This window comes from Rhizobium sp. EC-SD404 (genome assembly GCF_902498825.1).
GTDB lineage: Bacteria > Pseudomonadota > Alphaproteobacteria > Rhizobiales > Rhizobiaceae > Georhizobium.
Window position 1 is genome coordinate 1 of sequence record NZ_LR701459.1, and the last position, 57,671, is coordinate 57,671.

The 57,671-nt window shown below is 61.1% G+C and carries 48 protein-coding genes, 1 tRNA gene and 2 pseudogenes (1 of these 51 running past the window's edge); 34 read left to right on the forward strand and 17 right to left on the reverse strand.

The features are described from left to right. The 5 genes from GC125_RS01110 to GC125_RS01130 all read left to right on the forward strand — a co-directional run. On the forward strand, positions 1 to 2,336 hold a 2,336-nt coding region (locus GC125_RS01110; protein ID WP_151983359.1), incomplete at its 5' end, for an ATP-binding protein. A 542-nt stretch (positions 2,337 to 2,878) separates the two neighbouring features. Next, positions 2,879 to 3,283 carry a GIY-YIG nuclease family protein gene (locus tag GC125_RS01115; RefSeq protein WP_151983360.1) on the forward strand — a complete coding sequence of 135 codons (405 nt, stop codon included), beginning with the start codon at positions 2,879 to 2,881 and terminating at the stop codon, positions 3,281 to 3,283. A gap of 1 nt (position 3,284) precedes the next feature. After that, positions 3,285 to 3,968 (forward strand): DUF2971 domain-containing protein, encoded by a 684-nt coding sequence (locus GC125_RS01120; RefSeq protein ID WP_151983361.1) that lies wholly within the window; start codon positions 3,285 to 3,287, stop codon positions 3,966 to 3,968. Positions 3,969 to 4,004: 36 nt separating this feature from the next. Beyond that, positions 4,005 to 6,962, forward strand: coding sequence for a TrlF family AAA-like ATPase (locus GC125_RS01125; protein ID WP_151983362.1), 2,958 nt, complete (start codon positions 4,005 to 4,007; stop codon positions 6,960 to 6,962). Positions 6,963 to 7,029: 67 nt separating this feature from the next. Further along, on the forward strand, positions 7,030 to 8,583 hold the full coding sequence (locus GC125_RS01130; RefSeq protein ID WP_151983363.1) for a hypothetical protein: 1,554 nt from the start codon (positions 7,030 to 7,032) through the stop codon (positions 8,581 to 8,583). Between the two features lie 311 nt (positions 8,584 to 8,894). Here GC125_RS01130 and GC125_RS01135 read toward each other — a convergent pair whose 3' ends face one another. The 4 genes from GC125_RS01135 to GC125_RS01150 form a co-directional block, all read right to left on the reverse strand. Then, a complete protein-coding gene (locus tag GC125_RS01135; RefSeq protein ID WP_151983364.1) occupies positions 8,895 to 9,527 on the reverse strand; it encodes a tyrosine-type recombinase/integrase in 633 nt (210 codons plus the stop codon). A gap of 567 nt (positions 9,528 to 10,094) precedes the next feature. Beyond that, positions 10,095 to 11,366 (reverse strand): molybdopterin molybdotransferase MoeA, encoded by a 1,272-nt coding sequence (locus tag GC125_RS01140; RefSeq protein ID WP_151983365.1) that lies wholly within the window; start codon positions 11,364 to 11,366, stop codon positions 10,095 to 10,097. Between the two features lie 65 nt (positions 11,367 to 11,431). Further along, on the reverse strand, positions 11,432 to 14,002 hold the full coding sequence (locus GC125_RS01145; protein ID WP_151983366.1) for an arsenate reductase (azurin) large subunit: 2,571 nt from the start codon (positions 14,000 to 14,002) through the stop codon (positions 11,432 to 11,434). Positions 14,003 to 14,014: 12 nt separating this feature from the next. Then, a complete protein-coding gene (locus tag GC125_RS01150) occupies positions 14,015 to 14,539 on the reverse strand; it encodes an arsenate reductase (azurin) small subunit (protein WP_199864399.1) in 525 nt (174 codons plus the stop codon). A 316-nt stretch (positions 14,540 to 14,855) separates the two neighbouring features. Here GC125_RS01150 and GC125_RS01155 point away from each other — a divergent pair, with 316 nt between their 5' ends. From GC125_RS01155 to GC125_RS01165, 3 genes are read left to right on the forward strand one after another with little or no spacing between them, the layout of a single operon-like run. Beyond that, on the forward strand, positions 14,856 to 15,677 hold the full coding sequence (locus GC125_RS01155; protein ID WP_151983367.1) for a substrate-binding domain-containing protein: 822 nt from the start codon (positions 14,856 to 14,858) through the stop codon (positions 15,675 to 15,677). Beyond that, entirely contained in the window at positions 15,674 to 17,137 is a 1,464-nt protein-coding gene (locus tag GC125_RS01160; protein ID WP_151983368.1) for a sensor histidine kinase, read from the forward strand. Before GC125_RS01155 ends, GC125_RS01160 begins: the two co-directional genes overlap by 4 nt. Further along, positions 17,115 to 18,470, forward strand: coding sequence for a sigma-54-dependent transcriptional regulator (locus GC125_RS01165; RefSeq protein WP_151983369.1), 1,356 nt, complete (start codon positions 17,115 to 17,117; stop codon positions 18,468 to 18,470). The genes GC125_RS01160 and GC125_RS01165 overlap by 23 nt, the downstream gene beginning before the upstream one ends. A 470-nt stretch (positions 18,471 to 18,940) precedes the next feature. Here the strand turns inward: GC125_RS01165 and GC125_RS01170 are convergent, their stop codons facing one another. The 4 genes and pseudogenes from GC125_RS01170 to GC125_RS01185 all read right to left on the reverse strand — a co-directional run bounded on the left by GC125_RS01170 (position 18,941) and on the right by GC125_RS01185 (position 23,467). Continuing rightward, positions 18,941 to 19,465, reverse strand: coding sequence for a fasciclin domain-containing protein (locus tag GC125_RS01170; protein WP_502706079.1), 525 nt, complete (start codon positions 19,463 to 19,465; stop codon positions 18,941 to 18,943). Positions 19,466 to 20,081: 616 nt separating this feature from the next. Further along, positions 20,082 to 20,465: pseudogene (locus GC125_RS01175) on the reverse strand (IS3 family transposase); the annotation flags it as partial. Positions 20,466 to 21,090: 625 nt separating this feature from the next. Continuing rightward, positions 21,091 to 21,561 carry a hypothetical protein gene (locus tag GC125_RS01180; RefSeq protein WP_151983370.1) on the reverse strand — a complete coding sequence of 157 codons (471 nt, stop codon included), beginning with the start codon at positions 21,559 to 21,561 and terminating at the stop codon, positions 21,091 to 21,093. Positions 21,562 to 21,709: 148 nt separating this feature from the next. Continuing rightward, complete coding sequence (locus tag GC125_RS01185) at positions 21,710 to 23,467, reverse strand: recombinase family protein (RefSeq protein ID WP_151983371.1); 1,758 nt, start codon at positions 23,465 to 23,467, stop codon at positions 21,710 to 21,712. Between the two features lie 45 nt (positions 23,468 to 23,512). Between GC125_RS01185 and GC125_RS01190 the strand changes: the two are divergent. Together GC125_RS01190 and GC125_RS01195 are read left to right on the forward strand one after the other, a co-directional pair. Next, positions 23,513 to 24,415: pseudogene (locus GC125_RS01190) on the forward strand (YifB family Mg chelatase-like AAA ATPase); the annotation flags it as partial. Positions 24,416 to 24,603: 188 nt separating this feature from the next. After that, positions 24,604 to 25,539: a 5'-methylthioadenosine/S-adenosylhomocysteine nucleosidase gene (locus GC125_RS01195; RefSeq protein ID WP_286165316.1), complete on the forward strand. Its 936-nt coding sequence runs from the start codon at positions 24,604 to 24,606 to the stop codon at positions 25,537 to 25,539. A 78-nt stretch (positions 25,540 to 25,617) separates the two neighbouring features. Here GC125_RS01195 and GC125_RS01200 read toward each other — a convergent pair whose 3' ends face one another. Together GC125_RS01200 and GC125_RS01205 are read right to left on the reverse strand one after the other, a co-directional pair. Next, positions 25,618 to 26,625, reverse strand: a complete 1,008-nt coding sequence (locus GC125_RS01200) for a cytochrome d ubiquinol oxidase subunit II (protein WP_151983373.1) — start codon at positions 26,623 to 26,625, stop codon at positions 25,618 to 25,620. An 11-nt stretch (positions 26,626 to 26,636) separates the two neighbouring features. Then, positions 26,637 to 28,031 carry a cytochrome ubiquinol oxidase subunit I gene (locus tag GC125_RS01205; protein ID WP_151983374.1) on the reverse strand — a complete coding sequence of 465 codons (1,395 nt, stop codon included), beginning with the start codon at positions 28,029 to 28,031 and terminating at the stop codon, positions 26,637 to 26,639. 206 nt (positions 28,032 to 28,237) lie between these two features. Here GC125_RS01205 and GC125_RS01210 point away from each other — a divergent pair, with 206 nt between their 5' ends. Together GC125_RS01210 and GC125_RS01215 are read left to right on the forward strand one after the other, a co-directional pair. Next, the gene (locus GC125_RS01210; protein WP_151983375.1) at positions 28,238 to 28,507 is read left to right on the forward strand and encodes a hypothetical protein; all 270 of its coding nucleotides are present in this window, start codon (positions 28,238 to 28,240) and stop codon (positions 28,505 to 28,507) included. 139 nt (positions 28,508 to 28,646) lie between these two features. Continuing rightward, positions 28,647 to 29,888 (forward strand): DUF2254 domain-containing protein, encoded by a 1,242-nt coding sequence (locus GC125_RS01215; RefSeq protein WP_151983376.1) that lies wholly within the window; start codon positions 28,647 to 28,649, stop codon positions 29,886 to 29,888. An 18-nt stretch (positions 29,889 to 29,906) separates the two neighbouring features. On the opposite strand, the gene GC125_RS01220 is transcribed toward GC125_RS01215, so the two are convergent. From GC125_RS01220 to GC125_RS01230, 3 genes are all read right to left on the reverse strand, one after another. Then, positions 29,907 to 30,110 carry a hypothetical protein gene (locus GC125_RS01220; protein ID WP_151983377.1) on the reverse strand — a complete coding sequence of 68 codons (204 nt, stop codon included), beginning with the start codon at positions 30,108 to 30,110 and terminating at the stop codon, positions 29,907 to 29,909. A gap of 238 nt (positions 30,111 to 30,348) precedes the next feature. Continuing rightward, complete coding sequence (locus tag GC125_RS01225) at positions 30,349 to 30,960, reverse strand: transglutaminase-like cysteine peptidase (protein WP_502706080.1); 612 nt, start codon at positions 30,958 to 30,960, stop codon at positions 30,349 to 30,351. Between the two features lie 194 nt (positions 30,961 to 31,154). Then, the gene (locus GC125_RS01230) at positions 31,155 to 31,958 is read right to left on the reverse strand and encodes an alpha/beta hydrolase (RefSeq protein WP_151983378.1); all 804 of its coding nucleotides are present in this window, start codon (positions 31,956 to 31,958) and stop codon (positions 31,155 to 31,157) included. 185 nt (positions 31,959 to 32,143) lie between these two features. Here GC125_RS01230 and infC point away from each other — a divergent pair, with 185 nt between their 5' ends. Then, positions 32,144 to 32,680: a translation initiation factor IF-3 gene (infC, locus tag GC125_RS01235; protein ID WP_199864662.1), complete on the forward strand. Its 537-nt coding sequence runs from the start codon at positions 32,144 to 32,146 to the stop codon at positions 32,678 to 32,680. A 111-nt stretch (positions 32,681 to 32,791) separates the two neighbouring features. Next, positions 32,792 to 33,418: a methyltransferase family protein gene (locus GC125_RS01240; RefSeq protein WP_151983380.1), complete on the forward strand. Its 627-nt coding sequence runs from the start codon at positions 32,792 to 32,794 to the stop codon at positions 33,416 to 33,418. Positions 33,419 to 33,487: 69 nt separating this feature from the next. Here the strand turns inward: GC125_RS01240 and GC125_RS01245 are convergent, their stop codons facing one another. Continuing rightward, positions 33,488 to 34,579: an alkene reductase gene (locus tag GC125_RS01245; protein ID WP_151983381.1), complete on the reverse strand. Its 1,092-nt coding sequence runs from the start codon at positions 34,577 to 34,579 to the stop codon at positions 33,488 to 33,490. Between the two features lie 488 nt (positions 34,580 to 35,067). On the opposite strand from GC125_RS01245, the gene rpmI reads away from it, so the two are divergent. The 9 genes from rpmI to GC125_RS01290 all read left to right on the forward strand — a co-directional run bounded on the left by rpmI (position 35,068) and on the right by GC125_RS01290 (position 43,088). Continuing rightward, positions 35,068 to 35,268, forward strand: a complete 201-nt coding sequence (gene rpmI / locus GC125_RS01250) for a 50S ribosomal protein L35 (protein ID WP_126007107.1) — start codon at positions 35,068 to 35,070, stop codon at positions 35,266 to 35,268. Between the two features lie 37 nt (positions 35,269 to 35,305). Continuing rightward, complete coding sequence (gene rplT, locus GC125_RS01255; RefSeq protein ID WP_126007109.1) at positions 35,306 to 35,707, forward strand: 50S ribosomal protein L20; 402 nt, start codon at positions 35,306 to 35,308, stop codon at positions 35,705 to 35,707. A 275-nt stretch (positions 35,708 to 35,982) separates the two neighbouring features. Continuing rightward, positions 35,983 to 36,711 (forward strand): BUD32 family EKC/KEOPS complex subunit, encoded by a 729-nt coding sequence (locus GC125_RS01260; protein WP_151983382.1) that lies wholly within the window; start codon positions 35,983 to 35,985, stop codon positions 36,709 to 36,711. Beyond that, complete coding sequence (pheS, locus tag GC125_RS01265) at positions 36,695 to 37,777, forward strand: phenylalanine--tRNA ligase subunit alpha (RefSeq protein ID WP_151983384.1); 1,083 nt, start codon at positions 36,695 to 36,697, stop codon at positions 37,775 to 37,777. The genes GC125_RS01260 and pheS overlap by 17 nt, the downstream gene beginning before the upstream one ends. Positions 37,778 to 37,783: 6 nt before the next feature. After that, positions 37,784 to 38,017, forward strand: a complete 234-nt coding sequence (locus GC125_RS01270) for a DUF4160 domain-containing protein (RefSeq protein WP_151983386.1) — start codon at positions 37,784 to 37,786, stop codon at positions 38,015 to 38,017. Next, entirely contained in the window at positions 38,001 to 38,279 is a 279-nt protein-coding gene (locus GC125_RS01275; RefSeq protein ID WP_151983388.1) for a DUF2442 domain-containing protein, read from the forward strand. The genes GC125_RS01270 and GC125_RS01275 overlap by 17 nt, the downstream gene beginning before the upstream one ends. A gap of 3 nt (positions 38,280 to 38,282) precedes the next feature. After that, entirely contained in the window at positions 38,283 to 38,678 is a 396-nt protein-coding gene (locus GC125_RS01280; protein ID WP_151983390.1) for a GFA family protein, read from the forward strand. Positions 38,679 to 38,703: 25 nt separating this feature from the next. Then, a complete protein-coding gene (gene pheT / locus GC125_RS01285) occupies positions 38,704 to 41,109 on the forward strand; it encodes a phenylalanine--tRNA ligase subunit beta (RefSeq protein WP_151983392.1) in 2,406 nt (801 codons plus the stop codon). Positions 41,110 to 41,318: 209 nt separating this feature from the next. Beyond that, positions 41,319 to 43,088, forward strand: a complete 1,770-nt coding sequence (locus GC125_RS01290; protein ID WP_151983393.1) for a methyl-accepting chemotaxis protein — start codon at positions 41,319 to 41,321, stop codon at positions 43,086 to 43,088. A gap of 111 nt (positions 43,089 to 43,199) precedes the next feature. Here GC125_RS01290 and GC125_RS01295 read toward each other — a convergent pair whose 3' ends face one another. The 3 genes from GC125_RS01295 to GC125_RS01305 form a co-directional block, all read right to left on the reverse strand. Continuing rightward, on the reverse strand, positions 43,200 to 44,198 hold the full coding sequence (locus GC125_RS01295) for a BMP family lipoprotein (RefSeq protein WP_151983395.1): 999 nt from the start codon (positions 44,196 to 44,198) through the stop codon (positions 43,200 to 43,202). Between the two features lie 288 nt (positions 44,199 to 44,486). Further along, the gene (gene msrA / locus GC125_RS01300; protein ID WP_151983397.1) at positions 44,487 to 45,137 is read right to left on the reverse strand and encodes a peptide-methionine (S)-S-oxide reductase MsrA; all 651 of its coding nucleotides are present in this window, start codon (positions 45,135 to 45,137) and stop codon (positions 44,487 to 44,489) included. Positions 45,138 to 45,198: 61 nt separating this feature from the next. Next, positions 45,199 to 45,513 (reverse strand): hypothetical protein, encoded by a 315-nt coding sequence (locus GC125_RS01305; RefSeq protein ID WP_151983399.1) that lies wholly within the window; start codon positions 45,511 to 45,513, stop codon positions 45,199 to 45,201. A gap of 372 nt (positions 45,514 to 45,885) precedes the next feature. Here GC125_RS01305 and GC125_RS01310 point away from each other — a divergent pair. From GC125_RS01310 to GC125_RS01360, 11 genes are all read left to right on the forward strand, one after another. Continuing rightward, positions 45,886 to 45,975 (forward strand) — tRNA-Ser (locus tag GC125_RS01310). A gap of 179 nt (positions 45,976 to 46,154) precedes the next feature. After that, entirely contained in the window at positions 46,155 to 46,781 is a 627-nt protein-coding gene (locus GC125_RS01315) for a LysE family translocator (RefSeq protein WP_151983401.1), read from the forward strand. A gap of 670 nt (positions 46,782 to 47,451) precedes the next feature. Next, positions 47,452 to 49,059 (forward strand): catalase, encoded by a 1,608-nt coding sequence (locus GC125_RS01320; protein WP_286165318.1) that lies wholly within the window; start codon positions 47,452 to 47,454, stop codon positions 49,057 to 49,059. Positions 49,060 to 49,377: 318 nt separating this feature from the next. Further along, positions 49,378 to 50,082, forward strand: a complete 705-nt coding sequence (locus GC125_RS01325; protein ID WP_151987412.1) for a FadR/GntR family transcriptional regulator — start codon at positions 49,378 to 49,380, stop codon at positions 50,080 to 50,082. Continuing rightward, entirely contained in the window at positions 50,072 to 51,100 is a 1,029-nt protein-coding gene (locus tag GC125_RS01330) for an ABC transporter ATP-binding protein (protein WP_151983403.1), read from the forward strand. Before GC125_RS01325 ends, GC125_RS01330 begins: the two co-directional genes overlap by 11 nt. Beyond that, positions 51,097 to 52,188, forward strand: coding sequence for an ABC transporter ATP-binding protein (locus GC125_RS01335; protein WP_151983405.1), 1,092 nt, complete (start codon positions 51,097 to 51,099; stop codon positions 52,186 to 52,188). Before GC125_RS01330 ends, GC125_RS01335 begins: the two co-directional genes overlap by 4 nt. A gap of 41 nt (positions 52,189 to 52,229) precedes the next feature. Then, positions 52,230 to 53,738, forward strand: coding sequence for an ABC transporter substrate-binding protein (locus GC125_RS01340; protein WP_151983407.1), 1,509 nt, complete (start codon positions 52,230 to 52,232; stop codon positions 53,736 to 53,738). A gap of 57 nt (positions 53,739 to 53,795) precedes the next feature. Beyond that, positions 53,796 to 54,743 carry an ABC transporter permease gene (locus GC125_RS01345; protein WP_151983409.1) on the forward strand — a complete coding sequence of 316 codons (948 nt, stop codon included), beginning with the start codon at positions 53,796 to 53,798 and terminating at the stop codon, positions 54,741 to 54,743. Further along, positions 54,740 to 55,606: an ABC transporter permease gene (locus GC125_RS01350; RefSeq protein WP_151983411.1), complete on the forward strand. Its 867-nt coding sequence runs from the start codon at positions 54,740 to 54,742 to the stop codon at positions 55,604 to 55,606. Before GC125_RS01345 ends, GC125_RS01350 begins: the two co-directional genes overlap by 4 nt. Before the next feature lie 20 nt (positions 55,607 to 55,626). Then, positions 55,627 to 57,414 carry a gamma-glutamyltransferase family protein gene (locus GC125_RS01355; protein WP_151983413.1) on the forward strand — a complete coding sequence of 596 codons (1,788 nt, stop codon included), beginning with the start codon at positions 55,627 to 55,629 and terminating at the stop codon, positions 57,412 to 57,414. A gap of 3 nt (positions 57,415 to 57,417) precedes the next feature. Next, a protein-coding gene (locus GC125_RS01360) for a DUF1028 domain-containing protein (protein ID WP_151983415.1) crosses the window boundary here: on the forward strand, positions 57,418 to 57,671 show its beginning. Its footprint extends 496 nt past the window's final position; only the first 254 of its 750 coding nucleotides appear in the window; it begins with the start codon at positions 57,418 to 57,420; its stop codon lies off the right edge, out of view.

Genomic DNA, 57,671 nt, shown 5'->3' on the forward strand with positions numbered 1-57,671 from the left:
AAGCAGGCGTTGGCAAATCCCGACTGGTGCACGAATTCGTCGGCTCGCTTGGCTTCAAGGCCGTCACGATCATCGAAGCGGGCGCCGAGGAAATCAACGAGACTGTCAGCCACGAGCTCGTTAGGCGTCTCTTCCTGTCCCTTTTCGGCCTGTCCGGTGACGAAGATGCGGCAACGACTATGCGCGCGATCGATCGAAGCGTGAGCGCTTTCAAGCTCGACGAGCGACATCGAACCGCCTTTCTCTACGCTCTCGGCCAGGCGATCGACAACCCCTCATGGGCGCAAATGCAGGGGGCCGAGCGTGCCTTGCAGGTGCGCGAGGCCTGTCTTGCGGCGGTCCGCGGCGCCGCTGCGAAAAAGCCGCTTCTGATCCTGCTGGAAGACATGCATTGGGCGGATGCCTTGAGCCTTTCGGCCGTGCGCCAACTCATCGCCGGCATTGCGGGCCACCGGATCCTGTTGCTGTTGACATCGCGGCCGGGGCTCGACGCCGCGTGGGATAAGACGGGAAATGCCGCGGTCAGCGTCACGACGATGCGCCTCGCTCCGCTTTCCGAGGAACAGGGCCGCCGACTGGCGACATCCCTTATTGGCGACGATCCCAGCCTGCGCGATGTTCTTCAGCTAATATCCGAGCGCGCGGCCGGCATCCCACTCTTCATCGAGGAGATTGTCGGCCAGTTGCTTCAGCTGGAATCGCTCGTGGGCGCGCCTGGCGAGAGGCGTCTGATGAACGCCTCTCGGGATATTTCTCTGCCCGCCACCATCCAGTCCCTCGTGGCCGCCCGCATAGAGGGCATCGATCCGACCGCTCGTCTCCTGCTGCAGGCGGCGTCGGTCATCGGCGCGGTTGCTCCACGCGCCTTGCTGAAGCAGGTGTCTGGAACCGCTGAGGCCTTCGAAACGGCTCTGATGCAGTTGCGCCGGGCTGAACTGTTGTTCTTCGAGCGTGACGACGTCGAGGAACGCTACGTCTTCAAGCATGCGCTTATGCGCGAAGCGACCTACGCGTCGCTCGCCGCCGCTGATCGCAAGGCATTGCATGCCCGGACCCTGGCCGCCCTGTGCGAAACGGGTAACCCGAACCGTGTCGACAACCCCGAGGTCCTTGCGTACCACGCAGTGCGGGCCGAAGACTGGGAAAGCAGCACGACCTATCTGGTGGCCGCAGCCGACCGCGCCATCGAGCACTCGGGCTATGCGACCGCGGCGGAGTTCCTCGAGCAGGCCGTAGACACGGTAGCGCGGCTTCCTCATTCGCTGGACAACATCGCCACTGCAATCGACATTCGGACGCGCATGCGCGTGGCCTACATGGTCACCGGCCAGTTCGACAAGGCGATCCGGCGCCTGTCGGAAGCGCAAGCACTGGCCCGCGACAGCGGCGACACGGTGCGGCTCGCAGCCACGTTGCTGCACACAAGTTATGTCTTTTCGACCTACGGTCGCACCACGGAAGCGCTCGCGGCCGCAGCCGAAGCCCGCCATGTCGCCCTGATCAGCCTGGTTGACCGATACGTCGCCGAAGCCGATCTCGCCGCGGCACAGGCCCATATGATAATCGGCGCAGCGCGGCCCGCGCTGGAACTTCTGCTTCCGCATCGCGATGCCTTCACCCAACGTTGGGCCGACAGTCATCTTGGCTTTCTGATCACGCGATCCGTCTGGTATCGCGGCTCGCTCGCTTCGACCTTCGGTCTGCTCGGCAGAACTGCGGAGGCCGAAAGCGAGATTATCCAGTCGATCGGCCTTGCCGAGTCGACCGGACGGCCGATCGACCGCTACGCGGCTGGTTATTTCGAGAGTCTCGTGCGCATCGTATCGGGCTGTGATGAGCGATATCTGGAGAGGCTTGAGGGGCTGGCGAAGGAGAGCAGCGAGCGGGCGCCTTTTCCGTTTCATCCATGGCTCACTGCAACCCTCGGACACGCGCAGATCGCCAATGGAAACTTGGATGAGGCCCGTGTGACCCTGGAAGCTGCGCTTGAACTCGCTGAACACGCGAACATGCCGCACTTCATGGTCTACGCATCCGCGATGCTCGCCATTGCCAATGCCCGGCCGGGTGATGGAGCGAGCGTCGACGATCTACACGACGCCCTAGATGCTGCCCGTGTTACCGCAGACATGTGGATCGAGCACGAAGTTTTGATGGCGCTGGCGTCGATTTGTGAGGAACAGAATGCTTCCAACTGCGTCCGGCAGGCAGTCAAAGTAGCAGACTGCGCGGGATACGCGATCTTCGCCGCCCGCGCTTCTGCCAAGCTAGCGGCTGCCATGCTAACGGCAAAGGATCGCCAGACCGTCGAGCGCGACCGAGCGAGACGCTTGTGAGCCTCAACTAATCTCGAGACGGGGCACTCTGCATTCGAAATCTACGCAGTTTGTTCGCAAGATCAATAGCACCTTTCACTGCGTAGCAGTCCCCAAAGCCTGCCTTTCCGTTTCCGAACCCGGCTCGGTCGTTGGCGTCCGGTCCAGCAATCGTCCTTGGGAAATGTTTTCCCAGAACCGCTTTGGGGCCGCATCCTGACGGTCCGCTTTTGGGAAGCGCTTGGCAGTTAGCTGCCGTTTCGGGTCCGCCTTGTCAGGCGAAGTTTGCCTGGTCAGCACACGACCCCTTGTCTGCCATTCGCTGTTGACACTGGAAATCCCGAAAGCTGTCAATCGCACGATGAACAAGCCACTCCGCGGCGGCGATTTCGGGGGATGCGTCCAAAATGAGACGCTGACATTTGAAGCGCTATATGGCACCCAAGTAAGTATAATTACATACACCCGAAGAAAACTCAGGATCGACAGAGGGGCGATCGATGCACCCACGGTTTCTAGAGAAAATTGAGGGCCTTCACGCGTCGTACGAGAAGCTAGTGGCGATGACGCCGCACACTGGTACACCGCCACCAACAAAGATTCCCGTTAGCGGCGTCTACCTGTTTAGCGAAGGTGACGAGCCTCTGTACGTAGGGCGTTCAAATCGTCTGCGTGAGCGCTACTTCCTCCACACCCGAAAAGGGTCGCGCCACAACCAGGCAAGTTTCGCCTTCCGGATTGCAGCCCAACTGCTGGAACTTCCCGCCGCTCGCTATACGAGGGAGGGTGGTCGCAAGGAAATCGCCCTCACGGAAGATTTCATCCGGGAGTTTGCTACAGCCAAGATGCGTATCCGCAACATGAACTACCGCTATGTTGAGGAAACGGACCAGACGCGGCAGGCGCTGCTTGAAATCTACGTCGCAACCGTTCTGAACACCCCGTACAACGATTTTCGGGCCCACTGACATGCGGCGGCTCTACCACTTCCTAAAGGGCCCGTATGCGGTCGCCGCCATCGAGAAGCGGCGCTTACGCATCTCTCGCATCGAAGACCTCAATGACGCCTTTGAATTCATAGGTATCGCGCTCGACGAGAAGCGCGACCGGATCCACCTGTCCTCGTATCGCCGCCGGCTAGACATGGAGCAGGGCATTATCTGTATGAGCGAAACGTGGTCGAAGCCGCAAATGTGGGGACACTACGGCGACAGCTTTCGCGGAATGGCGCTGGGGTTTGATGTTTCGGAAGAGGACTTTATCAAAGTGCGGTACCGCAAAACCAAGCCGCGGTTGGCCGACCTCGGCCTTACTTCTTATGCCCAAATCGGGCCCGAACACTTAACGAAGTTGATGCGGATAAAGTCTGACGGTTGGGCATACGAAGAAGAGTGGCGCTGGCAACTACCGCTAGCGAATCCTCAAATTATCCACGGTCAAACTCATTACTTTCAGCCGTTCGGCCCCAACCTGCGGTTGAGGGAAGTCGTCGCCGGTCCGAAATTCCGCGAGCGTTCATACGAGCAGATGCAGGAGATGGTAAAGGGAATGGGCGTCGAGGTGCTGTTGGCACGCGGCGACTTCGCCAAATTCGAGATCACCCGTCAACGCCAACTCAGTTTGTGGCCGCCTGTCGGTCAGCAGACTTCATAACGGCGAACTGCTAGCTTTGGGCGTTTGGGGAGACATATGGGGAATTCGGGATCACGCTGGCTACGTTGGGAGCCGCATATTCATGCGCCGGGCACAGTTCTCAATGATCAGTTCAAGAGTACTGATACCAGGGCGGAGTATCTCGCCCGAATCGAGGCAGCCACGCCCCAAATACGCGCGCTTGGCGTCACCGACTACTACTTGCTCGACACCTATGAGGAAATTCGGGCCGCCAAATATCGCGACAATCGTCTGCCCCGCGTCGATCTGATTTTTCCAAATGTCGAGCTGCGCCTCGCCTTCGGAACGGTCAAGGGCAATTGGGTCAATTGTCATCTCCTTGTCAATCCTGAGGCGGCCGATCACGTCCAAGCGACGCAGCGCTTCCTCGCCCAGCTGACCTTTGATGCTTTCGGCGATCGTTTCACCTGTACACCCGAGGATCTGACCCGTCTGGGCGAAAAGGTCGATGCGAGTCTGTCCGGCCGGGCGGCGCTCGCCCGGGGCGCCACACAATTCAAGGTGAGCTTCGAACAGCTCGTCGAAGTCTATCGTGCAGTCGGCTGGGCGCACCAGAATATCCTCATCGCCGTGGCTGGAAGCGAGCATGACGGCACCTCCGGCATGCGGGGCGAGGCGGAAGGGGCACAACGCCAAGAGGTCGAGAAATTCGCGCATGTCATCTTCTCGAGCAGCCCCAGTCAGCGAGACTACTGGCTTGGTCGAAAGACCACTGAAGACGATATCCGAACCCGCTATGGCGGGTTGAAACCCTGCCTACATGGCAGCGACGCGCACGAGCCGGCCAAGATCGGCGTGCCGGACGGCGACCGCTTCTCCTGGGTCAAGGGTGGCGCTCATTTCGACAGTCTGAAACAGGCTGTCATTGATCCCTCCGGACGCGCCTATGTCGGTACGGCGCCGCCGACACGCGCGACGCCTTCGCAGGTCATTGCCCGCGTTACACTCAACGATGCGGACTGGGCATGCACTCCTCGGCTCGATCTCAATCCCGGCCTGGTGGCCATCATCGGCGCCCGCGGCTCTGGCAAGACCGCCCTGGCCGATGCCATCGCCGCCGGGTGCGATGCCGCCTCTGGTCAGCTGAGCGCGGCCTCGTTCCTGGTCCGAGCCGGCGATCTTCTGTCGGACGTGAGCGTGCGGCTCGATTGGGGCAGCGGCGATCCGTCTGAGCGCGCCCTTCTCGACTACGAATATGATCCGGAGCTCGACGGCCGCTTTGCCCGCGCGCTCTACCTGTCACAGAAGTTCGTGGAGGAGCTTTGTTCGGCCGACGGCATGACGGATGCGCTGCTCGCCGAAATCGAACGCGTCATCTTCGAGGCCCATCCCGAAAAGGACGGCACGTTCCGCTTCGATCAGCTCCTCGAGCTTCGCGCAAACCGTCATCGCCTCGCGCGTGAGCGGGAGGAAGAGGCCATCACATCGCTGTCCGATCAGATAGGCCTTGAGCGCGAAAAGCGGCGGCGGATCGCAGGGCTCAAGCAGCAACTGTCCCAGAAGGAGCAGACGGTAAAGGGGCTAGAGGCGGATCGGGACAAGCTCATCGTCAAGGGCAGCGAAGCGCGGGCGGCAAGCCTCACACTCATCGCCAACGCCGCTGAAAAGGTCCGATCCTATGTGCGGTACTACGTCAACCAGGAGAGCGCGTTGCTGTCCCTGCATGACGAGGTCACGGCGTTCCGACAGAACAAGGCGCCCGAGGCCCTGCGCGTCACCAAGGCCAGTTTCGTCGCAACGCGCCTCGAGGACAGCGACTGGGCCGCTTTCCTTCTCGAATACCATGGTGACGTCGACGCTGCGCTGAAGGCAAAACTGGACGCCGCGCAACGCAATGCCGCCAACTGGCGAGGCACAAAGCCGACTCCGACGAGCGACGTGAACCAGTCCTATCTGGCCGAGGGCGTTGACCCGATGAAGTTGCCACTTGCCGTCCTTGAGGCCGAAGCTGGCCGATTGCAGGCCCTCATCAACGTCGATACCGAGACGGCCGCCAAGTTTGCCGGCCTGATCAGACGGATCGCGGAGGAAAACACCCAGATCGACGAACTGCGAACCACCATTGCCGATTGCGAGGGCGCCGCCGAGCGAATGCGGGTGCTCAGTCAGCAACGTCAGGCCACCTACCTGCGCGTCTTCGCGTCGATCATCGCGGAGGAACATGTCCTTCGCGATCTCTATAAGCCTCTGGTCGACCGGCTACAGGCGGCCGAGGGCACCCTGCAGAAGCTGTCCTTCTCTGCCGCCCGCAAGGCGGACGTCAAACAGTGGGCCGCGCTTGGAGAAAAGCTGTTCGACCTGCGACGTGCCGGTGACTTCAAGGGCAAGGGCTCGATCGAGCAGTGGGCGAATGCACACATTCGCAATGCCTGGGAGGCAGGCGATGTGGCTGCCATCGACGAGGCGCTGCGGCACTTCACCGACGAATGGCAGGACGAACTGATGGCGGTTGCCAACGTGTCCGCCGATGATGCCGCCGGCCATCGGGCCTGGCTCATGCGCTTTGCCAAATGGCTGTTCAGCAGCGACCACATCCAGATCGAATACGGGATCGACTACGAAGGCACCGACATCACTAAGCTGTCTCCGGGCACCCGCGGCATCGTCCTTCTGCTGCTCTATCTTGCGCTGGATGAGGCAGATCACCGGCCTCTGATCATCGACCAGCCGGAGGAAAACCTCGATCCTAAGTCGATCTTCGACGAGCTGGTCACCCTGTTTGTTGCCGCCAAGGCCAAGCGGCAGGTCATCATGGTCACTCACAATGCGAACCTCGTCATCAACACCGACGCCGACCAGATCATCGTTGCGATCGCCGGATCGCATAGTCCTGGTGAGCTACCGCCGATCACCTACCTGTCAGGCGGACTGGAGGACGCTGACATGCGAAAGCACGTCTGCGATATTCTGGAAGGCGGCGAAGCGGCGTTCAAGGAGCGCGCGCGCCGCCTGCGCGTCCGGCTGGACCGCTAGTCCGCTCGTGGCCCATTAGGATTTCACCGCCACGGGCGCGGCGCGGCGCACAACTGAAAGCAGCGTCATGAAGCCGGAATCAGGAACGAGAGGTCAGAACGAATTTTCCGGCTGGTGCGAGCCGGAGCAATTCCATGTCCAGCGATCCGACCCGGACCGTCTCGGCTGGGACTTTATGCTCGAAGCCGATCCTGATCGATCAACTGATGTTCCTCTTGACCAGCAGAACGAGCTTCCGAAATTTCTCGTGCAGGTCAAAGCGACCGAACATGCGTCGACAATCCCGCGCATCAAACTCTCGGCGCTGAAACACCTTGTCGACGCTGACTTGCCCGCAGCGATCGCGATCCTCTTCTATTCAAAGGGTGGACGACGTTCGGTACGCCGTCTAATCGTTCCCGTCGATGAAGCAGTGATTGAGGACACCTTGCGCCGGGTGCGCGAGCAGGAGGCGCAGGGCAACCGCGCCATTCATACCATAAAGGTGCCGATCCCTACCGAACGCGCCCTAGAGATTGGTTGGGACGGGGAGGGGCTGTCGGCCGCCTTGCATGCCATGCTGGAAGGCCCCTTCGGCGACTACGTCGCGAGGAAGAGTCATTTCCGAAAGACCTGCGGTTTCGATGATGAACCAACGGTTGGCCGCTTCTTCATTCCCGGCCTTGATGGCCAGCATAAGCTGGGCGAGCTCTTCCTCGGCGGCCGACGGGAGCTTGAGGTAAATCACCTGACGATTGAGCGGCGGCGGTTCGGCATCGCTCTCGGCAACGACCTGCTCTATTTCCGCGATGCAATCCTCGAAATGAATGCGCCGCCGCTCCTTTACGCTTCGATTGAGCTCGAGTCGGACGCCGGTGAATGGATCGCCCTGCCTGTCGACGTTTTTGTGGTTCCGCCCTTCGTGGATGACCGCGAACACTCGCCGATCCGGCTGGCGAACAAATTCTTCGACGTCGCCCTAGACTTTGAAAAGGAATGGGCCGCGATCACCTTCAACTATGCCGGCGATCGCGAGGTCGACCTGGAAGAGGCGGTATCGATCGTGCAGGTTGGCGCCATCCTGGCTCGACCGAAAAAAACGCTAACGATTCATTTCAAAGATGCGCACATCGTGCTTCCCGCGACGGACGAGCAGGGCCCGTTCAGTCACTGGATACCAGTGGCGCCAACGCTGCGCCGAATCTGCTCGGCAATCAGTCGATCGGCGCGCCGGCCGCAAAGTCCGCTTCGGCTGGCGACGTTTTATGACTGGGTGGAGGAACATCAAGAAATCCTGGCGCTGGGTTCGACGCCGGGGGTCAACCTATTCTTCCCACGCTGGTCCGAGGACGGCATGGTCGATGAGCAGGACATTATCCTCACTCCGATGTCGGTTGAGCTGGCGGGCCTACAATACACTGCCCTCGTCGAGATCCCCATCATCGCGGCGAGCCGCGACGATACGGAAATCAAGATTGTTGGCGGTCAACCGCATGTGGTCGACGACGTCATCCGCGCTCCGGGCGCCGATACCTCGGATTTCCTCGACCTTGCCGTCGAGTCCTCCAAACGCCGCCGCAATATCAACGGGCCTGCTCTCGTCGCGGGCGGCATCGAGCCGGCAAAGCCCGTACAGCGGTAGCGTTGGGTCTGTTCAGGTGGTGCAAGTATAATCGCGGTTTGCAGGCCCTGTGGGCGACATGGAGTCCTACGGGCCTCAGCCAAATTTGGCGTTCGTGTCTCTGCTTCTCGCTGCAGAATGGCAGCTATCTGTACAGTTGGTGTCAAAATCTTACGGTCCGCTTTTACGACGCCCGATCCGGCAATCGAAGGACGGCCACTTTTTCAATTCTCAACCTAGAAGCTGCCCGACCGGAAACCACCCCGAAGTGGCCTATCATAACGCAAGCCGTGAGCGGCCATCCGCGCTCGGGTCCGGATGGCCGCTCTACGTCAGATCTCGGTTCTCTCGGCCAAGAGGAGCGCGTCCTCCACGTCGACGCCAAGGTAGCGGACCGTGTTCTCGATCTTGGAGTGACCAAGCAAGATCTGGATGGCGCGTATGTTCCCTGTCGCCCGATAGATCATCGAGGCCTTCGTGCGCCGAAGCGAGTGCGTGCCGTACTCCTCCGAACGCAGACCAATCGCGGTCACCCATTCGTCGACCAGCCGCGCGTACTGCCTGGTGCTCATGTGGCGGGAGTGGTCGACCCGGCTCGGGAATGCAAAGTCCTCGATCGAGCCTCTACGTCGTTCGAGCCACGCCAGAAGGCTGGCTCTCACGTCGCCAGTGATCTCGAACTGGACGGGACGACCGGTCTTCTGCTGAACAACGATCGAGCGAGTCCTGATCACTGTTCCGGCGACCACATCGCGGATCCTGATCTTGACCAGGTCACACCCGCGAAGCTTGCTGTCGATTGCCAGATCGAACAGCGCTCTGTCCCGAACGCGTCTCTCGCGATCGAGGAAAAAGCGAATTGCCCAGATCTGCTTCTGGGTGAACGGTCGCTTGGTGCCGACCTTCTTTCCGGCGTTCCAAGGTGCGCGCTCGCGGCTGGCATCATCGAATATGGAATGGCCCATGTGAGTTCTCCTCGGCCTTGATTGGCCAAGAGAGAAACGCCGCAGGTCACTGCCCGCTGAGGGGCCGTCTCCCGACGGTCCGCTTTTGGGCGACGAGGACCGAATAGCTGCCGTTGAGGGCGAGCTGATCTCACCGGCGCCTTGCGATCTCATCTCGGACTTGGATAGCATCATCTTCCGAAGATCGGGACAAAGCTCACCGTTGGCGCGGCAATCGGTACCGAAAGGTCAGCGTTGCGCCCCGCCCCTTTGGCGGACGGCTTAGAATCTCATCGCCAACTTTCATTTCTCCATACAGAACGTCGCAACAGGTCGGCATCGCGTGTTTACGGCCGGGATAACCGCCTAGCCTGCGGTGCAGCCAACCAGCATTCACATCAGTAACGGGCAAATCTCGCGAAGCGGCTTCCGATAGGACCCGATTGAGCTCTGCGACGAAATCATCTGTCGTGGGCATTTGCGGCCTCTATGCAGTTGACTTTCAACATGCGGGGCGCCGGCGGAATCTTGGATAAATACGCAAGAGTTGGTGACGGAGCTCATTGGTGGTTTAGCCCTATTCGCTCGTCAATCGAAGATGGGTTCGTAAAGGATCGTATCGCCATTTTTGATCCTGCTCGTTTGCGGCGTCAGAAGAGCGATGCCATCAGCATCGGCAAGCGATCGAAGGCTCGCGGTGGAGCCACGTCCAAGCATTTTGACAAGCCCTGCTTGACCATTCGGGGCAGTACTAAAGGAAACCGGGACGAACTCTGTTCGTCCAAGTGGTTTGTCATAATCAAAATCTGCAGTCGCGGGCTGCCAGGTTGGGTCAACCTCTTTCAAGCCTGCAAGCCGACGCAGTGCTGGCAACGCGATCATCCGGAAGGTAACCAGTGCGGCATTCGGGTTTCCTGGAAGGCCAAAAAAGAGGCTTCCATTGAGCTTGCCGACCTTCAGCGGCTTGCCGGGCCGCATCGCGACTTTCATGAGGTCGAAGCTGCCGCCCTCATCGAAAATTGCACCGGCTATGTGGTCGGCATCGCCGGCCGAGACGCCGCCAGTCGTGATGAGAGCATCGCAGTGCTGTGCCGCTTCTCTCAGCGTCGTCGCAATCAGGCGACGGTCATCGGTCACTATGCCGAAGTCGACGGTTTCCACCCAAGGATAGGCATCAAGAGCTGTTCGAAGCATGACGCGGTTGGTATTGAAAATCTGATGGTCAGCCCGCGGCATACCCGGTTCCACAAGCTCCGAGCCCGTCGAGACCAGACCGATCCGTACCTTCCTGATCACATCGATCTGGCTCGATCCCTGACCCGCGAGCAGTCCCAGCATCCGGGACGTCAGGGCCACACCGCTTTTCAGCAGAATGTCGCCGATCTTCACGTCTTCCCCTGCTTTGCGAATATGGCGGCCGAGAGCTGGAAGTTCCCGAAGGATGATATGGTCGCCATCGACCTCGCAGTGCTCCTGCATGACGACAGCATCGAGTTCGTCCGGCATTCGGGCGCCGGTCAACACTCGCCAGGCGCCGTCACCGGTCGATACGGGCGCATCGCCCGCTGCAATTCGCCCCTGGATGCGGATGCGCCACGGAGCCGGTCCCCGCAACGACTGCAGGCGCACGCCATAGCCATCCATGGCCGACATATCGAACGGGGGCGATGGGAGCACCGCCGACGCCTCAAGGCAGAGCACGCGGCCTCTGGCCTGAAACAGATCGACGCGTTCTGTCTCGCTCAGCGGAACGACCGCAGCGATCGATTTCGCCGCGGCAACGTTCCAAGGGATGACGGCGCCACTTGCGCCAGCACCGCAATCTTGAGGCGAAACGGACGGTTCCGGTCGTACTTTCATTGATCGATCCCCCAGCCAAGTGGAAACGCCGGGCGATTGGCCCGGCGTTATCATGATCGGGTGTTCTACGACGCGGAGTATTCCTTCGATTTGAAGGAAAGGTGTGCGACCGACTGCGGCGCGTCAGCGATCTTCCGAATGTCACCCCAAGTCTGTTTGTAATTCGGGATGATGAACTCGTTGACGCCTTCCGAGACGACGTTGCCCTGAACGCCTGTCGGAAAGCCGAACAGCATGAAGACTTCTCCTGGTCGCGCCGACGGCGTGGGGTAGACCATCGCCTGCGTCGAACCATTGTCATTGAAGATTTCGACCAGATCGCCCTCATTGACGGACAGCGACGTCATGTCCTCCGGGTTCATCTCCACAAACGGATAAGGCCAGCGGTCCATCACGAATTCATTGTCGACATCGAGGTATGCTGACTGCCAGACGATGTTTGCCCGCCCATTGTTGATGAGATAGGGAAACTTGTCCTTTTCCGCTTGCTTGCCAGCGGCTTGCAGCCCGCGCCATGGCGCTTCCATAAAGCGCGCCTTGCCGTCATCGGTAGAGAACTTTCCATCGGCGTAAAGCCGCTTGGTTCCGATGATTTCGCCGTTCTCGAAGCCTGTAGCCGGCTCTTGGAAACCGTTGGTTCCCATCGCCCTCAGCCGTTCATAGGTGACATGTTCGCCGCCATTGGCATTGGCATTGTAGCCGTCCATGAAGACGTCTTCCTCAGTCTGCCAGTCGAACCCCTGGAATTTGTCGGCGGTCTCCGTATCGCCAGCGTCGCGGAAGACGCGCTCCAGATTGTTCGCGAGACGCGCAGCAATAATGCCGTCGCCAAGCGCCCGTCCGGGTGGGTCCATGTAACGCTCGGTCAGACGCATGCGGCGTTCACCGTTCATCGATGTGAGGTTGATTTCACCGGACGTCGCCGCAGGCAGGATGACATGGCATGCCTCGCCGATCTTTGTCGGCACGATATCAACGTCCACCGCAAACAAACCGCCGTCATTGATCGCTGCGACGATCGCATCGACCATAGCGTCGCGGTCGCCATAGGGCGCGGCGTTCATCGCATCCTTCACCTTGTCGGTGCGCTGCTTGTAGACCCGTTTGAACTCCAGCGCGTTCAGCGTGGTCTTGTAGTTGTCGCATCCCCAGATGTGATGGACGCCACCACCGCCTTCGATCATGAGCTTGTCGACATAAGCAGCCGGCCGACCGACATGGCCGTCCGCCGGCCGCACGTATCCTTCCTGGTGCCCGCCGAGACGCACGCATCCGCCGCCTTCACGACCGACATTGCCCGTGGCAAGCGCGATGTTCACCAAGGCGCCATTGGTGCGGTAGTTGTCGTTCCCCCAGATCAGGCCCTTTTCATAGGCGAACATCGTGCGACGACGTGCGCCACCTTCTTTCGGCTGGGCAATCCATTCCGCGGCCTGGACAATTTGCTCGATCGAAAGTCCGGTGATCTCGGCGGCCTCTTCCAGAGACATGCTGTTGGCTGCCACGGCCGCTTCGAAATCAGACAACACCCCTGCTTGCTGCCGCTCGACATCGGGTCGATCGGGCTGAAGTGTCGCCGCGCCCTCGCCACCGTTTTCACCGTCTTCAGCAGCTTGCGCAGGCGCGGCCGTCGACGCGTCGATGAATGCCTGGTCGACCCAACCCTGTTCGGCAATATGCGCGAAGATCGCGTTGAACAGCGCGAGGTCCGTTCCCGAATTGATGGCGAGGTGCAGGACATTCTCCGCACCCGCTTCGGTTTCGCAGGCATTGACCGTCACCGTTCGCCTCGGGTCGACGATGATGATGCGGCCAGCGGCGTGCGGCTCGTCCGGCAACAGCTCCTGCTTCTTGCCAACGGACGATCCACGCAGATTGGGGACCCAGTGATTGAGGAAATAGTTCGTTTGGGTTTCAAGCGGGTTAGCGCCGACGCATACGATGGTGTCGGCCAGCTCGGCATCCTCGTAGCAATTATTGAGCTCGCCGACGCCCATGTCGCGCGTGCCGTGCACTTCCGAATTGTAAGCGGGCCGATTGTGAATGCGGATGTTCTTGATCTTCATCGCACCGAAATAAAGCTTTCCGGTACCCCAGGTGAACTCGTAACCGCCTCCTGCGCCGCCGTGATCGGCCGCTGAAACGAACAATCCGTCTTCACCCTGTTCCTGAACAACGCGCGCCGTGACCCGCGCCACGAGATCGAGAGCATCGTCCCAACTCGTTGGCTGATATTGACCGTACCGCCAGACCAGGGGATCGGTCAGTCGTTGCAGCTGCGTGGAGCGAGCACGAGAATAGCTCATTTCCGCAATGCGACCACCGCGGGGGCTGGCGAGACCGGAATTGACGACACAGTCGTGGTCCGGCTTGACGACGAGGTGAACGTCGCGGCCATCTTTTTTGACGATGTTGTACATCGAAGGCGCATACCAAGCGGCAGTTTGAGCGTACTGCTGGACGCTTAGGTCCTCGCCCATCGCGTTTTCCGCTGGCGCAGTACCACCCTGCTTATTGACGTCCCAGGTGTACGCCTTGTAGCCGCAACCCACGATGCAATAATGGCAAACCACGTTGTGTTCAGTGGCATCGGCGGGAATGATCGGCAACCGATCTATCTGTCTTTTGAAAGCCATGGTCGATTCTCCTCAGAGCACGTTTGACAGTCGACCGAAGAGAAGCTCATCCACGCCCTCGGCGTAGATGTCTCCCTGATCGTCGACGCGCAGCACATATTGCGGAAGGTTCTGGGTCGCCTGACCCCAGACTTGCTGGCCACCCTTTTCAGGATCGAATACCGAATAGTGGCCCGGGCAATTGAACGTTCGTGCTTCTGAGCTGTAGTTGAGAGGGAACCCCTGGTGCGGGCAGTTCGTGCTGAACCCCACGATGTCGCCGTCAGGGCCGGCGCCGCCTTCGACGCGCTTACCGAGTTTTAGAAGAACACCGGGCGCTTCGTCGTCGGGATAAGCAATATTGAGGGGCTCGTTCTCGACAAGATCCGAAATGTTGCCGAGACGGTTGCTGGGATAGGTGACCCGCGCGAGGGCCGTCTGCGCCTTCGCCTCAGAAGGCGACAACGCGACGCTTGTCGCGGCGCCTGCTGCCGCAATTGCGCTACCTCTCAAAAATTGACGGCGGCCGACATCGACCAATTTGTTGCAGCGATCCACGAAGCATCCTCCCCTGATGGTGCTGATTTCATGCAAGGAGCTTCAAGCAAGCAGAGTGCCAGACGGTCGGCCGACATCGCACGCCCTTCATGTCTGGGCATCGTGTCGTCACGCGGCTGAGCGATTGTTCGGCTTTCCGAACATGCTGCAGCGCCGTTGGTCCGGAAGTCCGAACGATTGCGAAAGCACTGGTTTAAGATCGATTTTTCATTCCCAAAAGGGTAGGTTCGCTTGTCGGGAGGATGAAGTTTTGGGTGGTCAGCGCATAAACTCAGAAGCGCTATCGCGTCGCCATGTGCTCGGCGGAGCCGGGGCGATGGTTGCTGCGGCAATGCTTGCACCAGCAACCGGCAGAGCATCGGAATCGATCAAGTTCGGACTGACACCCGTCTTCTTGTCCAACGACCTGGAATTGCTCGACCTGCTTCGGAACTATCTGACCGATGCTACCGGCGGCCCCGTCGAACTCGTCACTCGACGAACATACCAGGAGATCACCGCACTTCTTGTTTCAGGTCAGCTCGATGCCGCGTGGATATGCGGTTATCCTTTCGTGCAATTCAGGCAAGAACTGACACTGCTGGCGACACCACTTTGGAACGGCGAGCCTCTCTATCAGTCCTTTCTGATAGTCTCGCACTCGCGAGAGGTGAGTGATTGGGTCGACCTCGAAGGAGACATCCACGCCTTCTCTGACCCTGACTCCAATTCAGGATTCCTGGTGACACGCGCTTTGCTGGCCTCGAGAGGAATGGGACCCGAGGAGTTCTTTTTTCGCCATTTTTACACCTACGGACATCGCAACGTCATTCGCGCTGTCGCATCTGGCCTGGCTCAGTCCGGGAGCGTCGACGGCTACGTCTACGAAGTCATGCGTGAGATCGAGCCAGCTCTCATCGCCCAAACGCGCATCGTCAGACATTCAGAATGGTTGGGGTTTCCGCCGATTGCGGCCTCGACCGTCAAAGCTGGCGATGAGCGCATTGTGGAACTGCAGCGCGCGCTCCTGTCGATGGATCAGCACGAAAGTGGCCGCAAAGTACTCGCTTTGCTGAGACTGGACGGCTTCGCGTCTTCTGACCCGGCGCTCTTCGATACTATCGCTGAAAAGGTCGACCTCATAAGGCGTCTAGGATGACGCCGTTTGCCCGTCTGCGCGCAATCCCGATTTCCTATCGCGTACCGCTGCTTGTTGCGCTTCTGATGATGGTGATCAGCGGCGTATTGTCGGAGCGTGTCCTTGATCGCCTGCACCGCACGCAGGAAGCGTCGCTCGAAGGCCTGGCGGGTAGTTATCTGGATGGACTTTCAGGATCGTTGCTGCCCGCGGTTTTGCGCGATGACGTGTGGGAAACGTTTGATGTGCTTGATCGAGCACAATCCGTTTATGGGGCTCTATCACCGATCGAGACGATCGTGACGACTGCAAATGGTACCATTTTGGCCGCGAGCGATCCGGTCCACATGCCCTCATTCGCCCAATTGCCCGAGGAATATCTGGCTCGGTACACGGGGCCTGTCGTCACGATCGATGCGGACGCCAATACGGGTTTCGCGCGGCGCGAACTCCTTCATCAGGGACAGACAGTCGGGATCATCCATGCCTCGTTTGATGTGTCACACATCTTCGCGGAGCGGCGCGAAATTCTCGCTACCTTGTTCATTACCAATGGACTTCTGGCCGCACTCTTTGCCCTCGGAGGCTTTTTGATCGTCCGTCATATGATCGCCCCGACGAAGATACTGGAAGACCACATGCGCGCAGCCGCCGATGGCCTCGCGGCACCCATCCCACACCATCAGTTTCCCACTCATGACGGTGAAGTTGCCCGATTGTTTCGCGGCTATAACGCCTTGGTGCAGGCCGAGCAGGACCGTGCGGAGTTGGCCGCTAGACTTGCGGAGGAAGAAAAGCTGGTAAGCCTCGGCAGGCTCGCCTCCGGCATGGCTCATGAAATCAACAATCCGCTTGGCGGACTGTTCAACGCCATCGACACGTTGAAGACCCACGGACTGCGACCGGGCGTCCGCGAAACGTCACTCAGTCTGGTGGAACGTGGCCTTGAGGGAATCCGAGATGTCGTCCAGGCGGCACTGACCACTTACCGGCCGGAACGCGCCGTTCGTCCTCTGTCTCCGGTGGATCTGGAGGACATTCGCCTGCTGATGCGTCCTGAACTCCGCCAGCGGCGCCAACATCTGAAGTGGAATGTTCGTTGGCCGGCCGGTTCCGCTGCGCCCGTTCCTGCCGGACCCGTGCGGCAAGCGGTGCTCAATCTTCTTCTGAACGCATCGGCTGCGACGCCCGAAAGGGGCCAAATCGAATTGGACGCGGACTGGAGCGATGATGCTCTTAAAATAACCGTCAGCGACGAGGGGCCCGGCATGCCCGCTGCGCTCGCGGCCATCCTTACGAGGGCCGAACCAGGAGCAAATGTCAGGCCGGGGCACGGACTAGGTCTCTGGACGATCCGTCGGACTCTCGGTGCCTGTGGGGGACACCTGCAAGTCCGCACGGGACAACATGGGGGAACGAGCATCATCGTCATACTTCCGATCAGAGAAAGCGCGCGCAATGACCGCAGCAACGCTGCCTGACCGAGGGAGCATCGGTCTCATCGAAGACGACCCGGTCATGGGTGGATCTCTCGTTCAACGGCTCGAACTGGAAGGCTGGAAAGTGATCTGGTGGTCCACCGGTCAAGCCGCTCTCGAGGGTATGGCCGATGTTCGCAAAGACCTCGAACTGGTTATCTGCGATATTCGACTGCCGGACATGTCAGGCGAGGAAGTCTTCGATGCGATGCGTGGCGATGAAGACCTGCCTCCGTTTCTGTTCGTCACCGGATATGGTGAAGTGGATCAGGCGGTCCGCTTGATGCGTTCAGGGGCCGTCGACTTTGTCACGAAGCCATTTCGCATCGGTGACTTCCTGACGCGCATCGGTGCCGCTCGACGGCAAGTCGTCAGCGAATTGGACACCCGCGGATATGTTCTTGGCTGCTCTCATTCGATCCAAGCGGTGGAAGACCTCATCCGCCGCTATGCCATGCTTGATCTGCCCGTTCTGATCACCGGCGAAACAGGAGCTGGAAAAGAGGTCGCAGCCCGCTTGCTGCATGATCTCTCGCCTCGGGCGAAAGAACCTTTTATCGCGGTCAACTGCGCCGCTATCCCGGCCGAGTTGCTGGAAAGCGAACTCTTCGGCCATGAGAAAGGTGCCTTTACCGGCGCACATCAGCGTCATCTTGGCTATGCTGAGCGCGCAAAGGGCGGGACGCTGTTTCTCGACGAGATTGGCGATATGCCACTGCCTCTCCAGGTGAAGCTGCTACGCCTTATGGAAAGCAAGAGCTTCACTAGGCTCGGTGGCGAAACCTCAGTTGCTTTTCGGGCGCGCATCGTCTCCGCAACACATCAGCAACTCCTCAACTCTCCGCCAACGTCTTTTCGCGAAGACCTGTATTTTCGCCTTGCCGTCCTCCCGGTCGAAATTGCTCCATTGCGCGAACGACCCGATGACATTTTGTGGTTGCTGAACCGCTTCATCAAAGAAGCCGGAACACGCAGCAATCGCCGAATTCGTGGCTTAACTGTCTTGGCCGAGGAGGCTTGTCTCGCACATTTCTGGCAAGGCAACGCTCGAGAATTGCGCAACCGTGTTGAGCGTGCGGTCGCTTTGGCAGCAACGGACCGGATCGATATCGCTGACCTTTTTCCTGAGCAGGCACAAAGCCAAGCTTCTAAAGCCTTCGCGACTTTGGCGGACGTGCGGGATGCAGCCGAGAGGCGGCAGATATTGAGGGCGCTGGACGAGACGGAAGGCCACGTCACCAAGGCAGCCGAACTGCTGGGGCTCGGCAGAACAACTCTCTGGGAGAAGATGACCAGGCTCCAGATGGCCCCCAAGAAAGATGAAGCTCCGTTGTGAGCTGGCCGAGATTTGAAACCGCTCTGAAGGTCTGTCCATTTAGTTGGCTGGGAATTGATTTCCTAAGTCGATTTTGGGGCCGATACCGAATGGACCGGTTTGGGTGCCGAAGACTGAATACCTGCCGTAAAGCTGAGGCTGATCTCAACGGCGGCTTACGGCCGGAGGCTGCGTGAGAACTCACTTTGACTCGTCGCGCATTCTGCTGGGTTCGGCTTCAGGACGCGGATCAAGGCCAATCAGACGCCGGAAACTGGTCCCTCCCGTGATGGCGTCTGCGTCGGCTGAAGAGGCGAACGCAACTGATGGTAGCCCATTCACCGATGGGCCCGACTCCCGTAGCGGTGCAGGTAGCGGCTACGCGTGGCGATGGTCAGCATCAGCACGATCCTTAAAAGAAGCGGGCCGGCGCGGAGAAATCCACGCCGGCCCGCTCATTCGCCCCCCGCCCAGGGGGGGGGTGGAAAACGTTACTGGGGCATCAGCACCGTATCGATCACATGCACCACGCCGTTCGACTGCATGACGTCGGCCTGGGTGACGGTTGCGGTGTTGCCGCTCTCGTCGGTGACCGTCAGATTGTCGCCGTCCATGGCGAGAACGAGCGTGCCGCCTGCAACCGTCGTCACTTCATGCTGACCGCCATCGTCGGCGATCATCTGCATGGCGGCGGCGGACGTCGCTTCGGCCGGAACCACGTGGTAGGTCAGGATCGAGGCTAGCTGTTCCTGGTTGGCAGGCTCCAGCAGCGTATCGACCGTGCCGGCCGGCAGCGCCGCGAAAGCGTCGTTGGTCGGCGCGAAGACCGTGAACGGACCGGGACCCGAGAGCGTTTCCACCAGGTCGGCAGCCTGAACCGCCGCGACCAGCGTCGTCAGGTTGGAGGCTGTAGAGGCGTTCTCGGGGATCGTCTTGCCCGGATCCATCGGAGCGCCGCCGACGATCGGCATTTCGGCAGCCATGTCGTCCGACGCCATCGCATCGCTGCCAGACATGTCGGAACCTTCGGTGCCGGTCATGCTGGAGCCTTCGGTGCCGGAAGCAGCACCGGAGCCCGGGGCCGCATCGAGCGGCCGGTCGGCGCGTGGCGATTCGCCAGCATCCTGCGCAATTGCGACGCCGGAAAGGGCCGTGCCGGCAAGCATCGTGCCGATGAGCGCGGCGCGAAGGATTGATTTCATCATGATGACTACTCCCGTTTGTTTTGTCTCTTGTCCGGAAAGGTCAAGGTGCGGGAGGTACGGGCGGTCGGAGAGGGAAGTTTCTAAATCGTCGGGCACGCCTTAACACGTCGTGTCACGGGCGCGTGATCGGGTTCGGTGCGCTCGACCAGAACACCGGCACGTCATGCGGCGAGCGTGCATTCGGCCGCTTTGTCGTTTGTGAGCTGCGCCTGGACAATTTGCGCAGTTCCCTGTGCATCGTTCCAGCCCGTTTTCACCGTCGTCGCGCCCAGCGCCGCTTGAACATACCAGCTTTCCAGGCAAAGACAGGGGAGCCATCGTTGACCAGATGCCCGCCGATCCACTCCGAAGTCGCACCTGTCTCCAGACCCAAGAGAGCGAGACCATCTCGCCTCCCGTCAAGAGCAACTATTACGGCCTCAGGGTCACCGAGCACGCGGCGCGAGAACAGGTCGATCGCCATAGCCAGATAGGCAAAGCCCTCCTGGGTCCGAATGTAGGTAATATCAGTCACCCATGCCCTGTCCGGCGCATCGACATCAAACTGCCGGGCAAGAGTGTTGTCGACCACGATCGACGGTTTGCCGCCATAGGAATCGGGTCGACGCTTGTAGCCGATCTGCGCCTTGATCCCGGCCATCCTGGCGAGACGAGCGATGCGGTTGGGGCAACTGGTCTCTCACTGATCGAGGAGGTCGTCATGCAGCTTGCGATAGCCGTAGACCCGGCCGCTATCCCTGCATGCGCTGCTGAGAAGCGCGGTCTGGCGGACATCTTCCCGAGCCCGTTGCCTCAGCGGGTTTGTCAGCCATGGACGAGGCACTCATCGACGAGAAGCCGTTCCGGCGTTGAGTGGCTAGTTCTCATTCTCCACCGTCACGGACATCGCCGTCGCCGAACGGACCGGCAGCTCGCACCAGAGCGACTGCAACGACCGAAATGGGGGCGCAAAGCGGTGGCTTATCGATCGCGTCACCGACGTCTGCTTTCGGGCAAAGTCAAAATTTGCCTGAACGTCTGGGATGGGGGCGCGAAGCGGTCGTTGACGAAGCTGGTCTGCAAACACCCGTAAGAGTTGGGCCAAAGCAAAATCACCCTTTAGCTGAATAACCAGAGAAAGCTGCCATAGCCGACACCGACGAAACACATGCCCCACGAGATCCTACGGCGTCGGGACATGCCGCCGTTGTCGTTTGCGGGAATGAATTCGAGGTCAGCAAAGGTGATCTCATCCGCGCCACTTCCGTGGCGTGAGGCAGGATCATATTTCATTCTTACCATGCGCTTTGATTGCTGGATCATATTGGCGAGCCTCTACACTGATAGCTGCCTCTCTCAAGTGACGGCGCTCGTTATTGGCATACGACCGTCGCTGAGGAAGACAGCCGCCTCGCGCAGAATTCGATCAAGATATGCCAGCGGTCGACATCGTGACTTCACGCCCAGAGCCCGGGCCACGTATGGTCACTTTTCATTAGATGGCTGCAGTAATTGTCGTAGACGAAGCGGCCGTTCGAGCGATCCCGACATCTCCATATCGGACTACCATAACCGCTTGCGATCTGGTCCCATGCAGCTCCATATGGGCGGGGTGCAGAGTAGCTGCTTCCACCTCCAAAGCCGCCATTGTTCGCTGCGACGCCAATCGCGACCGCAGCACCCACGACCGCCAGGCTGGCCAAAGCTACATTTTCTGTAGCAACTCGTTTGTCGCAATCTTCCGAGGTTCTGTCGCGGCGGGCCAACTCGAGCGTCAGGTCATGTCTGAAGTTCGGATTCTGCGTCTGCTGAAGAGCTCGACAAAGCGAACTCAAGCTTTGAGCCGAATAGTCGCTGTAAAATTCCTGCTCAGTCGTTGCGCAGCCAATCAAAAGGCTGGCCATCAGACCCACTGCTATTTTTTTCATGAACTGCCCCCTGCCGCTAATGAAACGACAAGTTGCATTAAGAGTCCAGCGTCGGTTGCGTCAGCGGTTGATTTGAAGCTGAGGTGCGAGTGGGCCTGATCTGTATCGCGAAAATGGGACCTGATCGGAAGAGCCAGTGAAGTCTAGGTCATTCACGCTCGCTAGCATCCCTCGTACTGAGGCCTGATCCACCAGATATCGCCGACCTAATCCTCACCCCTTCAGGCCCGTTCTCGAGCTTATTATTGACCCTAGGCATTTGTGGCTGACCTCGGGTGACCTCCACAAAGCGCTTTTTACCGTTTTTGAAGTCGACCGAGAAACTGGGGTGCTCGACCTTTCGGATGATCCCGCGAGCTATCAAGCCCTCAACGAATGCGCTTGCCTCCTCGTTGAGCGGTGGAAGTAGATCATTGGGGTTATCAGGGCCATCTGGAAACAGCTTCAGTTTCACGACAGTGCTGTGTAGCCACTGACGCAAGCGCTGGCGACGTTCTACGACTTCTGGATCGTCGGACGCAGCAAACTCGCGCGTTAGCAGCGCCAATTCCTCTGATGTCAGCTGTGGTCCTTCAGAAAGAGCGAAAATCGACTGCTCTACAGAAGCGATGTTTCGTTGGAGCCCATCCCGCTTTTGGTCCACCAAACGGTACTGCTCTTTGAACAGATCCGTAGCGAACTCTGGATCAGCCATCAGATCTATCAACCTGTCGCGCTTCACACGCACCGCATGAAGCTGCTCCTGTAGTGCGGCCAGTTCTTCATCCAGAGCTCGTCTGTTTCTCTCTGAAGTCGACGACTGCAGGATGGCGTTCAGGTCTAGTTCCTCTACAAACGACAGAAAAGCCTCTTCAAAGTGCCCGTAAGGCCAGCTCGAGGAAGCGCATCCGGCCTTTCGGTGGGCCTTGCTGCATCGAAGGTAAAATCCGCCCTTGGGCCCAGGTCCTTTGTTGATGAAATGCATGGGACTGCCGCAATATCCGCACTGCGCCAAATTCGTGAACAGATTTCGAAGCTGCGGGCCTTTCCGTCCGGCCCCCGTCAAATCGCGGGAACGTCTGCCAGCTTGAACCGCCAAGAAACGATCTTCAGACACAACTGAGGGAAAATATTCCTTCACAACCTCTCCGACGGGGATACGCTTCCCGTCGATTTTTCGATGAGGCTGATACTCGCCGATCACGGCACGGTTTGAGAGGATCTTTGTAACGTAAGATGCATGCCAGCTTGCGGTCCCGCCGATCGAGGGGATTTGTTCTGCGTTAAGACGTCTAGCAATCGCGTATGACCCATACCCGTTGGAGGCATCTTCAAAAATGCGGCGGACGATCGCCACCTTTTCGTCGATCAGGCTGAAGGATGTGCGGTCTTCCGACAGCTGAACCCATGCTGGAGCCAGCTTCGTCAACTTCTTCTTGTCGGTTTGTCGACGCTTATTATCCCAGGCAGCGCCAACTCGCAGACTTTTCATCTGCGACTCTTCATGTGCCCGACCCATCACCACAATCGAGTAGATCAGATCCGTGAATTCGGCCTTGCCCGCAGGATAGAGCTTTTGGTCGGCAAGGGTCACGATATTGATGCCGGCCTTCAAAATCTTGAGGAACAGGGTAGTCGCTTCCATAGGGTCTTCGCGGCTGATCCGATCAAGGGACTCGACCAGAAGGTACGACCCTTTAGGTATTCGACCTTCTTCAACCGCTGCTAAAAATCGACTTAACGCACCCTCTGTGGCGTTCTTACCCCGGAAGGCTGATACGCCGATGTCCTCGAGCTCGAACCCCTCAATCAGCGTCAGATCGTGCGTCTTGGCATAGCGTGCCGATGCCTCTTTTTGCCTTCGAAGACTGTCACCCCTCAGCTGGATATCAGTCGACATCCGCACATATGAATACGCAAATGGCATGGCTTATCCTTTCAATAAGCTCATACCACTTTTGATTTAAATTGCCACAATTTCCTGATGGTCGGGCCTCCCGGTTCCGGCAAGTCCATGCTCGCGGAACGTCTGCCATCCATCCTGCCGCCACTTCCACCTGCGGAACTGCTGGAAGTCTCCATGGTGCATTCGATCGCGGGCAAGCTGGCCGGCGGCAAGCTGGCCGATCGGCGGCCGTTTCGCGCGCCGCATCACTCGGCGTCCATGGCGGCAATGGTGGGTGGCGGGTTCAAGGCCCGCCCCGGCGAAATGTCGCTTGCCCATCACGGCGTGCTGTTTCTCGACGAATTTCCGGAATTCACCCCACAGGTTTTGGACAGCCTGCGCCAGCCGCTTGAAACCGGCCAGTGCGTGATCGCCCGGGCCAACCACCGGATCAGCTATCCTGCGCGCATTCAACTGGTCGCCGCGATGAACCCCTGCCGCTGCGGCATGGCGGGTGAGCCGGGACATAGCTGCGCGCGCGGACCGCGCTGCGCGAGCGACTACCAGGCGCGCATCTCCGGCCCGTTGATGGACCGGATCGACATCCGCATCGATGTGCCCGCCGTTTCGGCAGCCGATCTCATCCGGCCGACTGTCGCCGAGACGAGCGCGACCGTTGCAGAACGGGTGGCTCGGGCGCGTGAACTGCAGCGCCTACGCTACAGCGAGCTCGGTGTCGCGGGTGTGACCGCCAACGCGCAGTGTCCGACCGCGCTCGTCGAAACCGTCGCGGCGATCGACGTTGCCGGGCGGGCGCTTCTGTCCGAGGCCGCCGAGCGCATGGCTTTCTCGGCCCGTGCCTATCACCGCATTCTCAAGGTCGCCCGCACCCTGGCCGACCTCGATGGCAAGCCTTCCGTCAGCCGCATTCATTTGGCGGAAGCGATTTCCTACCGCGTGATGGCAGAACGGACGAGCATGGCGGCGTGATCGGCTGACAGGGCGAGACGATCGGCCCGTTTCGTCGCAAGCATACCAAAGTAATGCCTCGGGAGACGGCGCCCAACCTGAAGAATGGGTGATCGTTCGGGATCGACTTGCGTTGTGGCGGCGTTACGGGTTGTGTTGGCATGAGCCGCTTGTCCCCACTGCACACTCATTTTTCGGAGCGTTCCACCGTGAATTCTGCCTTGCGCACCGCCCTCGCCCTCTCGTGCTCGGTCATCGCGCTGGCCGCGCTGCCGTCCAGCGCCGCTCTGGCGCAGGAAGCCCCGACCCTCGACGAGGCACCGCGCACGGCCGTCGTCTCCGCGTTCGAGCCGGAGTGGCTTGCGCTGCAGGAAGCACTGATCGAGCGCGAAGAGCATGAGATCGCCGGGGTCGAATTCATCACGGGACGCATCGAAGGACGCCGCGTCGTGCTGTTTTTGAGTGGCGTCAGCATGGTGAACGCGGCGATGACGACACAGATCGCGATCGATCACTTCAACCTGAGCGAAATGGTCTTCTCAGGTATCGCCGGCGGCGTCGATCCGCAGCAATCGATCGGAGACGTCGTCGTGCCGGAGCGCTGGGCGCAATATCTGGAAGCGGTGTTCGCGCGCGAGACGGACGAGGGCTTTACGCCGCCAGGCTTCATCGAGACGCCGTTTCCGAATTACGGGATGATCTTCCCGCGCGAGGTGGATGTCGCGCGCGCAGGCGGCGAAGTCGAGGAGCATTTCTGGTTTCCGGTCGATGGCGCACTGTTCGAGACGGCACGGCAGGTCGCCGACGCGGTGACTCTGCAACTCTGCACCGGCGACGACACCTGCCTCAGCCAGCAGCCGACCATTCGCGTGGGCGGCAGCGGCGTGTCAGGCCAGGCCTTCGTCGATAACGGTGCCTTCCGCGCCTATGTCTTCGAGACCTTCGGCGCCAACGTGCTCGATATGGAAAGTGCCGCCGTCGCGCACGTCGCCTATGCCAACGACGTGCCGTTCATTGCGTTTCGATCGGTGTCGGACCTCGCCGGTGGCGGTGCCGGCGAGAACGAGATGGCGACGTTCATGCAGATCGCGTCGGACAACTCGGCCCGCGTGGTGCGTGCATTCCTCGCCGCCCTGCCCGAGTGACCGCGCGGCACTGAGGCGACCGAGCGTTGACCGACGTGCACCGATAGGTTCGCGCTTCGATGCAGGCCGAGGGGCCTGTCAGTCGTATTTCAGTTCCGTCGCCTTACCCCGGAAGATGCGGTAGGCGAGGATCGTGTAGCCGCCGATCGTGGGCAAGACGATCGCCGTGCCGACGAGGATGATCATCAGGCTTTCCGGCGCGCTGGCCGCCTCGTAAATCGTCAACTGGTCCGGCACGATGAAGGGGTAGAACGAGTAGGCAAGGCCCGCAAAACCGAGCGTGAAGATCGTCGCCATCGCCAGGAACGGAACCAGCGCGTAGGAATCGTCCGGCCGCGGGAGCTTGGCCGTGAGGAACCAGAGGCCGGCGAAGACGGCGCCGGTCAAAAGCGGCAACGGTGCCAGCAGGTAGATTTCCGGCGTCGTGAACCATTTATCGAAGATTCGGGTCGAGGCGAAAGGCGTCGCGATGGAGATCAATGCCATGCCGGCTGCGGTCAGCATCAGGCACAGGCGCATCCAGGTGACGGCTTTTACCTGCAGTTGACCCTCGGTCTTGTAAATCAGCCAGGATGCGCCGACCGCGGCATAGGAGGCCGCGAGGCACAGGCCGACGAGCGCGGCGAAGCCTGCAGACGCCCAGCTGATATCAAGCCCCAGAACGTAGATGCCGAGCATGTATCCCTGCGACAGCGACGACATGATGGAGCCGATGAAGAACAGGAGGTTCCACATCCACTTCGATTGCGCGCTGACCTTCGAACGGAAGTCGAAGGCGATGCCGCGCAGGACAAGGCCGACCAGCAGGACGAAGACGGGGAGATACAGCGCCGTCAGGATAATGCCGTGCGCGATCGGAAACGCGACCAGCAGAAGCCCGATGGAGAGTACGAGCCAGGTTTCGTTCGCATCCCAGAACGGGCCGATCGAGGCTATCATTACGTCCTTTTCGTCATCGGTCCCGAAGACGGACAGGATGCCGATGCCGAGATCGAACCCGTCCAGGATGACGTAGACGAGAATCGAAATCCCCATCAGGCCAGCGAAGATCAGCGGGAGGATGACGTCAGGTTCGTAGCCGAACATTTGGTCCACGCCTATTCCGCGGCTTGCATGGCTTCGCCTGCAGCCTTGCCCATGGACACGCTGTCGCCGCGCGGATCCGGATCGGTTTCGATATTCCCATAGTGGGCTCGGATCGCGAGCTTGTAGAGCACCGTCAGGTAGACGACGATCAGCACCGCGTAGAGCGCCATGTAGGTGGCGAAGGTGAGGGCCACGTGGGCGCCGGGCACGGGGGCGACGGCTTCGGCGGTCGTCACGACGCCCGAGACGAGCCAGGGTTGGCGCCCGATTTCCGTCGTGTACCAGCCGGCGAGCGTCGCGATCCAGCCCGAGAACGCCATGCCGGCGAGGACAAAGGCCATCGGCCTGTTGATGTCGTCGCGGCGCCACAGCATCCAGGCGGCCGCCCAGGAGACGACCAGCATCAGCATGCCGACGCCGACCATGACGCGGAACGACACGAAGAGAGGCAGCACCGGCGGGTGCTCGGGCGTGCCATCCTCGGCGACGAAATCGTTGAGGCCGGGCACGACACCATCGGCATGATGCTTGAGGATGAGCGAGGCGCCACTCGGGACACCAATCTCGTAGCGGTTCTCACGGGCTTCCTCATCCGGCAGCGCGAAGAGGACGAGCGGCACGTTGCCCCGCGTTTCCCAGTTCGCTTCCATGGCCGCCACCTTCTGCGGCTGGTGCTCCAGCGTGTTCAGGCCGTGCATGTCGCCGGCAAAGATCTGCACCGGGATCAGGATCGCACCGAGATAAACGCCGGTGCGCAGCGCCTTGTACATGGGCTCGGAACGGTCGCCATAAAGCCAGCGCAGTGCCGACAGACCGGCCATGAGGAAGGAGACGGTGAGGCCCGAGGCGAGCAGCATGTGCACGAAGCGGTAGGGCATCGACGGATTGAAGATGATGCCGAACCAGTCGGTGGCATGCGCCACGCCATCGCGCATCTCAAAGCCCTGCGGCGTGTGCATCCACGAGTTCAGCGCGATGATCCAGAAGGCGGACATGGTGGTGCCGAACGCCACAAGGAAGGTTGCCGTGGTGTGGATGCGGCTCGACACGCGGGAGAAGCCGAAGAGCATGATGCCCAGGAACACCGCCTCGAGGAAGAACGCCGTCAGCACCTCGTAAGCGAGCAGCGGGCCCGCGACATTGCCCACGGTTTCCATGAAGCCCGGCCAGTTGGTGCCGAACTGGAAACTCATCGTGATGCCGGAAACGACACCGAGTGCGAAGGAGAGCGCAAAGACTTTTACCCAGAAGAAATAGGCCTTCATCCAGGCGTCATCGCCGGTGCGCTCGTAGCGCCACTTGAAGAACAGCAGCACCCAGCCGAGCGCGATCGTGATGGTGGGAAAGAGGATATGGAATGAGATGTTCGCAGCGAACTGCATGCGAGACAGGATTAAGGCGTCCATTGTCTTCTCTCGTTTGTCTTTCTCTCCTCGCCGCACTTTGGAAAGTAAGCGATGCGGCCGAACGCGCCAGTGTCGATACTGTCGCACGGCGAGAATGTCGCACAGCTCCACTCGGTTTCCTATGATCTCGATCAAGGCCGACATGCTTTCTGGCAGCCCGGCTTCGGGTTATGCTCATGCCGGGCCATGGAACGTGGAGGACGAGAATGGCGATCTATCTCATCGGCTACGAAGGCCGCACGGAACGGCCCTATGACCAGTTGCAGGAGGCGATGGATCGAGAAGGCGGCGTGAAGCTGATCGATGGGCTCTGGGCGCTCGACGTGGACAAGGACGCGACGGAGTTGCGGGACTGGGTCCATGCCTTCATGGACGACGTGGATGCCATCTTCATCGCGCAGATGCGCGCCGGCAGCCACTGGGCCAGCCGCCACCTGAAATCCAGTGCCAATGACTGGCTGAAGTCCCGCCTCTAGACCACTTCGTTGTCACCGCACATCAATCCGACCGCCATACTGCTTGCAGATGCGATTTCGCCGGTGCAGATGATGACGATCGTAAAAGTACTTCCATGATCAGTCCGGCTGTGCCGGGTGACGAGAGACGGCAGACGCAATGCGGAAATGGCAATGGAAGCTGAGGCGCCTGTTCGAGCGTCTCTGGGTACGTGCGGTTCTCTATTCCATTCTCGGTGTGATCACGGCCTTCGCGGCCATCATTCTCGATCCGTTCATTCCCGATGGGATCGAGGATGCCGTCGGCGCGGGCGCGATCGACACGATCCTGAACATCCTTGCGACGAGCATGCTGACGATCACCACGTTCTCGCTGACGACGATGGTGACCGCCTTCACCGCTTCCACGCAGGACGTGACGCCGCGCGCCACGCGCCTGTTGATGGCGGATACGACCACCCATTCCGTGCTCGCGACCTTCATCGGCACGTTCCTCTACAGCCTCGTCGGCATCATCGTCTTGTCGATGGAGGCCTATGGCGGCGGCGGCCGGGTTGTCCTCTTCGTCGTGACGATCCTCGTCATCATCATCGTCATTGCCGCATTGCTGCGCTGGATCGACCATCTGACGCGACTTGGACGGGTGAATGAAACGACGAGGACGGTGGAGCTGGCGACCCAGGATGCGTTGCGCGTCTATCACCGCGCCCCGACCATGGGCGCCGTCGAAATCGCCGACGACATCGTGTCGGAGAGCGAGAGCGTTATTCTTGCCGATGAGATCGGCTATGTCGGCCACATCGACATGCAGCAACTGGAAACGATTGCCGCCGACGCCGGGGCGACCGTGACCGTTTTGGCGCGACCCGGCACGTTCGTTCACAAGGCAGAGCCGCTGGTCGCCGTCGCTTCGGGAAGCATCGATGCAGACGAGGTGCGTGCGGTTTTCACTATCGGTCGCGAACGGACATTCGAGGAAGACCCTCTGTTCGGCCTTGCGGTACTGTCCGAGATCGCTTCGCGCGCGCTCTCGCCTGGCATCAACGATCCCGGGACGGCCATCGACGTTCTGAGCCGAGGAGTCCGCCTGATTGCCTTGTGCTCCGACAAAGTCGACGACGCGGCCGACGTTCCGGAATACCGCCATATCCGGATGACACGGGTGCCGATCGCGGAATTCCTGGACCATCTCTTCACGCCTGTCGCCCGTGACGGGGCCGACAAGTTCGAGGTTCAGGTCAAGATCCAAAAATCGCTAGCCGCGCTGGCCGCTATGGACGAGTCGCTGTTCGGCGCCTCAGCACGGCAGATTTCGCGTGTATCGCTGGATAGGGCAGAGACCATCCTGACCAGCGCCGACGATATCGCTCGCGTTCGCAAAGCGGCGGCGCCGCTCATCTGAGGGTATTGGCGATCAGTTTCAGGAATGACGGTTGCGGTTGAAGCCGTTCTGGGCGACGGCCATTTCGGCAGCGTCCATCCTGCGGAGCAAATCCACCATTGCGTCGGGAGTTCCCTCCGGAACGCGGAACGAGTCCATCCCGGCGAGAAGACGCCGGTTCGGGCTCGTTTGTATCTGGTGAAGGACGACGTTTTCGAGACGCAGCCCACGAACATTGCTCATTTTGGTTGTGCCGCCTTGGGATTGGTACTCGACAAACACCAGCCGCTTGGTTTGGTTCCACCTATCGACGACAGTTTCGGTGACAAATCGTCGCTGGAAAGAATACGGCGACCACTATAGGCGCTCAGCCGTCAACGTTTCGTAAACGCTTTCGAAATCAAGCAGATAGTTGTGGAGCCTATGGCGTCGGCGTTTTGAGGGGCGCATTCCTCGCCCCGACCAACCTTCGACGTACCGACTACTGCAGCGCGCCGACCAGAACGTCGGTGGAGTTTTCGATCGATACCCAGCGGCCCGTGTGGAAGGACGCCTGGCGCTTCAGGAAGACGTAGGAGGTTTCGCTCCAGAGATGGACCTCGTCGGAGAGGTTGTCGAGCACATAGTCACCCTGCGAGGTCCGCAGCGTGAGCACGGCGTGGCCTTCGCCGTCGGCTTTGCGAACGACGGTGATGAGGAGATCGGAGGCGGAAAAGCCGCGTTCCATCAACATCAGGCGCTTCAGGAGGACGTAATCTTCGCAGTCGCCTTCGAGATCGGGATAGGACCAGAGCTCTTCGATGCCGTGCATTTCGGCATCGGTGCGGGGCACGATCGTGCTGTTCACCGCCAGATTCACTTCCTGCACGACATCCCAGCCATAATCGGTGATGTCCGGTGCGCGGCTTGCCGTAGTGCGAACAGCGCACTCCGAATAATGACGGCGACAAAAGTCGTAGTGACCGATAGGCTGTGAGGTCAAAGGACCGGTGATCATCGACCGGGACGGCTCGGCCTCGGCGTTTGCCGACGGCAAGGCCAGGGAAGCGAAGCCCGCCAAGGCAATGGCCGCTCCAATTCTCGCAATCGTCAGCACCGTTGGTCGCCCCGCCTCAGCATCATCGTTAACAAACAGTTAAAATTGGTGATGATGCAAAGTCAATCGGGCCAACCCCCGCGATTGCGGTTATGGTTACCAGCCGGGCCTTATTGTGTCTTCGGCGCTACAGTACTCCGACGCGTCAATTCGTGATCGCCGGTCAATGGCAGCAGATCGATGGCAGCAGGTCAGTGGCTGCCGGCGATGAGATCGTTGAGCGCTTTCAGCATGCGTCCGATGTCGGCGGGGCGCGACAGACGATGGTCGCCATCGCGCACCAGCGTGAGGACGACGTCGTCCGCCGGAAGATGCTCCATCAGCCGCAGGGCGTGGGCATAGGGCACGTCCGGGTCCTGCATTCCCTGAATGATGGTGACGGGACACCCGGTATCGATGACACCTTTGAGAACGCTGTTCGTGCGGCCATCCTCGATCAGTCCACGCGTATAGACGTTCGGGTCCGGGCCATAGGGCGTCGGCTCCTCGAAGCGGCCTTTTTGGGCGAGATCCGTGCGCTGCGCATCGGTCAAGCCGGGCTCGATGAGTTCGGACGTGAAATCCGGCGCGGGTGCGAGAAGCAGCATGCCGGCGAGACGGCCGGCATCGCCGCGCTGCTTCAAGGTCTTTGCGATAAGAAGCGCGATCCAGCCGCCCATGGACGAGCCGACCAGGATTTGCGGGCCGGTCGTATGCGTGTCGAAGACGGCAAGCGCCTCTTCCAGCCAGCGCGATATCGTACCGTCCTCGAACGCCCCGCCCGATGCTCCATGGCCCGAATAATCGAAGCGGAGGCATTCGAGCCCTTCGCGCGCGGCATAGGCATCGAGTTCGAGCGCCTTGGTGCCGCTCATGTCGGACCGGTAGCCACCGAGCCACACGAGGCCGGGGCGATGGTGGCCGCCAAGCCCAGGCCGGAAGGCGACAGCGATCGTGCGCGCCTCACCGCCCTCGCCGACGACAAGTTCCAGTCCGTTCGATGTATGCTCCTGCATATTCATTTCCTTGCTGGTGGCATTTTCGGGGCAATTGCCGGCAGAATCACCGCGCGTGGATGCTATTTCTGACTGGGCGTGCTATTGACTCAACGCAAGCGATAACGACATTGCGGGCAATTCAAGCGATTTCGTCTTCGCAGTACATTCAGCCACAGGTTCAACAGTTCGAGGAGAACACGACCATTCGCAGACCGTTCAGAGCGCCGCCGCCAACCAAGGATGGACCGCGGGCCAATGAGGAAATCCGGGCAAGCCATGTTCAGTTGATCGATGCCGAAGGCGGTAACCGCGGAATAGTGCCCATCACTGAGGCGCTGGAGATCGCGGCGGAAGCCGGCCTAGACCTCGTCGAAATCTCACCCAATGCCGAGCCTCCCGTCTGCAAGGTGCAGGATCTTGGCAAACTGAAATACGAAAAGCAGAAAAAGGCCGCCGAGGCGCGCAAGAAGCAGAAGACCGTCGAGGTCAAAGAAATCAAGATGCGCCCGAACATCGACACGCACGACTATGACGTGAAGATGCGCGCAATGAACCGCTTTTTCGAAGAAGGCGACAAGGTCAAGGTGACGCTGCGTTTCCGTGGTCGCGAAATGGCGCACCAGGAACTCGGCATGCGGCTCCTCCAGAAGGTCAAGGAGCAGACGGCGGAGATCGCAAAGGTCGAAGCCGAACCCAAGCTCGAAGGCCGACAGATGATGATGGTTCTGTCACCGCGCTGATCCAGCGGGTTGGCCCGTTCAAGCTCCCCGTGCCGGATGGCCCGGGGAGCTTTTTTGTTTAGGGAACCGGCGGGGCTTAGAGTCCGCGTCGAATCGTTGGGCGGGCAATCGATGGACAACACCACGGAAGAACGCGGCAAGCTCCAGAACTTTCAGCGCATGCGGCGGCTTGTGCTAGCGCTGATCATCGCCGCATTGGTGATCGCCCTGCTCTTCGTTCGCTCCGCATGGGGCGAGGAAGGGCATGAATTCGTCGAAGCCATCGGGATCGGCACGATCGCTGCAGGCATTCTCGGCCGCATGTGGTGCACGCTCTATATCGGCGGCAGCAAGGCCTACGCAATCGTGACGGCAGGCCCCTATTCGATCAGCCGCAACCCGCTCTATCTGTTTTCGTCGATCGCAGCGTTCGGCGTTGGCGCGCAGACGGGGAGCTTGATCGTCGCGTTCGTTTTCCTGATCGGCTGCGCGCTGGCATTCAACGTGGTAATCCTGCGCGAAGAGCGGTTCCTGCTGCCGGCTTTCGGCGAGCCCTATCGCGCCTATCTGAGTGCGGTGCCGAGGTTCTTGCCGCGCACGCTGCGCGTCGTCAATGAAGACAGACTCGTGGTGCAACCGGCGCGGCTCTACCGCACGCTTATCGACGGCATGGTCTTCTTCGTCGCGATGCCTGCGCTCGAGATCGTCGAGTGGCTACAGTCGAGCGGCGTGCTGCCCGTGGCGCTTCAACTTTATTAGCCCGGACAAAAAAAGGGCGCCGCTTTCGCGACGCCCTTCCATCATTGGACGATATGCGCTGCCGCGAGATCAGGCGGCCTTTTCGCGTTCGAGCGTCGCGAACGGATAATCGATGTATCCCTTCGCGCCGCCGCCATAGAAGGTGTCGGTGTCCTGCGCGTTCAATGGCGCGCCGGTGCGGAAGCGTTCCGGCAGATCCGGGTTGGCGATGAAGGGCTTGCCGATCGCAACCGCATGGGCGTAGCCGTCCGCCACAACCTTGGCCGAGCTTTCGGCATCGTAGGCACCGTTGGCGATGTAGAAGCCAGTCCAGTTCGGACGCAGCTTGGCGATCAGATCCTCGCCATCCGTGCCCGAGCCGAAACGCTCGACAATGTGGAGATAGGCGAGCTTGCGCTGGTCGAGCGCCTTGTAAAGCGCGCTGAACAGCGCTTCAGGATTGCTATCGGTGATATCGTTGGCCTGTCCGCGCGGGGACAGGCGGATGCCGGTGCGATCGGCACCGATTTCCTTGGCGACGCGATCCACCACTTCGAGCGTCAGGCGCGTACGGTTCTCGATCGAACCGCCATAGACGTCGTCGCGCTTGTTGATGCCGTCCTGCAAGAACTGGTCGAGCAGATAGCCATTGGCCGAGTGCACTTCGACGCCGTCGAAGCCGGCTTCGATCGCACGCTTGGCAGCGTGGGCATAATCCTCGATCAATTGCGGGATTTCGCCGAGCGCCAGGGCACGGGGCTTGGACGTTGCTTCGAAACCGTTGGCCGTGAAGGTCTTGGCATTGGCTGCGACATCGGTCGAGGAGACCGGCGCGTCATTGTTCGGCAGGAGCGAAGAATGGCTGATGCGACCCACATGCCAGAGCTGGCAGAAGATGCGGCCGCCATTGGCATGGACCGCGTCCGTAATGCCGCGCCATGCGGCCACATGCTCGTCGGTGTAGATGCCGGGCGTATCGATGTAACCCTTGCCGTAGGGCGAAATCTGCGTCGCTTCAGAAATCAGGAGACCGGCAGAGGCGCGCTGGCCGTAATAGATCTCCGCCATAGCATTCGGCGTTCCATCGGATTTCGCGCGGTTGCGCGTCAGCGGCGCCATGAAAATGCGGTTCGGGACATTCAATTTGCCAAGCTGGACGGGCGTAAACAGCGTGTCTGCCATAGGGTCTGGTTCCTTCAATCATATCGTGCGGCTGAATTGGGAGGATGCCGCGTTTGCCAGCCTCACATAGGTCGCGCACGATCGAATGCCAGGATTCACTTTGACCGACGAGCGAACTCTGTGTTCTTGGAAAGGACACGGGCGGCGGCATCGCGACAAAGAGGTCGGCGGCTTCCGTCACACAAAGAGCGCGAGCCCTTCTATTTTCAAAAAGGGCGCAAGCCCTTGCATCCCGGCGATACTCCCGGTATATGGCCGCGTCCGAACAGTCCGGCAGGGCATGCCGTGCCTGTTCCGAATGCTTGCGTGAAACCGGGTCGTCTCCGGTCCGCGCAGATCACCAACCAAGCGTTCCGCATGGGTCTTGGTCAGCCATCTCGCGATGGCGAACCCGGTCCTCGTCTGTTTCGGCAGGTATCCAGCGGGAGACGCGACATCATGAGGCCCGGGCGGCGATGCTGGTCGGAGGCCTTTCAAAGGAGAGCAAAATGCCCAAGATGAAGACGAAGGCATCCGCCAAAAAGCGGTTCAAGATCACGGGTTCCGGCAAGGTTCTCGCAGCTGCTGCCGGCAAGCGCCATGGCATGATCAAGCGGTCGAACAAGTTCATTCGCGACGCACGCGGCACGATGGTCCTTTCGGACGCCGACGCCAAGATCGTCAAGAAGTTCCTGCCGAACGGTCTCTGAGACCTTCGCCCCGACCGAGATTTAAGGAGATCACACCATGGCACGCGTGAAAAGAGGCGTCACTTCGCACGCCAAGCACAAGAAAGTCCTGAAGAAGGCAAAAGGCTTTTACGGCCGCCGCAAGAACACGATCCGCGCGGCAAAGGCTGCCGTCGATCGCTCGATGCAGTACGCATATCGCGACCGCAAGAACCGGAAGCGCAATTTCCGCGCTCTCTGGGTCCAGCGCATCAACGCAGCCGTTCGCGAGCACGGCCTGACCTACGGCCGCTTCATCGATGGCCTGACCAAGTCCGGCATCGAAGTCGACCGCAAGGTACTTTCCGATATGGCAATCCACGAGCCCGAAGCTTTCGGCGCGCTGGTTGCTGCTGCCAAGAAGGCACTCGAGTACCTGAAAGACACGACACCGAACGCATTTGAAAGCGCTGTCCGCTAAGCCAGCGCCTTCACGATATCATTCGCCTGAAGGAACCCGCGCTGGCTGACCGGCGCGGGTTCTTTCGTTTTGGAGCATGCAGAACGATGCGTGACGACCGCGCCGAGGATGAAATTTCGCCGGAAGGTCTGCGCGACCTTCTAGCGTTGCTCGCCTCGTCGCGTGGCAGGCGCGTGAGCCATGCCTTGGCCGACGACTAGACGGTGTGGATCAAGCGATACGACGCCGAAAGCCGGCCGCTCGGCAAGCGGATGCACAGTTGGACGACACCCTTGATGCCGAAGCCTTTTCTCCGTTCGTCCAGATTGCTGAACCCGGACGCCCAGGTCGATCGAGAGTTGCGCAAGATGGCGGCGTTTCGGCACGCGGGCTTCATCACAGCTGGCCTCGTCTACCGCAATGGGCCGATCCTGGTGCTGCGCAATGGCCCGTCGACACTGCTGTCGCTGGTCGAAAGTGCCGGCTCTGCTGCGGAACGCCGACGGCTGCTCAGAGGCGGCGGCGAGACGTTGGCGCGGGCGCACCGCGCGGGGCTTTGCCACGGCCGTCCGCATCCGCGCGACATATTTCATGACGGCAAGAACTGGGGCTTCATGGATTTCGAGGAAGAGCCGGAAGCGGAGATGCCGCTTGCAGACGCGCAGGCGCGCGATGCCTTTCTCTACCAATTCGGCGTCGTTTCTCTTTCGTGCGATGCAGAAACGACGCAGAGCGCGCTTTGCGCCTATCGCGCCGAGGCGCCTGCCGACACACGTGCCGCGCTCGACCGGTTCATAGCGTTCTTCCATCCGCTGCAACGGGTCGCCAACGCGATGGCGAAGGTTCACCGGGGGCGCGACCTCGATCGGTTTCTCAAGGCCATGGCCGTGTTTTCAGCGTCAGCAGCCGCACCTGCTTCATCGAAGCCCTTGGAGGCTGGAACGCTTTCTGATTTAAGACCCGCCGACGAGGGACGGCCCGAGCGGCCGCCAACATGCAGGACCCAGGATGAGCGACATCGTTGAATTGGAAGAGACGATCCTTGCCCGGATCGCCGAAGCGGAGGACGAACAGGCTATCGAAGCCGTGCGCGTCGCGGCGCTCGGCAAGAAGGGCTCGATCTCCGAAAAACTGAAGACGCTCGGCGCAATGAGCGCGGACGAGCGCCAGACGATGGGCCCGGCGATCAACGGGCTTAAGACGCGCGTGACCGATGCCATTGCGGAGCGCAAGCAGCATCTGAAGGCGGCCGCCATCGAGGCGCGGCTTGCGCGCGAAACGCTCGACGTGACGCTGCCGGTCAGGCCTTCGCCGACGGAGATCGGCCGCATCCATCCGATCACGCAGGTGATCGACGAGATCACCGCGATCTTCGCCGACATGGGCTTCTCGATCGCCGAAGGCCCGGACATCGAGATGGACTATTACAACTTCACGGCGCTGAACTTCCCCGAGGGTCATCCGGCCCGCGAGATGCACGACACGTTCTTCCTGAACGCCGCCGACGGCCAGGAGGCGAAGGTGCTGCGCACGCACACCTCGCCCGTGCAGATCCGCACGATGGAGACGCAAAAGCCGCCGATCCGCATCGTCATCCCGGGCAAGACCTATCGCCAGGACAGCGACGCGACCCATTCGCCGATGTTCCACCAGGTGGAAGGGCTCGTCATCGACAAGACGGCCAACATCGCCAACATGAAGTGGGTGCTGGAGGAATTCTGCAAGGCGTTCTTCGAAGTGCCGCAGGTGAAGATGCGCTTCCGGCCGTCCTTCTTCCCCTTCACCGAGCCATCCATGGAAGTCGATATCCAGTGCGACCGTTCCGGCACCGAAGTGAAGTTCGGCGAAGGTACCGACTGGATGGAAATCCTCGGCTGCGGGATGGTGCACCCGAATGTGCTGAAGGCCGGCGGCCTGGATCCCGACGAGTATCAGGGCTTTGCCTGGGGCATGGGCATCGACCGCATCGCGATGCTCAAATACGGCATGCCGGATCTGCGCGCCTTCTTCGACGCGGATGTGCGCTGGCTCAACCATTACGGCTTCCGCCCGCTGGACATGCCGACGCTGTTCGGCGGTTTGAGTGGATGATTGCGGATGCCGACCGTTCTGATCGAGTCGGGATTTCGTTTCCACTTCTTTTCAGGCGACTGGAACGAGCCGCCTCATATTCACGTCGATGCCAAGGGCTTGCGCGCAAAGATATGGCTGCGAGACCTCGAAATATCGAAACGCGGCGGGTTCAGCGACCCTGACATGCGGCGTATCATGCAGATTGTCGCCGAGCACCAAGACCAGTTTCTGGAGGCCTGGAATGAGTTCTTCGCCTGATTATCCCGAAAAGGATCGCCCGATCGAAGCTTGGTGCGATCTTCACGACCTTCACGTCAAGCTGAAGGACGGTCGTCATGTGGCGACACCTCTCTGGTGGTATCCGCGCCTGCTCAACGCAACACCTGCGCAGCGGAACAATGTCGAACTCATGCTTGATGGTATTCATTGGCCGGATGTCGACGAGGACCTTTCGGTTGACGGCATGCTGCAGGGGCGCAGGGCACCCGGTGCCGTTCCGCCTTCGGTGGCGGCGGAATAGATCATGGCTCACGCAGGATCATGCCGGTGCGCGCGCGTCGCGGTGGAGACGAATGCGGAGCCGTTTCGGCGCGCCTATTGTCATTGCCGCGACTGTCGCAAGCAGACGGGGGCGCCCGTCATGGCGTTCGTCGGCTTCATGGATGACGAATTGACCTGGTTCGGCACGCCGAAATCCTACCGCTTCGGCGGCGTAGAGCGGCTGTTCTGCGGCGATTGCGGCAGCCAGATCGGCTATCGCGACGAGCGGCTTGGCGGCCGCATCTATTTGGCGCTGGGCTTCATGGACCATCCAGAAGCGCATCCGCCGACATTCCACGCCTTTAGCAAGCGGCAGATGCCCTTCGTCGTGATGGACGATCATCTGCCGCGCTTCGACGACTTTCCGCCCGAACGCTGATTTCTCCTTTGATGGACCCCGAACGATGAAATTCACTCTCTCCTGGTTGAAGGACCACCTCGACACGGATGCGACTCTGGAGCGCATCGTCGAGACGCTGACGGCTATCGGCCTTGAGGTCGAAAGCGTCGACGACAAGGCGGCCCTGAAGCCCTTCGTGATCGCCAAGGTACTGTCTGCGGAAAAGCACCCCGACGCCGACAAGCTGCGCGTGCTGATGGTCGATATCGGTGCCGGCGATCCGGTGCAGGTCGTGTGCGGCGCACCGAATGCGCGGGCGGGCCTGGTCGGCGCCTTCGCGGCGCCCGGCACCTATGTTCCCGGCATCGACACGACGCTTGCAGTGGGCACGATCCGCGGCGTGGAAAGCCGCGGCATGATGTGCTCCGAGCGCGAGCTCGAAATGTCGGATGCCCATGACGGCATCATCGACCTGCCGCTCGATGCGCCTGTCGGAACGACCTTCGCCAGCTATGCGGGGCTAGACGATCCGGTCATCGAGATCGGCCTGACGCCGAACCACCCGGAAGCGACCGGCGTAGCCGGCATCGCGCGCGATCTCGCCGCTGCCGGTCTCGGGACGCTGAAGACGCCAGCGATCGCAACGGTAAAGGGCGACGGTGCATGTCCGATGAAGGTACGCATCGATGCGCCCGACCTTTGTCCCGGTTTCGCACTCAGGCTGGTGCGCGGCGTGAAGAACGGACCGAGCCCCACCTGGATGCAGAAACGCCTGCTTGCCATCGGGCTTCGGCCGATCAATGCGCTGGTCGACATCACCAACTACATCACCTTCGACCGGGGCCGGCCGCTGCACGTCTTCGATGCGGCGAAGGTTGCAGGCGACCTCGTGGTGCGGCGCGCGGCGGATGGCGAGCAGATGCTGGCGCTCGATGAGCGCACCTACACATTGAACAGCTCCATGTGCGTGATCGCCGACGACAATGGCGTTGAATCCCTCGCCGGCATCATGGGCGGCGAGCATTCCGGCTGCGACGAGACGACGACCGACGTGCTGATCGAATCGGCGCTGTGGGACCCGATCACCATCGCCAAGACCGGCCGTGCGCTCGGCATCATCACGGATGCGCGCTACCGCTTCGAGCGTGGCGTCGACCCCGAATTCATGGTCCCTGGCCTCGAGCTGGCCACCCAGCTCGTCACCGAGATCTGCGGCGGCACTCCGAGCGAAGCCGAAATCGTCGGATACCGGACGCCGAGCCGCAAAACCATCAGCTTCCCTTTCTCCGAGGTGAAGCGGCTGACAGGAATCGACGTCGGCACGGACGATGCCGCCGGCATCCTGACGCGTCTCGGCTTTGAGGTTCAGGGCTCGGGCGACACGGTGGACGTCCTGGTGCCCACCTGGCGGCCGGACGTCGATGGGAAGGCTGATCTCGTCGAAGAAGTGATGCGCATCACGGGCGTCGACCAGATCGCCCCGCAGCCGCTTCAAAGCCACGGCGCCGTCAATGGCCGCATTCTGACGACGCTGCAAATCCGCACGCGTCTTGCGCGCCGGACGCTGGCAGCACGCGGCATGCTGGAAGCCGTCACCTGGTCGTTCATTCCCGAAGCCCATGCAAAGGCCTTCGGCGGTGGACAACCTTCCCTGAAGCTTTCCAATCCGATCGCAGCCGACATGTCTGACATGCGTCCCTCGCTGCTGCCAGGCCTCATCGCTGCAGCCCAGCGCAATGCGGACCGAGGTATTGGCGACGTGGCGCTTTTCGAAGTGTCCGGCACCTATGAAGGCGATGGGCCGAACGATCAGCGCCGCGTCGCAGGCGGCGTTCGTCGCGGCACGGCACGCTTCACCGGCACCGGGCGCCACTGGGACGGTGCGGCCAAGCCCGTCGGCGTGTTCGATGCGAAAGCCGACGCGATCGCGGTGCTGGAAGCGGCCGGTGCGCCGGTGGACAAGCTGCAGATCGAGCCCGGCGGTCCGTCATGGTACCACCCGGGACGCTCAGGCACGATCAAGCTCGGTCCGAAGATGGTGCTCGGCACGTTCGGGGAATTCCACCCGCTGGTCCTCGAAACGCTCGACGTTTCCGGCGCGCTCGCCGGCTTCGAGGTGTTCGTCGACGCCATCCCCGAGCCCAAGCGCAAACCGACGCGCACCAAGCCCGCATTGACGCTCTCGCCGCTGCAGGCGGTCAAGCGCGACTTCGCCTTCGTCGTCGACAAGGCCGTGCGCAGCGCCGACATCCTGAAGGCGGCCTCGGCGGCGGACAAGAAGCTGATCGCGGGCGTGACGGTGTTCGACCTGTTCGAAGGACCATCGCTCGGCGATGACAGGAAATCGGTCGCGATCGAAGTCGCCATCCAGCCGATCGACCGGACGCTGACGGACGAAGACCTCGAGGCCCTGACCGGCCGGGTGATCGAGAACGTCACCAAGGCAACCGGCGGCACGCTGCGCGGATAGAGAAGACCACGAGGGGCATCCATCCTGGGTGCCCTTCGGTTTAATCTGTTGAAGATTCGGTTTGTTTCTTTCTGATTTCTTCCGGATTTCCGGATTTCTTACAATGAAGCGTAGCCATTGGCGCATGGCGAAGTTCTGCCCTCTCCAAGTATGGGATTATTAAGACTGCAAGCAGCATTCTTCGGGCGTGTTATCTGCCGGGGTTATCGATGCTTCGTCTTCCTTTTGCGAATTCAGGCGCAATACAACAATACGCCGCCATATCCGCCTCGCATGCGATCATCTGGTTCCGGCCGGATGGCTCGATCCAGGGCGCGAACGACAATTTTCTTACCGCCCTCGGTTACCGGTCGGATGAAATCGTCGGCAACCACCACCGGATGTTCGTCGAACGCTCGATCACCGAAAGCTCAGAGTACATCCAGTTCTGGCGCGACCTTGCCGCAGGCAAGGCGCAGCGCGGGCAGTTCCGTCGCATCTCGAAATCCGGCAAGGATGTCTGGATCGAAGCCTCCTACGATCCGGTCTTCGCGAACGGCAAGGTCGTGGGCATCGTGAAAATCGCTGCCGACATCACCGGCACCAAGGTCGCTTCGCTGCACAACGAAAACCTCTTGCGAGCGCTGGAGCGTTCGGTCGCGGTGATCGAGTTCGAGCCGGACGGCACGGTCGTCGATGCCAATGAAAGCTTCTGCAAGACGCTCGGCTATGGGCATGACGAGATCATCGGCAAGAAGCACAGCATCTTCTGCGATCCGGATTTCGTCACGAGCGGTGCCTATGACAATTTCTGGACCCGGCTCCGCGCCGGCGAGTTCTTTTCGGACACGTTCAAGCGGATCGGCAAGAACGGCACCGAGGTCTGGATCCAAGCAACATACAATCCGGTTCACAATTCGCGCGGCGCGATTTACCGGGTGGTGAAGTTTGCCACCGATGTGACCGAGCGGATGAGATCCGTCAGCACGCTGAGCGTCGCGATCGGCGACCTCGCCCAGGGCGATCTGACCTCGCAGGTGACAAGCGCGCTCGACCGTTCGATGGAAACCACGCGCACCGATTTCAACACGGCGGTCGGCCGCCTTGCGGCGGTGATCGGCGAGATCGCCGAGAATGCGCAGGACATCGCCCAGACGGCGAATGAAATGATGGACAATTCCGGCTCCATCGCCAAGCGCACGGAACAGCAGGCTGCAGCGCTGGAAGAGACATCCGCAGCGCTGGAGGAAATCACACAGACGGTGAGCGATGCCAGTCGCCGCGCCTCGGAAGCCGGCGAAATCGTGCGCGAGACGCGCGTGTCGGCGGAAGAATCTGGGCTTATCGTGCGGGATGCCGTCGCAGCGATGGACCAGATCGAGCAGTCGTCGCGCGAGATCTCCAACATCATCAGCGTCATCGACGAAATCGCTTTCCAAACCAACTTGCTGGCGCTGAATGCCGGCGTCGAGGCCGCACGTGCCGGCGAGGCCGGCCGCGGTTTTGCGGTCGTGGCGCAGGAGGTGCGTGAACTCGCGCAGCGCTCGGCAAAGGCCGCGAAAGAAATCAAGGCACTGATCGGCACGTCGTCGATGCAGGTAAAATCAGGCGTCGAACTCGTCGATCGGACCGGCAAGGCGCTGGAGCGGATCGTCGAGCGGGTGCGCGATGTCGATCAGAACGTGTCGGCCATCGTCGAGGCAAGCCGTGAACAGGCGATCGGCATCCGTGAAATCGGCCAGGCCGTGCACCAACTGGACCAGAGCACCCAACAGAACGCCGCAAGCGTGGAAGAGCAGAGTGCGGTGAGCAACCAGCTTGCCGAGCGCGCCGTGACGCTTGCCGGATTGCTCGGTCAGTTCAAGACCGAACAGACGGCCACGACCGTTTCAAGGGCCCCACAGCCGCGCGGTGCGGCGGCATCGTACGCCGCCCCGGTCGCGCCCATGCGAAAGCGCGCAGCGAATGCCGGCCAATGGGAAGAGTTCCGAGAAGCATAGAAGCCAACGCCCGAACATTCGTCAGCCACCTACAAAAAAGGCCCCGTATTCCGGGGCCTTTTCGTTTCTCGGCGAAGGGAAAAGCAAGAGCCCTTTCCCATTCATCGATGATCAGTAAGGACAGCTGTCATCCGACATGTAGTCGTGGACTTCGATGTCGCCGGCGATGATCCCAGCCTTGGCTTCTTCCACGGCTGCTTCCATATCGTCGGTGACGAGGTCGGCGTTGTTCTCGTCCAGCGCGTAGGCGACGCCGTCTTCGGCAAGGCCGAGCGAGGTGACGCCGTAGTCGAACGAGCCGTTCATCGCATCGGTGAAGGCCTCGTAGACGGCAACGTCGACGCGCTTCACCATCGAAGTGAGCATGTTGCCCGGATGCAGCGCGTTCTGGTTGGAATCGACGCCGATGCCGAGAGCGCCTTCATCTGCCGCAGCCTGCAGCACGCCAACGCCGGTGCCGCCGGCGGCGTGATAGACCACATCCGCGCCCTGGCTGATCTGCGAACGGGTGATTTCCGCGCCGCGCACAGGATCGTTCCATGCTTCAGGCGTCGTACCGGTCATTGCTTCGATGACGGTCGCGCCTTCGGCCGTCGCCTTCACGCCGCCGACATAGCCGCAAGCGAAGCGGCGGATGAGCGGCACGTCCATGCCACCGACGAAGCCCACCGTGCCGGATTCGGACGCGAGCGCCGCGAGCACGCCGACCAGATAGGAGCCTTCCTGTTCCTTGAAGACCACGGAGCGCACGTTCGGCAGATCGACGACGGCGTCGATGATGGCGAAATCGGTTTCGGGGTTTTCAGCGGCGATGGTCTCGAGCACGGCTGCCCAGTTGAAGCCAGCCATGACGATCGGGTTGTTGCCGTCGCGGATGAAGCGGCGAAGCGCCTGCTCACGTTGCGCGTCGTTCTGAATCTCGAATTCGCGGTATTCGACGCCGGTCTCGGTCTTGAACTGCTCGGCCCCGGTGTAGGCGGCTTCATTGAAGGATTTGTCGAACTTGCCGCCGAGATCGTAGATGATGGCCGGCGTAAAGTCTGCGTCCTGCGCCATCGCGGTCGAGGCCATGGCCGCGAGCGCAAAGAGGCTGATGAGCGTGCGCTTCATTATCGTTCACCCTGTGCTTGTCTTTTCGGTTGTCGCTTCAAGCCCCGGTCCTTGGCGGACAGGGCGCCCCGACGGGCCGGCCTTCGTGCCGGGTTCCCGTTCTGCGGCGATCCTTGCATGCTGGCCACGAAGAATCACGCAGAATTTGACCAGTCGGATAATTTTTGCGGCAACGGTTTCGCGGCGCCCAGGAGAGGCGCCGCTGACAGACATCGGGACCGCGCTTCTCCTTCGACGGGCTCAGGACGAGGGCGGCTTGGTGCGGATGACGATGGCGGACCGAGACGGTCAGCCGCCGACGCAGTCGACGCCGGTGCCGCGCAGGTTGCAATATCCACCGGGGTTCTTGGCGAGATATTGCTGATGGTAGTCCTCGGCGAAATAGAATGTGCCCGCCGGAGCGATCTCGGTGGTGATCTTCGCCGTCAAGCCGGAATTGGCGAGAGCCTGCTGATAGGCGTCACGCGAAGCTTTGGCGGCCTCGTTTTGGGCGTCCCCGACCGTGTAGATCGCGGAACGGTAGGTCGTGCCGATATCGTTGCCCTGACGCATGCCCTGGGTCGGATCGTGCTCCTCCCAAAAAGCGCGCAGCAAATCATCATAACCGATGATTTTGGGATCGAAAACGACGAGCACGACCTCGGTATGGCCTGTCTGGCCCGTCACCGTCTCATGATAGGTGGGGTTAGGCGTGAAGCCGCCAGCATAGCCGGACGCCGTCACGTAAACGCCGGGCATCTTCCAGAAAAGCCGTTCCACGCCCCAGAAGCAGCCCATGCCGAAATAGGCCTGCTCAAGGCCTTCCGGATAGGGACCCTTCAGCGGCTTGCCGTTGACGAAGTGCGTCTCGGCGGTCGGGATGGGTTCGGAACGGCCTGGCAGCGCGCGCTCGGCCTCGGGCATCGCGGTCTTCTTGTTGAACATGTCGATAAGAAACATCGCCTCATTCTCCGCGTCACTGGCGCGCAACGGCGCCCTCTGCACCAAGATATAGGAGGTTTCAGCGCGGATTGAAGCGGCGCTTGGCCGGGCGATAGGCCAAAAGATGCATAAGGAACGCGAAGACCAGAAGCACCACGGACGCCGGCTGACCGAGGAAGAGCGGCAGGGCAACCGATGCCGCGCCTTGCGGGAGATAGGTGACGAAGGCGCCTTCCAGCGCCGCGAGCGTCGACGGGCTCACATCTTCCCACGCGGCGCTCAATGGCGTGAGCACGACCGCATCGGCCGCAACCGACTGGATCGCATCGATCGCGCCGGCCATCACGCCGAGCACCAAGGCGATCAATGCCAATATCCTGAGCAAGATGCGCATCAGATGCTGACCCCGAGCCGGCTTCGCCCCCGATGGCGAAGCTTGCGAACAACGCCGCTGTCATAGAATGCGGCTCGCCTGCCCGCAAGCACTGGCCGGAGCTCTCCCGGGGAGAGGCGCTTTGTGACGGCTGAACCACACACGTTTGGTATCAAAAAAGAGCCTATTTCGACCTCGCAGCATTTCTTTGCCGCAAGGCGCAAAACCCGGCCTTGCCCCCTTGTGCCGCAATCCGTCTTGGCTATAGTGCCGCCCGGTTCGGACGGTCCAAGCGACCCCCCAAAACTCGTCGTTCAAGCGATGAAAAACCGAAGGTGCCCCAAAGGCATCACGCTTCAGCATACGGCGTTCTTCGCCATTGCCGACAGCAACGGAGAGATGGCCGAGTGGTCGAAGGCGCACGCCTGGAACGCGTGTAGGCGGGTAACCGTCTCGAGGGTTCGAATCCCTCTCTCTCCGCCATTTGCCACCGACTAGCTTCCCTCGCGCAATGCGACCGCCTAGCGGGTTTTAGACAGCTAGGATCGAGCCCAGTTTTGCCATCCAAATGGCAAAAAATTCCGCGGCATGAGCAGACATTGTAACAGACTTGCTGATCGGCCAAGGTGTTGCCTTTACAAGGTTACAAGATCGGAGCAGCTATGAGCGCGGAATTCTCCACAATATTGACCGCGCTTGGGCTCTATGCAGCTGTTGTGTTGAGTCCTGGCCCGAACTTTGCGTTGATTTCTCGGCTTTCCATCTCGGGTGCCCGGCCGGCTGCCATCGGAGCGACCTTCGGCTTGGCGATCGCTGCTACCCTTTACAACATCCTCACAATGACAGGACTGGGCTTGGCTTTAACCCGGGTTGGGTGGCTCGCAACCGTTATCCAGATCGCCGGCGGATGCTACCTCATCTATCTTGGCATAATGGCTTGGTTGAACACTCAGCCTATCGCCAGTGCGCCGGGGCGCGGCATTGCTCCCGCAAGTGCATCTCGGGGTCTGCGAATGGGCATGATCGTCAACCTCTCAAACCCGAAAGGCATTGCATTCTTCATCGGTCTTTATGCGGTCGCTGTGCCCCCAGACACTGCAGTATGGGCGAAACTCGTGATCCTGGCAGGAGGCTTCGCGCTGGAGATCGTTTGGTACGGCTTTGTGATGGTTCTGTTTTCTTCGCGCCCGGCACGAGCGGCTTACGAGCGCTTCGGCATTTGGATTGAACGGGCGATCGGGACGGTGCTGGCGGCGTTTGGCGTGCGTCTCATATCCGAGAAGCTGTGAATCAAGCGGACCAGTAGTGATGAGAATTGACGAGGCGGTCAGAGTGGACATGCAGAACGGTGCTCTGCTGGCTGTGGTACGGGGTTCGGCCCAACATGCGTCGGCCAACTACTGAGTGAGGACAGTTCTCGTTAAGACTCGATCTTGGGCGAAACGCCATCTGCTATCTCGGCCTAAAGCCGACATGCCGCTTCCAACCCCGAAGACTGCCATTTAGCCTTTTAATTCAGTGTGGGAAGGATATGTGGTTCTCCATTTGGTCAAGCCGGCCAACCATTTGCCGCCGTTTGTCCTCTGTCGCGCAAGATCGCACCAGCCATCGCATCCCCGACCCGCGGACGCCGAGACTTTCGATCTTTGTCATGCGCAATCGATTTTGAGACCAGCGACGGCAGTATGCGATCCCATCACAGGCGTTGATCGCTTCCCTGTTCGGCTCGAAGAGCGCACGATCACGCACGCCCAACACGGACCTATCGACGACATCGCTTGATGAGACGGAATGCCCAAATCGCAGACGGAGCGGTGAGGCCTCGTCCCTGCCGAATTGATGCAAGGTGTCGAAGCCGTGTCCGATCCGAGGTGGTGCGTTTCGTTCGTGGGAACGGAACCAGCTGCTCCAACTGCCGTTTGAACTACTTATCCCAAAACATAACCTGAGGGCACGATATTGGCCGACAAAACATTCGCCCCCCGCACGACAACCGATGCCGGTATTCCGGTTCAAAGCGACGAGCATTCACTTTCCATCGGGCGCGACGGCCCGATCGTGCTCAACGATCACTATCTGATCGAGCAGATGGCAAACTTCAATCGCGAGCGCATTCCCGAACGGCAGCCCCACGCCAAGGGAAGTGGAGCGTTCGGCCATTTCGAAGTGACGGCGGACGTCAGCAAATTCACCAAGGCGAAATTCCTTCAACTCGGTGCCAAGGTCGAAACAGCGGTCCGCTTTTCCACCGTGGCGGGCGAGCGGGGAAGTCCCGACACCTGGCGGGACCCCCGCGGGTTCTCGGTAAAGTTCTACACGGAAGACGGCAATTTCGACATGGTCGGCAACAACACGCCGATCTTCTTCATTCGCGACCCGATGAAGTTCCAGCACTTCATCCGCAGCCAGAAGCGCCGGGCCGACAATGGCCTGCGCGATCATGACATGCAGTGGGACTTCTGGACGCTCAGCCCGGAAAGCGCGCACCAGGTCACGTATCTGATGGGCGATCGCGGCGTGCCCAAGAACTGGCGTGAGATGAACGGCTACGGCAGCCACACCTACATGCTCATCAACGAAGCGGGCGAGAAGTTCTGGGTCAAATGGCACTTCCACACCGATCTGGGTGATGGCAACGCGCACATGACGCAGGACCAGGCGGACAAGATGGCCGGGCAGGATGGCGACTATCACCGCCGCGACCTGTTCGATCATATCTCGAAAGGCGAATTCCCAAGCTGGACGCTGAAATTCCAGGTGATGCCGTTCGACGACGCCAAGACCTACCGCATCAACCCGTTCGACCTGACCAAGACATGGCCGCATGACGATTATCCGCTGATCGAGGTCGGCAAGCTGACGCTCGATACCAACCCAGAGGATTGGGACACCCAGATCGAGCAGCTGGCGTTCGAGCCCAACAACATGGTGCCCGGCATCGGCCTCAGCCCCGACAAGATGCTTCTGGCGCGCGGCTTCTCTTACGCCGACGCGCACCGCGCTCGGCTGGGGGTCAACTACAAGCAGATCCCCGTCAACCAGGCGAAGGCGGCGGAGGTGCACTCCTACTCGCGCGCCGGACGTGGCCGGACAGTGAACGCACTCGATCCCGTTTACGCTCCCAATTCCTACGGCGGCCCGGGCGCACAGCCGGAAGTCGGCGGAGAGGCGACATGGATGGCCGACGGAGATATGGTCCGCTCCGCGTACACCCTTCGCGAGGGGGACGACGATTGGAGCCAGCCCGGCGCACTCGTTCGCGAGGTCATGGACGATGCGCAGCGCGAACGCTTCGTTGGAAACGTCGCAGGCCATCTCGCCAATGGAGTCAGCGAACCGATCTTGCAACGCGCATTCAATTACTGGCGCAACGTCGACCAAGATATCGGCGACAGGATCGAGAAGGCCACGCGTGATTTGGTCGGCGGTAAGTCGGACGCTCCGGGAATGGCGAGCGCCAAGTCGATTTCCGGCTACCAAGGCATTCCCGCTACGTCATCTTTCGCCAAGGGCGAGGGACAGAAGAACGCCTCGAACGACGAGCGGAAGTTGGCTGCAACTAAATAGTAGACACCTCGCTTGGACCGGCAACGGAGCGCATGAGAACCGACCGGTTCTCAATTCGTCGGCGGCCCAAATGCTGTTTTTCCAGGCCGACTGCCATAAGCGGTCGGCCTGGAAATCATCCCAATGCGTCCAATGTTCCTGGGGTCCGATCAGAGGACTTTGGCTTCGATCACGTTCTCCCTCCCGTGGTTTTCGGCTCCCCACTGCTCAAACCGCCAGCATCCATGCGCAAAATTTGGTCTTGCCAATTCGACAGGCAGAAGGTTCACTGAACCAAATCTGAATTGGTGCGGACCAAATGAGGATGCGGTGAGCGAAATGCCTTCGACCGACAACTCCAGTCTGGCTCTCGACCGGCTACGAACGCTTATCCGCGCGTTGCCGCAGGGGGCGGATGCCAAGCTTCCGACCGAGCGGCAGCTTGCGGACCAATTCGAAACCGGTCGTCGTTCTGTTCGTCGGGCACTGGAGGTGCTGGAAGCCGAAGGGCGGATTTGGCGCAAGCAGGGATCAGGGACGTTCGTCGGTCCTCGACCGGAAAACCAGCGCAATCCCTTCGGCGACATCGCCGCGGAAACCGACTTCATGGAGGTGATGGAGGTTCGGCTGCGCATCGAACCACAGCTCGCTCAGTTGGCTGCGCTGCGCGCCAAGCCAGACGCAATCAGCCGCATGCGCGAGATCCTGGTCCGACTCGACGAAAGTGCGGATTCCGACAGCCGCGAATTGTGGGACAGCGCACTGCACCGGCAGATCGCCCGCAGCGCAGGCAACACGCTGTTCCTTGCGATGTTTGATCTCGTCGACCGGGTGCGTCAGGACGAGGCGTGGCAATCGATCCGCGGACGGGCGCGCAGTGCCGCATACCTTGCCGTTTATGCCGAGCAACACCGCACCATCGTCGACGCCATCGGTCGGCGCGACCCGGTCAAGGCAGGCGAGGAGATGCGCCGCCACCTGATGACGCTGCACGACAATCTGATCCGCCAAACCTCGATGGAGTCGTTGAGCGATGTCGGTTGAAGCCACCCAACCAGGCCGGTTGGGCGAAGACACGCCCGTGCTTTCGATCGACCGGCTGAGCATCCGCTTTGCCGGTCAGCCGATCGACATGATCGACGGCGTCAGCTTCGAGATCCGGGCGGGGCGAACGCTTTGCCTCGTTGGTGAAAGCGGTTGCGGAAAGTCCGTCACGTCGCTCGCGACGATGGGTCTGCTCCCCAAAAAGGCGGCCGAGATCCGGGCCGAGCACGCTACCTTCAAGGGCCGCGACCTGCTGACGCTCGATCGCGGCGCGCTCGAGGCGCTGCGCGGCAACGAGATGGCGATGATCTTCCAGGAACCGATGACGTCGCTGAACCCTGTCTTCACCATCGGCGACCAGGTGGCGGAAGCGGTTCGCCGGCACAAGCGCGTGTCGCGGAGCGAAGCGCGGGCCCGGGCGCTGGAGATGTTTCGCCGCGTGCGTATTCCAGCACCGGAGAAGCGGCTCGACGACTATCCCCACCAGCTGTCCGGCGGCATGCGCCAGCGGGTGATGATCGCGATGGCGCTGGCAAACGATCCGGCGCTGCTGATCGCCGACGAGCCGACGACCGCGCTCGACGTGACGATCCAGGCGCAAATTCTGGAACTGATGCGGACCCTCCAACGGGAATCCGGAACGGCATTGCTCCTGATCACTCACGATCTCGGTGTCGTGGCGGAGATCGCCGACGATGTCGCCGTCATGTATGCGGGCCATGTGGTTGAGACGGGATCGGTCGAGGCGATCTTCGCCGACCCGCAGCACCCCTATACGATCGGGCTCATGGGCTCGATGCCGTCGCTCGGTGAGCGCAGCGGCCGGCTGACGACGATCGCCGGATCGGTTCCGGTGCCGGAACGCATGCCCAAAGGGTGCCGGTTCTCAACGCGCTGTCCGTTCGCCGACGAGCATTGCCGCAACGAACGGCCGCCGATGACGCGGCTCGACAACGGCCACGGCTTTGCCTGCTTCAAGGCGCCGCTCGAAGAGCACTTCACGGAGGTCGCGGCGTGAGCGGGGACGCAATCATCGAAACGCGCGACCTCGTGCGCCACTTCAAGACCGGCGGCGGGTTTCTCCGCCAGACCTCGACGATCCACGCGGTCGACGGAGTCTCCATTGCGGTGCGCAGGGGCGAGACATTCGCGATCGTCGGCGAAAGCGGGTGCGGGAAGTCGACGCTCGCGCGGCTGCTCCTGCGGCTGATCGAGCCGACGGCCGGAACCGTGACCTATGAAGGGCGCGACCTGACCACCGCCACGCCCGCCGAATTGCGCGCTCTTCGCGGCGACATCCAGTTCATCTTCCAGGACCCGTTCTCATCGCTCAATCCGCGCATGACGGTCGGCGCGTTGGTGGGCGAACCGTTGCAGGTGCACGGCCACCTCAGTGCTGCCGAACGTAAGGCAAAGGTGGAAAGCCTTCTGTCGCGCGTCGGTCTGCGTCCCGAGCACGCCGGGCGCTACCCGCACGAATTTTCCGGCGGCCAGCGCCAGCGCATCGGGATCGCGCGGGCGCTCGCATCCGGACCGAAACTCCTGATCGGCGACGAGCCGGTCTCCGCGCTGGATGTTTCGGTGCAGGCTCAGATCGTTAATCTGCTCGAGGATCTGAAAGCCGAATTCGGCCTGACGCTGATCATCATCGCGCATGATCTCGCCGTCATTCGCCACATGAGCGATCGGCTTGCGGTGATGTATCTCGGCCAGGTGGTGGAACTGGCCGACACCGAAGCGCTCTTTGCGCGGCCGCTGCATCCCTACACACAGGCGCTTCTCGCGGCGATTCCCGCACCCGTGCCAGGTCTTGCAACCACGCGGGCGCCGCTTTTCGGCGACATTCCCTCGCCGGCCAATCCGCCCCAAGGATGCCGGTTTCACACGCGCTGTCCCCATGCGACGCCGGTCTGCTCGCAGACCCAGCCGCCGCTGGAAAGCGTGGACGACAAGCGTTCGGTCGCCTGCCACCACTGGCGCGAGATCGCTGGTTCCACGCCGCTCGCTGAAACGCAGTCTTCGCGTACCCAGGCGGCGGAACGGCGCTTCGCCATCTATCGCAGCCACCGGCTGAAGGAAGCTTCCAAACCACCCACTGCCCCATAAAGAGCGCCTGAAAACCAGGCCAAACACAGGAGAACGGTAAGATGATGATGAAACGCCTGATGGCGACACTCCTTGCATCCGCGGCTCTGACGAGCGGTGCGATGGCCGTCGATCTCAGGATCGGACTTCAGGAAGATCCCGACGTTCTCGATCCGGACCAGTCCCGAACCTTTGTCGGTCGCATCGTTTACACGTCGCTGTGCGACAAGCTGGTGGACATCACCCCGGACCTCGAATTCGTGCCGCAGCTTGCCACCGAGTGGTCGTGGTCGGACGACGGACTTCAACTGACCATGCAGTTGAGGGAAGACGCGACGTTCCATGACGGCACGCCGTTCAATGCGGAGGCCGTGGTCGCCAACATCGACCGTTCGCAGAACCTGCCGGAATCGCGCCGCCAGAGCGAACTGGCATCGGTCGAGGGGGTCGAGGCGACCGGCGAATACGAGGTCGTCTTCACGCTGAACAACCCGGATGCGACGCTTCTGGCCCAGCTTTCAGACCGTGCCGGAATGATGATCTCGCCGACCGCCGCGGAAGAACTCGGTCTCGATCTTGCCAACAACCCCGTCTGCTCGGGGCCCTATTCCTTCGTCGAGCGTATCCAGCAGGACCGGATCGTGCTGGAGAAATTCGCCGACCACTGGAACGCGGACGCCTACAGCTTCGACACCCTCACCTTCCTGCCGATTCCCGATACCACTGTTCGCCTTGCCAACCTGCAATCGGGCGACCTCGACATGCTGGAGCGTCTGGCACCGACCGATGCGCCTGCGGTGCAGGGTGATTCCGGCCTGATCTACGAAGAAATCGTCGGCCTCGGATATCAGGGCATCACCGTCAACATCGGCAATGGCCCGAACGGCGACAATCCTGTCGGCAGGGAAGCCAAGATCCGCCAAGCGTTCTCGCTTGCCATCGACCGCAACGCCATCAACGACGTCGTCTTCCAGGGAACTGCAGAGCCCGGCAACCAGCACGTTCCGCCGTCCAGCCCCTGGTACGTCCAGGACTATCCTGTGCCGGAGCGCGATGTCGAAGCCGCAAAGGCGCTTCTGCAGGAAGTCGGCGTCGAGCGCGTGGCGGTCGAAGTTCAAGTGCCGAATACACCCGTCCAGCAGCAGTTGATGCAGGTGGTCCAGGCGATGGTCGCCGAAGCCGGGTTCGACGTCACGCTGCAGGCGACGGAATTCGCCAGCATGCTTTCGGCGCAGACGGCCGGCGACTACCAGATGAGCCAGGTCGGCTGGTCCGGTCGCACCGACCCGGATGGCAACATCCACCAGTTCGTGACGTGCGAAGGCGGCATCAACGATTCCAAGTACTGCAATGAAGAAGTCGACCGTCTCCTAAATGCCGCTCGCGAGACCAACGACGTCGATGAGCGAAAGGCGCTCTACTCGCAAGCGCAGGCGATCCTCGATCAGGATCTGCCGATCATCTACCTCTACCACCCAAGCTGGATCTGGGCGCTGAACGCCTCGATCGAGGGCTTCGTCGCCTATCCCGACGGCATGATCCGCCTCGAAAACGTGACGATGGCCGAATAATCCGCCCGACGGAGCCGCATGCCGCGGCTCCGTCGTTCCTGAAACCGGGACGATGCCATGCTCGCCTATATCGGACGACGATTGCTGATAGCGATTCCGACGCTGATCATCGTGTCGATCTTCGTGTTCTCGCTGCAGAAGATCCTGCCCGGCGACCCCGTGCTCGCCATGGCCGGCGAAGATCGCAACCCCGAAACGCTCGAATATCTGCGCGAAAAATACCGGCTCAATGATCCGGTCGTGTACCAATATTTCTATTGGATCGGCGGTGCGCTGCAGGGCGATCTCGGTATCTCGCTGCGCACCAACGAGCCGGTCACCGAGCTGATTGCCGACAAGTTGCCGGTGACGATCCAGCTTGCGATCATGTCGATGATCTTCGCCTTTGCGATCGGCATTCCGATGGGCATTCTTTCGGCCGTCAAGAAGGGTACGGCGCTCGACTATCTCGCGAATTTCATCGCGCTCTCCGGCCTGTCGATCCCTAACTTCTGGCTCGGCATCATGCTGATCCTGCTCGTGTCAGTGAATCTCGGCTGGCTTCCGGCGTCAGGCTACGAGCCATTCTTTCGCGATCCCGTGCGCTCGCTGGAGACAATGATCATGCCCGCCTTCGTGCTCGGCACGTCGCTTGCCGCGACGCTGATGCGGCATACGCGCTCCGCAATGCTCGGCGTGATGCAGCAGGACTACGTTCGCACCGCACGCGCCAAGGGGCTTTCGGAGCGCCGGGTGATCTTCAAGCACACGTTCCGAAATGCCGTGCTGCCCATTGTCACGCTGAGCGCGCTCCTCTTCGGGGAACTGCTGGCCGGCGCGGTGCTGACCGAGCAGATCTTCACCATTCCTGGTTTCGGCAAGCTCATCGTCGATGCAGTCTTCAACCGCGACTACGCCGTGGTGCAAGGCGTCGTGCTGTGCGTGGCGGTCGGCTTCATACTCATGAACCTCTTCGCCGACGTGCTCTACGTCCTCCTCAATCCACGCATGCGGGAAGCGCTATGACGGTCGTGATCGAAGCCGGCGTGATGCCGCCCGCGGAAAGCCGGGCCTGGAAGAAGCTGAAGAAGAACAAGGCGGCGCTGGCCGGCTTCATCATGGTGATGTTCTTCATCGTGCTCGCAGTTGCCGCCCCTATCCTCCCGATCGCGGACCCGAACGCGACGAGCTGGAGCGCGATCCGGCTGGCGCCTTCGGCCATGCACTGGCTGGGCACGGACGAGATCGGCCGCGACATTCTCTCGCGCATGATCTGGGGCTCGCAGGCATCGCTGCTCGCCGGCGTCGTCTCGGTTGCCATCGCCGTTGCGATCGGGGTCCCGTTCGGCCTGATCGCCGGCTATTTCGGCGGCTGGACCGACCAGATCATCTCGCGCCTGACCGATGCCCTGTTGGCGATGCCGTTTCTCATTCTCGCGATCGCGCTCGCCGCATTTCTCGGACCGAGCCTCACCAATGCGATGATCGCCATCGGGCTTTCCGCGATGCCGATCTTCATCCGGCTGACGCGCGGGCAGGTGCTGGCGGTCAAGACGGAGGATTACGTCGAAGGCGCGCGGGCGATCGGGCTCAGCCACTATCGCATCGTCACCCGCTACATACTGCCGAACGTCTTTCCGCCCATTCTCGTCCAGGCGACGCTAACCGTTGCCACCGCGATCATCGCGGAGGCCAGCCTCTCGTTTCTCGGCCTCGGGCAGCAGCCGCCGGCGCCGAGCTGGGGCTCGATGCTCAATACCGCCAAGAACTTCCTGAGCCAGGCGCCCTGGATGGCCATGTGGCCGGGCGCTGCGATCTTTCTCGTCGTGATCGGATTCAACCTCCTCGGCGACGGTTTGCGGGACGCCTTGGATCCGCGCGAAAACTAACGATAAGAAAAGGACTTTCCATGTCGACCTTCACCACCCGCCCGGAAATCCTGGGCACGTTCGGCGTCGTTGCCTCGACGCACTGGATCGCGTCCGCGGTCGGCATGCGCATGCTGGAAATCGGCGGCAACGCCTTCGACGCGGCCGTTGCGACGGGCATGACGCTGCAGGTGCTGGAGCCGCATCTGAACGGACCGGGCGGCGACCTGCCCGCGGTGATCTATTCGGCAAAGAAGGACAAGGTCGAGGTCATCTGTGCGCAGGGCCCGGCACCGGCCGGCGCGACGATCGATCACTACACGCGCGAAGGGATGGACATCATCCCCGGCGACGGACTGCTCGCCACCGTCATTCCGGGCGCCTTCGACGGCTGGATGACGATGCTGCGCGACTATGGCCGGCTCAGCCTGCGCGAAGTGATGGAGCCGGCGATCTATTACGCCGAGCATGGCCATCCGGTGCTGCCGCGCGTGGCCGCAACGATCGCCGGCCTGAAGGACTTCTTTCGCGAGGAATGGCCGACGTCTTTCGAGACCTGGCTGCCGGGCGGACAGGCGCCGTCGGCACACGACAATGTGCGCAACCCTGTCCTTGCCGACACCTGGAAGAAGATCGTTGCGGAGGGCGAGGCAAAGTCTGGCCGCGAAGACCAGATCGAAGCGGCGCGCGACGCGTTCTACAAGGGCTTCGTGGCCGAGCGCATCTCCGAATGGCTGAAGACGGCGGAAGTGAAGGATGCCAGCGGCACGCGTCACAAGGGCGTGTTGACCGCGGACGACCTTGCCGGCTTTCGCGCGACGATCGAAGCGCCCGTCACTTACGACTACCATGGCTGGACCGTCGCCAAGACGGGGCCATGGGGCCAAGGGCCGGTCCTGCTCCAATCGCTTGCGATCCTGAAGGACATCGATCTGGCAGGAATGGCGGCGAACGGCGCGGATTTCGTGCACCACGTGGTCGAGGCGATGAAGCTCGCCTATGCCGACCGCGAGGTCTATTACGGCGACCCGGACTTCGCGCCCGTGCCGCTCGATCATCTCTTGTCGGACACCTACAACCATGAGCGCCGCAAGCTGATCGGCGCCACGGCGAGCCATGATCTTCGCCCCGGCCGCGTGCCAGGTTTCGATGCGCAGTACGACGCGACGATGGCACTTCTGGAAGCGATGAGTCCGACGGGACAAGGCGTCTACGAACCGACCATGGCGCATCTTTCCGAGAAGCGCGGCGACACGGTGCATATCGACGTGATCGACCGTGAAGGCAACATGGTGTCCGTCACGCCATCGGGCGGCTGGCTGCAATCCTCGCCGACGATCCCCGGCCTCGGCTTTTGCCTGAATTCGCGGGCGCAGATGTTCTGGCTGAAGGATGGCCTGCCGACGTCGCTCGCTCCCGGCAAGCGCCCGCGCACGACGCTGACGCCGTCGCTCGCGCTGCATGAGGGCCGGCCGGCGATGGCGTTCGGGACGCCCGGCGGCGATCAGCAGGACCAGTGGCAGCTGGCCTTCTTCCTGCGCCACGTGCATCACGGGCTCAATCTGCAGGAGGCGATCGACCTGCCGCTATTCCACACCACGCATTTCCCGAGCTCATTCTATCCGCGTTCGCGCCAGCCGGGGCACATCATGGTGGAGGAGACGATCGGCGCAGAGACGCTCAACGATCTCAAGGCACGCGGCCACGAGATCACCGCCGCCGAGCCGTGGAGCATCGGCCGCCTTTCGGCTGCGAAGCGCGACAAGAGCGGCCTGTTGCGCGCGGCGGCGACGCCACGGCTCATGCAGGCCTATGCGATCGGGAGATAGGGCATGACTTATTCCATCGTCGCCCGTGAAGAGAAGACCGGTTATCTCGGTGTTGCCGTTGCCAGCCGCTTCTTCTGCGTGGGCGGCATCGTGCCTCACCTGCGCGGTCGGGTCGGGGCCGTCGCGACCCAGGCCTTCGTGAACCCGACCTACGGCACCGATGGGCTCGCCATGCTGGCCGAGGGACAAGCGCCCGACGCGATCATCGCGTTTCTGACCCAGCGCGACGATGGTTCGGCACAGCGCCAGCTTCACCT

Excerpts from the sequence above, each read along its gene's own strand:
- GC125_RS01115 (WP_151983360.1), top strand. The coding sequence starts at position 2,879 with ATGACGCCGCACACTGGTACACCGCCACCAACAAAGATTCCCGTTAGC.
- GC125_RS01120 (WP_151983361.1), top strand. The coding sequence starts at position 3,285 with ATGCGGCGGCTCTACCACTTCCTAAAGGGCCCGTATGCGGTCGCCGCC.
- GC125_RS01125 (WP_151983362.1), top strand. The coding sequence starts at position 4,005 with ATGGGGAATTCGGGATCACGCTGGCTACGTTGGGAGCCGCATATTCAT.
- GC125_RS01130 (WP_151983363.1), top strand. The coding sequence starts at position 7,030 with ATGAAGCCGGAATCAGGAACGAGAGGTCAGAACGAATTTTCCGGCTGG.
- GC125_RS01135 (WP_151983364.1), bottom strand. The coding sequence starts at position 9,527 with ATGGGCCATTCCATATTCGATGATGCCAGCCGCGAGCGCGCACCTTGG.
- GC125_RS01140 (WP_151983365.1), bottom strand. The coding sequence starts at position 11,366 with ATGAAAGTACGACCGGAACCGTCCGTTTCGCCTCAAGATTGCGGTGCT.
- GC125_RS01145 (WP_151983366.1), bottom strand. The coding sequence starts at position 14,002 with ATGGCTTTCAAAAGACAGATAGATCGGTTGCCGATCATTCCCGCCGAT.
- GC125_RS01155 (WP_151983367.1), top strand. The coding sequence starts at position 14,856 with ATGGTTGCTGCGGCAATGCTTGCACCAGCAACCGGCAGAGCATCGGAA.
- GC125_RS01160 (WP_151983368.1), top strand. The coding sequence starts at position 15,674 with ATGACGCCGTTTGCCCGTCTGCGCGCAATCCCGATTTCCTATCGCGTA.
- GC125_RS01165 (WP_151983369.1), top strand. The coding sequence starts at position 17,115 with ATGACCGCAGCAACGCTGCCTGACCGAGGGAGCATCGGTCTCATCGAA.
- GC125_RS01170 (WP_502706079.1), bottom strand. The coding sequence starts at position 19,465 with ATGTCTGGCAGCGATGCGATGGCGTCGGACGACATGGCTGCCGAAATG.
- GC125_RS01180 (WP_151983370.1), bottom strand. The coding sequence starts at position 21,561 with ATGAAAAAAATAGCAGTGGGTCTGATGGCCAGCCTTTTGATTGGCTGC.
- GC125_RS01185 (WP_151983371.1), bottom strand. The coding sequence starts at position 23,467 with ATGCCATTTGCGTATTCATATGTGCGGATGTCGACTGATATCCAGCTG.
- GC125_RS01200 (WP_151983373.1), bottom strand. The coding sequence starts at position 26,625 with ATGTTCGGCTACGAACCTGACGTCATCCTCCCGCTGATCTTCGCTGGC.
- GC125_RS01205 (WP_151983374.1), bottom strand. The coding sequence starts at position 28,031 with ATGGACGCCTTAATCCTGTCTCGCATGCAGTTCGCTGCGAACATCTCA.
- GC125_RS01210 (WP_151983375.1), top strand. The coding sequence starts at position 28,238 with ATGGCGATCTATCTCATCGGCTACGAAGGCCGCACGGAACGGCCCTAT.
- GC125_RS01215 (WP_151983376.1), top strand. The coding sequence starts at position 28,647 with ATGCGGAAATGGCAATGGAAGCTGAGGCGCCTGTTCGAGCGTCTCTGG.
- GC125_RS01220 (WP_151983377.1), bottom strand. The coding sequence starts at position 30,110 with ATGAGCAATGTTCGTGGGCTGCGTCTCGAAAACGTCGTCCTTCACCAG.
- GC125_RS01230 (WP_151983378.1), bottom strand. The coding sequence starts at position 31,958 with ATGCAGGAGCATACATCGAACGGACTGGAACTTGTCGTCGGCGAGGGC.
- GC125_RS01240 (WP_151983380.1), top strand. The coding sequence starts at position 32,792 with ATGGACAACACCACGGAAGAACGCGGCAAGCTCCAGAACTTTCAGCGC.
- GC125_RS01245 (WP_151983381.1), bottom strand. The coding sequence starts at position 34,579 with ATGGCAGACACGCTGTTTACGCCCGTCCAGCTTGGCAAATTGAATGTC.
- rpmI (WP_126007107.1), top strand. The coding sequence starts at position 35,068 with ATGCCCAAGATGAAGACGAAGGCATCCGCCAAAAAGCGGTTCAAGATC.
- rplT (WP_126007109.1), top strand. The coding sequence starts at position 35,306 with ATGGCACGCGTGAAAAGAGGCGTCACTTCGCACGCCAAGCACAAGAAA.
- GC125_RS01260 (WP_151983382.1), top strand. The coding sequence starts at position 35,983 with ATGCCGAAGCCTTTTCTCCGTTCGTCCAGATTGCTGAACCCGGACGCC.
- pheS (WP_151983384.1), top strand. The coding sequence starts at position 36,695 with ATGAGCGACATCGTTGAATTGGAAGAGACGATCCTTGCCCGGATCGCC.
- GC125_RS01270 (WP_151983386.1), top strand. The coding sequence starts at position 37,784 with ATGCCGACCGTTCTGATCGAGTCGGGATTTCGTTTCCACTTCTTTTCA.
- GC125_RS01275 (WP_151983388.1), top strand. The coding sequence starts at position 38,001 with ATGAGTTCTTCGCCTGATTATCCCGAAAAGGATCGCCCGATCGAAGCT.
- GC125_RS01280 (WP_151983390.1), top strand. The coding sequence starts at position 38,283 with ATGGCTCACGCAGGATCATGCCGGTGCGCGCGCGTCGCGGTGGAGACG.
- pheT (WP_151983392.1), top strand. The coding sequence starts at position 38,704 with ATGAAATTCACTCTCTCCTGGTTGAAGGACCACCTCGACACGGATGCG.
- GC125_RS01290 (WP_151983393.1), top strand. The coding sequence starts at position 41,319 with ATGCTTCGTCTTCCTTTTGCGAATTCAGGCGCAATACAACAATACGCC.
- GC125_RS01295 (WP_151983395.1), bottom strand. The coding sequence starts at position 44,198 with ATGAAGCGCACGCTCATCAGCCTCTTTGCGCTCGCGGCCATGGCCTCG.
- msrA (WP_151983397.1), bottom strand. The coding sequence starts at position 45,137 with ATGTTTCTTATCGACATGTTCAACAAGAAGACCGCGATGCCCGAGGCC.
- GC125_RS01305 (WP_151983399.1), bottom strand. The coding sequence starts at position 45,513 with ATGCGCATCTTGCTCAGGATATTGGCATTGATCGCCTTGGTGCTCGGC.
- GC125_RS01315 (WP_151983401.1), top strand. The coding sequence starts at position 46,155 with ATGAGCGCGGAATTCTCCACAATATTGACCGCGCTTGGGCTCTATGCA.
- GC125_RS01325 (WP_151987412.1), top strand. The coding sequence starts at position 49,378 with ATGCCTTCGACCGACAACTCCAGTCTGGCTCTCGACCGGCTACGAACG.
- GC125_RS01330 (WP_151983403.1), top strand. The coding sequence starts at position 50,072 with ATGTCGGTTGAAGCCACCCAACCAGGCCGGTTGGGCGAAGACACGCCC.
- GC125_RS01340 (WP_151983407.1), top strand. The coding sequence starts at position 52,230 with ATGATGATGAAACGCCTGATGGCGACACTCCTTGCATCCGCGGCTCTG.
- GC125_RS01345 (WP_151983409.1), top strand. The coding sequence starts at position 53,796 with ATGCTCGCCTATATCGGACGACGATTGCTGATAGCGATTCCGACGCTG.
- GC125_RS01350 (WP_151983411.1), top strand. The coding sequence starts at position 54,740 with ATGACGGTCGTGATCGAAGCCGGCGTGATGCCGCCCGCGGAAAGCCGG.
- GC125_RS01355 (WP_151983413.1), top strand. The coding sequence starts at position 55,627 with ATGTCGACCTTCACCACCCGCCCGGAAATCCTGGGCACGTTCGGCGTC.